This window comes from Duganella lactea (genome assembly GCF_009857505.1).
Taxonomy (GTDB): domain Bacteria; phylum Pseudomonadota; class Gammaproteobacteria; order Burkholderiales; family Burkholderiaceae_D; genus Rugamonas; species Rugamonas lactea.
The window spans coordinates 1-56,819 of record NZ_WWCP01000005.1 but is presented as its reverse complement, the minus strand read 5'-3'; the positions used below and the strand labels follow the sequence as shown (position 1 = coordinate 56,819).

Genomic DNA, 56,819 nt, shown 5'->3' with positions numbered 1-56,819 from the left:
ACCGGATCGACCACCGGATTGACCACCGCGCCAACACGCGCGTCGGACGCGGTCTGGCCGCTCCAGTGAATCGGAATGAACACGCTGCCACGCGGGATGCCGCCGCCGTGCTGCACGCGTGCCACCATCGCGCCCCACTCGGACGTCACGCGCGCCAGCTCGCCCTCTTTCACGCCGCTCAACAGCGCATCCTGCGGGTGCATGTCGACGAAGGATTCGGCGATATGGTCAGCCAGCGTGGCGGATTTACCGGTGCGGGTCATGGTGTGCCATTGGTCGCGCACGCGGCCCGTGTTCAGCGACAGCGGATACTCTTCGCTGACGGCGTTGCGCGGCAGGCGTGGCGCGGTGGCGATGAAGCGCGCCTTGCCATCGGCATGCGCGAAAACGCCGTCCTTGAACAGCCGGACTTCGGTTTGCAGCTCGCCGCTGGCGGTACGGCGCACCGGCCATTGGGTCGGCTCCAGCGCATCGTAGTCGGATTGCTGGAGGCCGGCGAGGCCGGACATATCGAACGCGCGCGGCACATCAGCAGCGGCGTTGCGGAAGCCACTCAGGCGCGCGTGTTCGTCGAACACGCCGTGCTGGCCGCCGAAATCAAAGCCGGTGTAGCCCATGCGCTGCGCAAACAGCGACAGAATCTTCCAGTCCGGCAGCGCTTCGCCGGGCGCCGACAGAAAAGCGCGCTGGCGCGAGATGCGGCGCTCGGAGTTGGTCACCGTGCCATCCTTCTCGCCCCAGCCCAGCGCCGGCAGCAGCACGTCGGCGTAGGCGGTGGTGTCGGTGTCTTGCATGATATCGGAGGCGATCACCAGCTCGCACTTGTCCAGCGCGCGACGCACCTGATCCGCGTCCGGCATGCTGACCACCGGATTGGTGGCGATCACCCATACCGACTTGACCTTGCCTTCCTCGATGGCCTGGAACAGATCGACCGCTTTCAGGCCCCCCTTGTCGGCCATGGCCGGCGACTCCCAAAAAGTCTGCACCACCTCACGATGCTCCGCGCGTTCCAGATCCATGTGCGCGGCCAGCATATTGGCCAGGCCGCCGACTTCGCGCCCGCCCATGGCGTTCGGCTGGCCGGTGATGGAGAACGGTCCCATGCCCGGCTTGCCGAGCCGGCCGCCAATCAGATGGCAGTTGATGATGGCGTTGGCCTTGTCGGTGCCGGCCGACGACTGGTTCACGCCCATCGAATAGGCGGTGATGGTCTTGTGGGTGGCGGCGAACAGTTCGTAGAACTCCAGCAGCAGCGACAACTCGACGCGGCAGATCTTCGCCACCACGGCAAGATCGGCGCAGTCGGCGTGCGCGACATCCAGCGCCGCCTGGAAGCCGTTGGTGTGCTGCTCGATGAATCGCGGATCGACGGCGCCGATGCGCGAAAGATAACTCAGCAAGCCGTTGAACAGCCAGACATCGGTGCCGGCTTTGACCGGCAAATGCAGATCGGCCAGTTCGCAGGTCGCCGTGCGGCGCGGATCGATCACCACCAGCTTCATCTCCGGGCGCGCTTCCTTGGCTTTCAAGATGCGCTGGAACAGAATCGGATGGCACCACGCAGTGTTGGAACCCACCAGCACGACCATGTCGGCCAGTTCCAGATCGTCGTAGCAGACCGGCACCAGGTCTTCGCCGAAGGCGCGCTTGTAGCCCGCCACGGCGGACGACATGCACAGGCGCGAGTTGGTGTCGATATTGGCGCTGCCGATGTAACCCTTCATCAGTTTATTGGCGACGTAGTAGTCCTCGGTCAGCAACTGGCCGGAGACGTACAGTGCGACGGCATCCGGGCCATGCTCGGCGATGATGCGCCGCCACTCGCCGGCCACCTTGTCCAGCGCCGCGTCCCACGAAACGCGGCGCAGACCATCGGCCTCGCGCACCTGCGGATAAAGCAGGCGGCCTTCCAGCCCAACGGTTTCGCCGAGCGTGGAGCCTTTCACGCACAAACGGCCCTTGTTGGCCGGGTGCTGCTTGTCGCCAGCGATAGCGAACGTGCCATCGTCCTTCGGCGTGGCCTGCACGCCGCAGCCTACGCCGCAGTAGGCACAGGTGGTGCGAATGGCCAGATGGTCGGTAGACAAGTTCAAAATAATCCTTCAGGCGGCCCGATTGGACAGGGCTTCGCCAAATAACAGGGTTTGACGGATAGGCGTGATGTCGCTGCGGTTCTGAATCAGGTTGAAGTACCACGGGCCGTCCTTGACGTCACCATACAGCACGGCACCGGTAACGCGGCCATCCTTGATGACCAGGCGCTTGTAGACGCCACGGCGGGCGTCGCGCAACACCAGGTCTTCACTGCCCTCGCCGCCGATGAAATCACCGACCGAGTACAGATCGACACCGGTGACCTTCAGCCGCGTTGGCGACGTTTGCTGCACGTAGCGGCGCACGCCGGCGCCGGCCAGATGCGCGCCGCAAACGCGCGCCTGATCCCAGATCGGCGCCACCAGACCGAACGTGGCGCTGCGGTGCTGCACGCATTCGCCGACGGCGTAGATGCGCGGGTCATAGGTTTGCAGCGTGTCGTCCACCACGATGGCGCGTTCGCAATGCAGGCCGGCGGCCTTGGCCAGTTCGATATTCGGACGCACGCCGGCGGTCATCACCACCAGATCGGCGGGGATCTCGGTGCCGTCCTTGAAGCGCACGCCGGTCACGCGTTCAGAACCGAGGATTTCCTCGGTCTGTGCGCCCATCATGAATTTGAGGCCCTTGGCTTCCAGCGCTTTTTGCAGCAACGCGGCGGCGGGCTTGTCGAGCTGCTGATTCATCAGCGCTTCCGTCACGTGGACCACGGTCACGCTCATGCCCTGACGTTGCAGGCCATTGGCCGCTTCAAGGCCCAGCAGACCGCCGCCGATCACCACCGCGTTGCGGTGATTGCGCGCCATCGCCAGCATCTGCTCCACGTCCTGAATGTCGCGGAAGGCTAGCACACCGTTCAGCTGGTGGCCCGGCACCGGAATGATGAAGGGCTTGGAACCGGTGGCGATCAGCAGACGGTCGTATTTGACTTCCAGGCCGGATTTGGCGCGCACCACGCGCTTGCGACGGTCGATATGCTCGACCGGATCGCCGGCGTGCAGCGTAATCCCATGCTGCACATACCACTCGCGGGTGTTGAGCATGATGTCTTCCACGCTCTTCTCGCCCGCCAGCACCGGCGACAGCAGGATGCGGTTGTAGTTACCGTGCGGCTCGGCGCCGAATACGGTGATGTCGTACATGTCCGGCGCGAGCTTGTACAGCTCCTCGACCGTGCGCATGCCGGCCATGCCGTTGCCGATGACGACCAGCGCGGGTTTCACAGGCCTACCCAGACTTTTCCGTCATCGATACGGGCGGGATAGGTGCCCACCGAATGCTCCGGCGCCTCCAGGCACTCGCCGGTCTGCAGGTCGAAGTGATGCTTGTAGATCGGCGACGCAACCACAATGCGCTCGCCCAACGATCCAACCAGGCCGCGCGACAGCACCGAGGCCTCGGAATTCGGATCATAGTTATCGATCGCGAACACCCTCGGCTCGCCGGCATCGACGTGGAACACCGCCACCTGCATCTCATTCAGCAGCGCACACACGCCGGTGTTGGGCACGATGTCGTCCAGGTTGCAGACGGCGATCCAGTTATCGGTTTGAATATCACGGTGCATAATCTTCTCCTCAAGCTGCCTTGACTGCGATAGGGATAACGCGCTTGCGCTCTTCGATGGTGGCCGGACGAATCTGGCCACGCTCTTCCATGAACAACACGTTCTCGTCGCCCTTGTCGCTATTGACGAAGTGGCGGAAGCGTTTGCGGGTTTCCGGATTCTCGACCGCTTCCTTCCATTCGCAAGCGTAAGTGTTGACCACATGTTGCATGTCGGCTTCCAGCTCGGCGCCGATGCCCAGCTTGTCCTTGACGATGACGTCCTTCAGGTAATCGAGGCCGCCTTCCAGATTCTCGCGCCAGGTGCTGGTCCGTTGCAGACGGTCGCCAGTGCGGCTGTAGAACATCAGGAAGCGGTCGATGTACTTGACCAGCGTTTCCTTATCCAGCTCCGTCGCCAGCAGCTCGGCATGACGAGGCTTCATGCCGCCATTACCGGCCACGTAAAGATTCCAGCCTTTTTCGGTGGCGATCACGCCGACGTCCTTGCCCTGCGCTTCAGCACACTCGCGGGTGCAACCAGAGACGCCGAACTTGATCTTGTGCGGCGTGCGCAGACCCTTGTAGCGATTTTCCAGCTCGATCGCCAGGCCGATCGAATCATCGACACCGTAACGGCACCAGGTCGAACCGACACAGGACTTCACCGTGCGCAGCGACTTGCCGTACGCGTGGCCGGACTCGAAGCCGGCGGCGATCAGTTCTTCCCAGATCAGCGGCAACTGCTCGACGCGCGCGCCAAACAGGTCGACACGCGCGCCGCCGGTGATCTTGGTGTACAGGCCATACTTCTTGGCGACTGTGCCCACGGCGATCAGCCCATCGGCGGTGACCTCGCCGGCTGGCATGCGCGGCACCACCGAGTAAGTGCCATCCTTCTGGATATTGCCGAGGAAGTAGTCGTTGGTGTCCTGCAGGCTGGCGTGTTCCTTCTTCAGCACAAACTCGTTGTTGATGGTTGCCAGAATGCTGGCGGCCAGCGGCTTGCAAACGTCGCAGCCCAGGCCCTTGCCATGCTTGTGCAGCAGGTCGTTGAAGGTGGCGATCTTGCCGACTTTGATCAGGTGGAACAGCTCCTGGCGCGAATAGGCAAAGTGCTCGCACACATGGTTGTTCACTTCCATGCCCTGCTTCTTCATCTCGGCCTTCATCACCTGCGTCACCAGCGGCACGCAGCCGCCGCACGCGGTGCCGGCGCTGGTGCACGATTTCAGTTCGCCGATGGTGTTGGCGCCGTTCGCCACGGCGGCACACAGCTGGCCTTTGGAGATGTTGTTGCAGGAGCAGATCTGCGCCGACTCCGGCAACGCATCGACACCCAGCGCCGGCTTGGCCGCGCCGTCGGATTGCGGCAGAATCAGGAACTCCGGCGACTCCGGCAGCTCGATCTTGTTCAGCATCATTTGCAGCAGCGTGCCATATTCGGCGGCATCGCCGACCATCACGCCACCCAGCAGATACTTGCCGCAGCTGGACACCACGATCTTCTTGTAGATCTGCTTGCGCTCATCGATGAACTGATACGAGTGGCTGCCCGCTTCCTTGCCATGCGGGTCGCCGATGGACGCCACGTCCACGCCCATCAGTTTCAGCTTGGTGCTCATGTCGGCGCCGGCGAATTCCGCCGCCTCGCCCAGCATATGCTTGGCGGCGACGCGCGCCATTTCGTAGCCCGGCGCCACCAGGCCGAAGATCAAGCCGCCCCACAACGCGCACTCGCCGATCGCATACACGTGCGGATCGGAGGTGATGCAGTTGTTATTGATTTCGATGCCGCCGCGCGGGCCAATCGCCAAGCCGGCTTCTTTCGCCAGCATGTCGCGCGGACGGATGCCGGCCGAGAACACGATCATGTCCGCTTCCAGATAGCCGCCGTCGGCAAACTCCATGCGGTGGGTCGCTTCGACGCCATCCACGATCACGGTGGTGTTCTTGCCCGTGTGGACAGTCACGCCCAGTTCTTCGATTTTACGGCGCAGCACACGGCCGCCATGGTCGTCCACCTGCACCGCCATCAGACGCGGCGAGAATTCCACCACGTGCGTGTCCAGCTTGAGGTCACGCAGCGCCTTGGCGCATTCGAGGCCCAGCAGACCGCCGCCGATCACCACACCGGTCTTGGCGCGCTGGCCGCATTCCATCATCGCCTCCAGGTCTTCGATGGTACGGTAGACGAAACAGTCCTTGCGGTCCTTGCCCGGCAGCGGTGGCACGAACGGGAACGAGCCGGTGGCGATCACCAGTTTATCGTATGGCAGCACCTCGCCTTCGCCGGTGGTGACGGTTTTCGCCTTGGTGTCGATGGCGGTGGCGCGGGTGTTCAGACGCAGCACCATGTCGTCGCGCTCGAAGAAGCCAGGCTTCACCAGCGACAGGTCTTCGGCGGTTTTACCGGAGAAGAACTCGGACAGGTGCACGCGGTCGTAGGCAGGACGCGGCTCCTCGCACAGCACCGTCACCTGCAGATGGCCGACGCCGCTGTTGGCCAGGCTTTCCAGGAATTTGTGACCCACCATGCCGTGGCCGATAACGATAATTTTCATGATGCGCCCTATTAAGCGGTAGCGATTGCGGATTGTTCGACGGTGTCCGCGCTGAAGCGCGCCGCCAGTGCGCACAGTGCGGAGATGGCGACCAGCACACCGAGAATGCTCAGTGTCTGCTGCACATCGCCGGTACCCTTCATCAGGAAGCCGGCGGCGACGGCGCCCACATTGCCGCCGGCGCCGATGATGCCGGCCACGCCGCCGAGCGCGCGCTTGTCGACGAACGGCACCACGGCGTAGGTCGCGCCGCAGGCCATATGAGTGAACAGACCGAAGACCAGCATCGCACCAATCGCCAGCATGGCGTTGCCGGCGTGGGCAAACATCAGCAGGCCAGCGCCTTCGCCCAGCATCAGCACGAACAGCAGCGTGACGCGGCTATTCAGATTGCCCTTGGCCGCGAATTTGTCCGACACCCAGCCGCCCAGCGCGCGGGCGAACAACGCCAGCAGACCGAAGCTGCCGGCGGCCATGCCAGCTTGCGCCAGCGTCAGTTTGAAGTGATCGACGTAGTAGATCGCGGCGATGTTGTGGATGAAGATCTCGATGCCGAAGCAGGCGCCGTAGGTGATGAACAGCAGCCATACGCGATAGTTGGCGGCGGCCAGCTTGAACGAATCCCAGCCGCCCTTCTTTCCACCTTTGATCGTCACGCCAGCGGCGCGCAGATCGCTGAAATTTCCCTGCGGGCAGTCCTGCGTGTAGCGGTAGTAGACGAAGGCCATGATGATCATCAGCACGCCCGGCACGATCAGCGCGGCGCGCCAGCCGAAGCCTTCGCTCACGCCCAGCATGATCATGGCGGTCATCAGCAGCGGCATCAAGGCTTGCGCCACACCGCCGCCGGCATTGCCCCAACCCGCTGCGGCGGCGTTGGCGGTGCCCACCACTTTAGGGCCGAACATCACCGAGGTGTGATATTGGGTGATGACGAAGCTGGCGCCGGCCGCGCCGATGGCGAGGCGGAAGAACAGGAAGCTCTCGTAGCTCTGCGCGAAGGCCACGCCGATGACCGGGATGGAACCCAGCAGCAGCAAGCCGGTATAGGCTTTGCGTGGGCCGAAGTGATCGCACAACGGGCCGACGATCAGGCGCACGAGAATGGTGACGGCAACGGCCGCGATATTGATATTGGCGATTTGGCCTGGCGTGAGGCCGAACTCCCCTTTGATCACCGGCATCAACGGCGCGCAGGCGAACCACGCGAAGAAGCAGACGAAGAACGCCATCCAGGTCAAGTGGAACGCCCGCATCTGCGGCGTTGAAATCGAGAAGAGCTTGATGCTGGTAGCTTTGCTGGCCATTTTTTATCCCGTTCAGAAAACAAAAAGGCGTCCGCGCAACCGTAGGCCTCAAAGACCGGGTTGGGCGGACGCCGTTGTCCTGCCAGTCCGTCCTTGGACCAGCTATGAATTCGTGTGTTTCTGGGAGATCGCCGTTGACCTCTTGCCCTATGCTTTGCAAGAGCCGTGCCACCCCTCGGAAGCCGCATTTTCAGAGAGGATGCGCTGTTTTATGGCGTTCTAAAAAATGGTGCGGTGCGATTTCACGGTGCATGGCGCACGCTATCGGTGCGCATCGCGGTGCGCGGTGAGGCTTCGGGCGTCGGCTTGCCGGCGATCAATACCAATCTAGTCGCGGAACTGATGGGTGAAAGTGCGGCTGACCACCAGCACCTCGCTGCTGCCTTTTACCGTCAGGTGCAGGCGTTCGTTATCAGTCCGCTCGACCACCGCGATAGCGTGGGCGTTGACGATCGTGCCGCGATGGATTTGCCAGAACAGTTCCGGGTCCAGCCCTTCCAGCAGGTCTTTGAGGGCAATACGGATCAGGGCTTCGCCGTCGGCCAGCACTACGCGGGTGTATTTGGTGTCCGATTGCAGAAACAGCACGTCGGTCACATTAATCAGACGGATTTGCTTGCCGACGCTGGCCTTTAGCCATTTGAGGCGCTGCGGCGCGGCCTCCTCGATCTGTTTCAGTACCGGCGCCAGCGCCGCCGGGCATTGCGTGCGACGCCGCAGACGCTCTACCGTGCGTTCCAGTGCCGCCAGCTCCACTGGCTTTAGCAGATAATCCACCGCGCCGCGCTGGAAAGCTTCCAGCGCGTGCTGGTCGTAGGCCGTTACGAATACAATGTGGGAGCGCTCTGCAATGCGGCGCGCGACTTCCAGGCCGCTCAGGCCAGGCATCTGAATGTCGAGGAAGACCAGGTCCGGCTCGTGTTCAAGCCAGGCATCCCAGGCGTCGTTGCCGTTTTCCGCCACCGCGACGATGCGCGCGTCCGGCCAAGCCTGCGCCAGCTGCGCGAGCAACCGCTCACGCATCAGTGGTTCGTCCTCCGCGATCAGAATGTTCATACAGGGATATAGAGGCGGGCGATAACGCCGCTCGGCCTGTTCTCCTTGATCGTCAGGCGGGCATTGTCGCCGTAGACCAGTGCCAGGCGATCACGGATATGCTGCAGACCGACGCCCTGGCCTACCGTCGCACCGAACCCGGCGCCGGTGTCGGCCACCGTGATAACCACCTGGCTCTCCTGCCGCGCGGCGGCGATGTCGATATGTCCACCTGTGGGCGCGCGTTCGATGCCGTGTTTGACCGCATTCTCGACCAATATAAGCAGCAAAGTGGTCGGCAACTGAAAGTCAGCCAGCGTGGGCGGGCAGTCCACGGAGAACGTCAGACGCGCGCCGAGACGGACCTGCATGATGCGCAGGTAGGCGGCGCACACCGCGCTGTCATCAGCGAGGCGGATGGTGTCGGCGCGCAAACTGCTCATGGTCGCGCGCAGGAAGGTAATCAGCTCGGCGGTCAGCCCGGCGGCTTGTGGCGCTTTGCCCTCCGCCAGTTGCTGGACCGCGCCCAAGGTATTGAACAGGAAATGCGGTTCAATTTGCGCCTTCATCAGACGCAACTCCGCTTCCAGTTGCTGGCGATTGGCTCGCTCGCGCTCAAGGTTCAGACGGTCGCCAGTCAGCAGGATGGCGGACTTCATGACGCGGCTTTGCGCAAACAGCAGTGCCGACAGCAACGCGCCTGTCAACACTCCCAGCGGAATATTCCACCGAACCTCTGGCGGCAATGGCTCATCCGCGTAAAAGCCGGCGTAAAAGCCGTTGACGAAATCCTGCGCGGCGCTGGCGCAGCAGACGATCAGGTAACCGATGCTGGCGCCCAGCAGCAGAATGACCATGAAGCGTATGATCGGCCGCCCGACCACGGCCGGCTCATGGTCAGGCAGAGGAACGCCGAACAGCCAGCAGGCGGCGGCAAACAGTCGTAGGCGATGATTCGGTTTCATGTCAGAGGCAGTTCGTTGAGCACATGCAAAGACTACGGCATGCGCGGCAACTTCACAGCATACATGAGACGAATGGCGGTTTGACATCCTTGAAAGACGATCTCCCCCGTGTACCTAGCCCGCCGCGGACAGCGCGGCGGCCACCATTTCATCGATCTCGCCGGAGATGTTGGACAGCACGCCGGCCACCACCGAGAATTCCTTGCCGGCCTGCCCGGCGCGGGCGGCGACGATGCGGGCGTTGAAGGCCACCATGCGCGCCTGGCGGTTGATGGTCTCGATGTCCGTGATCACGCCGCGCAGTTGCTTGCGCATCAGCCGCGCGTTGCGCTTGGCCTGTTCCTCGTAAATGCTGGTGATGGTGTTCAGGATGGCCAGCACCGGCGTGGTGATGCGCACCAGCTCCGCCAGCAGCCCGGCTGCTTGCGGCGAGTCCTGGGCGATCGCGCTCAACGTGCGCTCGCCCAGATCGGCGAAGGCGACGATCTGCTTGTCGCCTTCCAGCTTGCCGAAGTAGGCTTCGCGCAGCTCCGGGCAGAACACACCCGGCAAGCCGTCCGCTTCGCTGAGCAGCGACTTGTGCGCGCCCCGGAACAGCGACAGCGCTTCCTGCGCCGTCGCCGCGCCGCCGTCCTGCCCCTGCGACGCCAGCAGCGCGTACAGCACGATGCGCTGCGACGTGAAGCGGCGCCGGCCCGATAGATTTATCAGTGCGCTGAATACTTCGCCGGACAGCGGCTTGCTGGCGGCGGCAGGGGCAAGTCCGGCGGTCGACATGTCCATCAGGCGGCTTCCTTCGCGGGATGCGCCTGTTTCCGGTAAAGGAATTCCAGCACGGCGGTGCGGTATTCCATGTACCGTGGATCGGACGCCAGCGCCACGCGGTCGCGCGGTCGCGCCAGCGCCACATCGACGATTTCGCCGATGGTGGCGGCCGGGCCGTTGGTCATCATGACGATGCGGTCGGACAGCAGCACCGCCTCGTCGACATCGTGCGTAACCATCACCACCGTGGACTTGGTGGCGGCGACGATCTTCAGCAGCTCGTCCTGCAGGTGGGCGCGGGTCAGCGCGTCCAGGGCGCCGAAGGGTTCGTCCATCAGCAGCACTTTCGGCTCCATCGCCAGCGCGCGGGCGATGCCGACACGCTGCTTCATGCCACCCGAGATTTCATTCGGCCGCTTGGTTTCCGCCGCCGTCAGTCCCACCAGCGACAGCGCCTGCATGGTGCGCTCCTTGAGCTGCGCTTTCGATTCGGTCTTGCCGAACACGCGCTCGACGCCGAGGTGAATGTTCTCGTAGCAGGTGAGCCACGGCAGCAGCGAGTGGTTCTGGAACACCACCGAGCGCTCCGGCGACGGTCCGGCGATTTCGCGGTTGGCGCACAACAGCACGCCGTCGCTGGGCTTCAACAGGCCGGCGATCAGGTTGAGCAACGTCGATTTGCCGCAACCGGAGTGGCCGATCAGCGTGATGAATTCGCCCTTGGCGACCTTCAGGTCGATCTCACGCAGCGCGTGGAACGTACCTTTCTTGGTGTGGAACACCATCTCCACGCCTTCGATATCGATGAATTTGGATTCGTCCATGATCCGCTCCTTAGTTCGATACTTGTTCGTAGGTGAACGCACGAGCCAGCGCCATCAGCCCCTGCTCCAGCAGCAAACCAACCACGCCGATCGAAACGATGGCGATGATGATGTGCGGGACATTCAGGTTGTTCCACTCGTCCCACAGCCAGAAGCCGATGCCGACGCCGCCGGTCAGCATTTCAGCCGCAACGATCACCAGCCACGCGGTGCCGATCGACAGGCGCACGCCAGTCAGAATGTAGGGCAGCGCCGATGGCAGCAGGATCTTGGTCAGCACCTTCCACTCGGAGAGATTGAGCACGCGCGCCACGTTCATGTAATCCTGCGGCACGCGCTGCACACCGACGGCGGTGTTGATGATCATCGGCCAGATCGAGCAGATGAAGATCGACCAGATCGCGGCCGGATTGGCCGACTGGAATACCAGCAGGCCAATCGGCAACCAGGCCAGCGGCGACACGGGTTTCAGCAGGCTGATAATCGGCCCGAACATGCTGCCGATGAACTGCACGCGGCCGATCATGAAGCCGAGCGGTATGCCGATCAGCGCGGCCAGACCGAAGCCGATCCCCACGCGCTGCAAGGACGCCAGCAGGTTCCAGCCGATGCCCTGGTCGTTAGGGCTGTTGCGGTAGAACGGATCGGAGAACATCTTGATGGCTTCCGCCAGCGTGGCGGCCGGCGTTGGGAAGGTCGCGTTGTTCACGGTGATCAGCTGCCAAACGGCGACCAGCAGGGCGGCGCCCACCAGCGGCGCGACGATCTTCATCACGGTGGCGGAGACCTGCTGGCGCACGCGCGCCGTGGAGTTGGCGGCAAGCGGACGACGTGGACGACGGCCCGGCGCGGGTTGTGCCTCAACGGCCACCGGCTCGGCGCTCTCGGGTTTTAACATGGCGTTCATGGCACCCTCCTGTCATCAGGCTTTGATCTTGAACGAGGCGGCGAACGCTTTCGGGTTCTTGCCGTCCCACACCGAACCATCCATCAGTTTCGAAGTACGCAGAGGGCTCTTGGGTACAGGGGTTTTGGTCATGGTGGCCGCGTCCTTGTACAAGTCGATCTGATTGACGGCGGTGGCCACGGCCAGATAGTCCGGATCGTCCTTCAGCAGCCCCCAGCGGCGATGCTGGGTCATGAACCACATACCGTCCGACAGGTACGGGAAGTTGACCGCGCCGTCGTTGTAGAACTTCATGTGGTTGGCGTCGTCCCAGGTTTTGCCCAGGCCATTCTGGTAGCGGCCCATGATGCGCTGGTCGATCGCATCCTTGCTGGTGTTGACGTAGGATTTATCGGCGATGACCTCGGCCATCTTGTTCTTGTTGGCCAGCGAGGCGTCGATCCATTTGCTCGCCTCCAGAATCGCCGCCATCATCGCGCGGCAGGTGTTGGGATTCTTCTTGGCGAATTCCAGCGTGGAGCCCAGCACCTTCTCCGGGTGATCCTTCCAGATGTCCTGCGTGGTGGTGGCGGTGATGCCCACGCCGTCCATGATGGCGCGGTGCCCCCAAGGCTCGCCCACGCAGAAGCCGTCCATGTTGCCGACACGCATATTGGCCACCATCTGCGGCGGCGGCACGGTGATGACCTTAGCGTCCTTCATTGGATTGATGCCGTTGGCGGCCAGCCAGTAGTACAGCCACATGGCGTGGGTGCCGGTCGGGAAGGTCTGCGCGAAGGTGTAGTCGCGCTTGTCGGTCTTCATCAGCTTTGCCAGCGAGGCGCCATCAACGGCGCCCTTATCGGCGATTTTTTTCGACAGCGTGATCGCCTGGCCGTTGTTGTTAAGGCTCATCAGCACCGCCATGTCCTTCTTCTGGCCGCCGATGCCCATCTGTACGCCGTACAGCAGGCCATACAGCACATGGGCCGCATCCAGATCGCCGTTGGCCAGCTTGTCGCGCACGCCGGCCCAGGAGGCCTCTTTGCTCAACACGAATTTAACGCCGTATTTCTTGTCGAAGCCCAGCACCGAGGCCATGACCACGGAAGCGCAGTCGGTCAGCGGAATGAAGCCGATCTTCACTTCTTCTTTCTCCGGCTTGTCCGAACCCGCCGCCCACACACCACCCGTCGCCAATCCCAACATGCTTCCTCCCGCTACCAGCCCTGCACCATGAATCATTTTTCTGCGTGTGACATCAACCTCGTTGACTGGGTGTTCTTCGTTTTTCATGGCTATCCCTTCTGGTAGTCGTCAATAACTATGGGCCAAAAAAAACGCCTACCCTCACGAACGAATTCATGATGTGGTAGACGTCATTGTCTGGTGTGCCTTGCCGCCGTTGGCAGGGCGCATCGTGCGCAGCATTGCGCTTACCAATAAGCTATGCAATGTCCGTGCCAGATTGTTTACAGAGGGGAACAGCCGGTTTTGCGCAAAAAAAATGCACCGCGATTGCGCGGTGCATCATTTTGGGGGGCGTTTTTAGCCCAACAGGTCTTCCACGTCGAGGATGCGCTGGGCCACTTCGGACAGTTTGAGGTTTTTGCTCATGGCCATGGAGCGCAGCTTCTGGTAGGCCTGCTCCTCGGTGAAGCGCTGGCGCTCCATCAGCAGGCCCTTGGCGCGCTCGATTACCTTGCGCTCGGCCAACTTGCTCTTGGTGTCGGACAGTTCGTCCAGCAGCTTCTGCTCGCGCTTGAACTGCGCCAGCGCCACCTGCAGCACCGGCTTGATGCGCTCGCCTTGCAGCCCGGCCACCACGTAGGCCGACACGCCGGCTTCCACCGCCGCCTCCATACTGTCTGGGTCCTGGTCTTCGGTGAACATGACGATGGGGCGGCGCTCGTCGCGGGTGGCGATGACCACATGCTCCAGCACGTCGCGCGCGTCCGATTCCGCATCGACGATGATCATGTCGGGCTGCAGTTGGGCGATGCGATCGGGCAGGTACATATCCGGCGGCAGCGAGGCGATGATGTCGTAGCCGGCCGCCAGCAAGCCAATCCGCAGCACCCGCGCGCGCTCGGCCTGCGCCTGCAACGCTTCGTCACCCTCGTCATGGACGACGGTATTGACGACGACGATACGCAAATTGGGCATGGCCGGCTTGGTTTTGATGGTCATGCGCAGATTCTATGCCAGAACCGTCTGGTTCTGCCAGCCCCCTGCCCGAATCTGCCCACGGCGAATTACGCCGCTTCGTACTTCGCCAGGCGCTGCTGTACCGCCAGCGCCAGCTGGTCGCGGGCGCTGACGGCGATGCCCATGTCCTGCAACTTGCCGTCGTTGATGCCGTAGACCCAGCCGTGCACGGTCACGTCCTGGCCACGGTCCCAGGCGTCCTGCACGATGGTGGTCTGCACCACGTTCGACACCTGCTCCACCACGTTCAGCTCGACCAGACGCTCGGAGCGCTTCTGCTCGTTGAGCACGGTGCCCATGTAGCGTTCATGCTTCTGGTACACGTCGGTGACGTGGCGCAGCCAGTTGTCGACCAGGCCGACGCGGGTGCCGGTCATGGCGGCGTGCACGCCCTTGCAGCCATAGTGGCCGACGATGATCACGTGCTTCACCTTCAGCACCTCGATCGCGAACTGCAGCACCGACAGGCAGTTCAGGTCCGTATGAACCACCACGTTGGCGATATTGCGGTGAACGAACACATCACCAGGCGCCAGGCCCAACAGTTCATTCGCCGGTACGCGGCTGTCGGAACAACCGATCCACAGGTATTCCGGCGCCGCCTGGTTGGCCAGCCGCTGGAAGAATTCGGGATCGCGCTCGACTTCCGACGCCGCCCATTTGCGGTTGTTCTCCAGCAGATTGCGCAGCGGCGAGACACTGCTTTTCAGACTTTCCATGATCTTCCTCTCGTACATAAACAGACCGCCGGTCTGCCTCAAAACAAGGCAGCGCGGCGGTCTTGATACTACCAATTCAGCGTGACAGCGAGGTTACTCGAAGAAGTCCTTCACCTTGTCGCGCCAGGTTTTCGTTTGCGGGCTGTGCTTGTTGCCGCCCTCGGTGGTCGATTTCTCGAACTCCCGCAGCAGATCTTTCTGCTTCTCGGTCAGCTTGACCGGCGTTTCGACCGCCACGTGGCAGAACAGGTCGCCGGCGAAGCCGGAGCGCACGCCCTTGATGCCCTTGCCTTTGAGGCGGAAGGTCTTGCCCGACTGGGTGCCTTCGGGAATCGTGAACGCTACTTTACCAGACAATGTCGGCACCTCGATTTCGCCACCCAACGCCGCTTTGGCGAACGAAATCGGCATTTCGCAATGCAGGTCGTCGCCTTCGCGCTGGAACACCGGGTGCGCCTTGATGTGGATTTCCACATACAGGTCGCCGGCCGGTCCGCCGTTCGTGCCCGGCTCGCCGTTGCCCGACGAGCGGATACGCATGCCGTTGTCGATGCCGACCGGGATCTTCACTTCCAGCGTCTTGTTGCGCTTGATGCGGCCCTGGCCGGCGCACGCGGCGCACGGCTCGGGGATGATCTTGCCGGTGCCGTGGCATTTCGGGCAGGTCTGCTGGATGCTGAAGAAGCCCTGCTGCATGCGCACCTGGCCGTGACCGGCGCAGGTCGAGCAGGTGACTGGCGAGGTGCCCGGCTTGGCGCCGGAACCGTGGCAGGTGTCGCACTTGTCCCACGACGGCACGCGGATGGTGGTGTCGAAGCCGTGCGCCGCCTGTTCCAGCGTGATTTCCAGGTTGTAACGCAGATCGGCGCCGCGGTATACCTGCGGGCCCTGACTGCGGCCGCGGCCGCCGCCGAAGATATCGCCGAAGATGTCACCGAAGGCGTCGCCGAAGCCGCCCGCGCCACCGAAGCCACCGCCGCCACCCATGTTCGGGTCGACGCCGGCGTGGCCGTAACGGTCATAGGCCTCGCGCTTCTCCGGATTGGTCAGCATCTCGTAGGCTTCTTTGACTTCCTTGAATTTTTCTTCCGCGTCCTTGCTATCCGGATTGCGGTCCGGGTGGTACTTCATCGCCAGTTTGCGATAGGCCTTCTTGATCTCGTCTTCAGTGGCGCCCTTGGCGACACCGAGTACTTCATAGAAATCACGCTTTGCCATAGTGTCGGAACCCTGCTTAGTTTCTGTACTGATTTATGCGAAAAAGCCGAGCCGGCGGCGTTGCCACACGACTCGGCGTCGGTCGTTCCCGCGCAAGCGGGAATGACGGGGATTACTTGCTGTCTTTGACTTCCTTGAAGTCAGCGTCAACCACGTCGTCCTGCGGCTTGGCCTGCTCGGCGCCGGCGCCAGGCTGCGCGCCGGCTTCGGCGCCGCCAGCGGCTTGCTGTGCCTGCATGTCAGCGTACATCTTCTCGCCCAGTTTCTGCGAAGCGCTCGACAGCGCGGCCACCTTGGCGTCGATCTCGGCCTTGTCGCCCGACTTGATCGAGGCTTCCAGGTCGCTGATCGCCGCTTCGATCTTCTCTTTCTCGCCGCCGTCCAGCTTGTCGCCGTATTCGGTCAGCGACTTGCGGGTCGAGTGCACCAGCGCGTCGGCCTGGTTGCGCGACTCGGCCAGTTCCTTCACTTTCTTGTCTTCCTCGGCGTTGACTTCGGCGTCCTTCACCATTTTCTGGATTTCCGCTTCGGTCAGGCCGGAGTTGGCCTTGATCGTGATCTTGTTCTCTTTGCCGGTGGCCTTGTCTTTCGCGCCGACGTGCAGAATGCCGTTGGCGTCGATGTCGAAGGTCACTTCGATCTGTGGCGTGCCGCGTGCCGCTGGCGGGATGCCTTCCAGATTGAACTCGCCCAGGCCTTTGTTGCCGGCGGCGATTTCGCGCTCACCCTGGTAGACCTTGATGGTCACTGCGGGCTGGTTGTCGTCGGCGGTCGAGAACACTTGCGAGAACTTGGTCGGAATCGTGGTGTTCTTGTGAATCATCTTGGTCATCACGCCACCCAGGGTTTCGATACCCAGCGACAGCGGGGTCACGTCCAGCAGCAGCAAGTCTTTGCGCTCGCCCGACAGCACCGAACCTTGAATCGCGGCGCCGACGGCCACGGCTTCGTCCGGATTCACGTCTTTACGTGGATCCTTGCCGAAGAATTCCTTGACCTTTTCCTGCACCTTCGGCATACGGGTCATACCGCCGACCAGGATGATGTCGTCGATGTCCGATACTTTAACGCCGGCATCCTTGATCGCGGTTTTGCATGGCTCGATGGTGGCGATGATCAGTTCTTCCACCAGCGATTCCAGCTTGGCGCGGGTCATTTTCAGCGTCAGGTGGACCGGCGCGCCGTTCGCCATGGCGATGTACGGCTCGTTGATCTCGGTCTGCTGCGACGACGACAGTTCGATCTTCGCGCGCTCGGCCGAGGCCTTGATGCGCTGCAGGGCGATCGGATCTTTTTTCAGATCCAGGCCGTTGACCTTTTTGAACTCTTCGATGATGTAATCGATCACGCGCTGGTCGAAGTCTTCGCCGCCCAGGAAGGTGTCGCCGTTGGTCGACAGCACTTCGAACTGCTTCTCGCCATCGACGTCGGCGATTTCAATGATCGACACGTCGAAGGTACCACCGCCCAAGTCGTACACGGCGATCTTACGGTCGCCCTTTTCGGTCTTGTCCAGGCCGAAGGCCAGCGCGGCGGCGGTTGGTTCGTTGATGATGCGCTTGACGTCCAGGCCGGCGATACGGCCGGCGTCCTTGGTCGCCTGACGCTGCGAGTCGTTGAAGTACGCCGGCACGGTAATGACGGCCTCGGTGACTTCCTCACCCAGGTAGTCTTCGGCGGTTTTCTTCATCTTGCGCAGCACTTCGGCCGAGATTTGCGGCGGCGCCAGTTTCTTGTCGCGCACGCCGATCCAGGCGTCGCCGTTGTCGGCTTTGGTGATGGTGTAAGGCATCAGGGCTATGTCCTTCTGCACTTCCTTCTCGTCGAACTTACGACCGATCAGGCGCTTCACCGCGAACAGCGTGTTTTTTGGGTTGGTCACCGCCTGGCGTTTCGCCGGCGCGCCGACCAGAATTTCACCATCGTCTTGGTAAGCAATGATGGATGGCGTCGTGCGCGCACCTTCGGCATTTTCGATGACCTTAGGCTGGCCGTTTTCCATGACGGAAACGCAGGAGTTGGTGGTTCCCAAATCGATACCGATAATTCGACCCATGATTTTTTTCCTTAATTTGCTAAAGTTCAGATGCTACTAATATGTGGAAAAGCGCTATTGTTTCAAGAGCTTAAATTTATTTTGCTTGCGCAGCGGTGACGATGGCCGGGCGCAGCAGGCGGTCGGCGATCATGTAACCTTTTTGCAGCACCGCGACGACGGTGTTGGCTTCCTGCTCCGCCGGCACCACGGCGACGGCCTGGTGCTTGTTCGGGTCCAGCTTCTCGCCCTGCGCCGGTTCGATGGCGATCAGGCGGTTGCGCTCGAAGGCGGAGGCCAGTTGTTTCAGCGTCATTTCAACGCCTTCCTTTAGCGATTCGACGGTAGGCGCCTCGACTTTCAGCGCCATTTCCAGGCTGTCCTTGACCGGCACCATGGCTTCGGCAAAGCTCTCCACCGCGAACTTGTGGGCCTTGGCCACGTCTTCCTGGGCGCGGCGGCGGATGTTTTCACCGTCGGCCTTGGCACGCATGAAGGCGTCGTGCATCTCGGCCAGCTTGGCTTCGGTGTCGGCCAGCTGTTGTTCCAGCGGCGACAGCAGCGCTTCCGGGGTCGATGGTGGGGCCGACGCAGCGGCTTCTGCCGCCTCTGGATTAGGTGGGACGGCTTGGTTTTCCTGATCTTGCATCTAGAGACTCCTACAATCGTATTTGTTTGACATTACTTTTGTTACCACTGTGGCAGTAAATGGGGCAATAACCTACGACTTCAAGGGTTTATTTTTCCTGCCATTTCGGCAACATCAAGCTGGCATCAGGCGGCTATTTTAACAGGCTGGCACTCGTCACCCGCAAGTGCTGATTAGCGGGTGACGGTGTGGCGATGGGGGAATTGTTGCTTTTCAGTCGGCGGCGCCGAGCTCAAGGGCTTTGGCGCGGCCGCTTTCCGCCTCTTTTTTCAGCCGCTCGCGCGCCGATGGCGGCAGCTGGGTTGGCCAGCCGATGATGTGCTGCTCGGCGATTTCCGCCAGCGCGGCGATCCAGGCCGGCGATTCGTTCAGGCAGGGAATGTAATGGAACTCGCGGCCGCCGTTCGATTCGAAGTCATGGCGCACCTCCATGGATATTTCTTCCAGCGTTTCCAGGCAATCGCTGGTGAAGCCGGGACAGATCACGTCCAGCTTGCGCACGCCGTCGCGCGCCAGCTGCGCCACGGTCGGCGCGGTGTACGGCTGCAGCCACTCGGCCTTGCCGAAGCGCGACTGGAAGGTGACGAGGTACTGGTCCGGTTTCAGCTTGAGGGCGGCGGCCAGCAGGCGCGCGGTTTTCAGGCACTCGCAGTGGTACGGGTCGCCCAGCATCAGCGTGCGTTTCGGCACGCCGTGGAAGGACATCACCAGCTTTTCCGGCTGGCCGTGCTGTTCCCAGTGGTTCAGCACCGAGTCGCGCAGCGCGCGAATATAGCCTTCGTGGTCGTGGTAGTTGCGCACGAAGCGCAGCTCCGGGATGTTGCGCACGCTGCCGTAGTGCTGGAACACGGCGTCGTAGATCGAGCCGGTGGTGGTGCCGGAGTATTGCGGGTAGGCCGGCAGCACCAGAACGCGGTCGGCGCCGTCGGCTTTGAGCTTGGCCAGCACGTCGGGCAGCGATGGCGAGCCGTAGCGCATGGCCATGGCCACGGTCAGCTCCTCGTGGCCGCGCTCGCCGAGGGCGGCGCGCAGGCCGAGCGCCTGGGCGGCGGTGTTGCTGCGCAGCGGCGAGCCCTCGGCGGTCCAGATCGACGCGTATTTCTTGGCCGACTGGCCGGAGCGGAACGGCAGGATGATCAGGTTGAGGATGAACCACCAGACCGCGCGCGGGATCTCGACCACGCGCGGGTCGGACAGGAATTGCTTCAGGTAGCGACGCACGGCCGAGCGGGTCGGCTCGTCCGGCGTGCCCAGATTGACCAGGACGATGGCGCTGCGGCCGACGGCGCCGTGCTTGTGGGGAGGTTCTTTTTGAAAGGTCATGAAAGGCTTAAGGTTGCACCGTAAGCCCGTATCTTAATGTATAAGCTTGGCGACCGCGACCGCAACGCCGCTCATGACGGTGGTAATCGCAAATGCTGTAACAATAAACCACTTGATGAGCCGTGTTTCGAGCGCCGCCAGGTCAGCCTTGGTTGCCATGTGACCAAGCTGCGCCTCGATTACGTCGAGCCGCGCTTCGATCCTCGACAGCCGGTGCGGTACGTCGTCAGCAAAAGCCTCCAGCTTCTCGACGCGTTTTTCGAGATCCATATCCGCCTCCCTCCGGCGATATTAGGACGTTTCGCAAGAGCGCGATTGAGCTATGTCAAGAAGCCAGCAGCTCGCGGGCGTGCTTGCGAGTGGTGGCGGTGATTTCCAGGCCGCCCAGCATGCGGGCGATTTCTTCCACGCGCGACTTGGAATCGAGCACGTCGATGCGCGAGGCGGTCTTGCCGTTGTCCAGCGTGCCCTTGGCCACCTGGAAGTGCTGCCCGGCCTGGCTGGCCACCTGCGGCAAGTGCGTCACGCACAGCACCTGGCGCTCCTGCCCCAGACGACGCAGCAAGCGCCCCACCACTTCCGCCACGCCGCCGCCGATGCCGCTGTCGACCTCGTCGAAGATCAAGGTCGGCACTGTGGTGGCGTTGGAGGTGATCACCGAAATCGCCAGCGAAATGCGCGCCAGCTCGCCGCCCGAGGCCACCTTGGCCAGCGAGCGCGCCGCCACGCCGGCATGGCCGGCCACCAGGAATTCCACCTGCTCGACACCATACGCGGCTGGTTCGCACGCATGCAGCGCCACCTCGAAACGGCCGCCGGTCATGTTCAGTTCCTGCATCGCCCGGGTGACCGCTTCGCCCAGCGCCGCCGCCGCCTGGGCGCGCGTGGTCGACAGCGCCCGCGCCTGCGCCAGGTAGGCGGCTTTCAGCTTTTCCTCCTGCTGGCGCAGGCCGTCCAGGTCGGTGGCGTCGGCCAGTTGCGCCAGGCGCGTCGCCAGCCGCGTGTGCTCCTCCGGCAGTTCCTCCTCCGGCACGCGGAATTTGCGCGACGCCGAATGGATCGCATCCATGCGCGCCTCCACCGCGCGCAGCCGCGACGGATCCAGATCCACCCGATCCAGATAATCGTTCAGCGCATACACCGCCTCCTGCAGCTGAATGCGCGCCGGCTCGATCAGATCGACAATCGGCTGCAGGCCGGCGTCGATATCGGCCAGCTTGCCCAGCTTCAGGTTCAGCGACGACAGCTGCGACAGGATCGGATGGTCCTCGGCTTCCGAAATCACCGCCCGCGCCTCCTGCGCGCCTTCCAGCAGGCTGGCCGCGTGCGACAGCCGGCTCTGTTCATTGCTGACCTCGGCCCACTCGCCCGGCTTGACCGCCAGCTTTTCCAGCTCGTTGACCTGCCACTCCAGCCGCTCGCGCTCGTACAGCACATTGGCCGCGTTGCTCTCGAATTCCTCCAGCTGCCGGGCCAGCGCGCGCCACGCCTTGTAGGCCGCCGCCACCGCGCGCGCCTGGGCGCCGGCGCCGGCCTGGCCGTCCAGCAGATCGCGCTGCGCCTCAGTCTTCATCAGCGACTGGTGCGCGTGCTGGCCGTGGATGTCGACCAGCAGATCGCCCAGCTCGCGCAACTGCGCCGCCGTCGCCGCCACGCCGTTGATGTAGGCCTTGCTGCGGCCGGCGTTGTCGATCACGCGGCGCAGCAGCGCGCCATCCTCCTCGACCGCGAATTCATGCGCCGCCAGCCACGCGCGCGCCGCCGCGCTGAGCGCGAAATCGGCGGTGATGTCGGCCTTGGCCGCGCCCTCGCGCACCACGCTGGCGTCGCCGCGGCCGCCCAGCGCCAGCGTCAGCGCGTCGATCAGGATCGACTTGCCGGCCCCGGTCTCGCCGGTGAACACCGTGAAGCCGGCGGAAAATTCCAGTTCGATCGTATCGACAATGACGAAATCGCGGATGGACAGGGTACGCAGCATGGAGGCCTGAAAATATGGTTAATTGAGTTTGCCCTCACCGGACGGATACTCGTTCCAGTGCAGCTTTTCACGCAGGGTGTGGTAGTAGCTCCAGCCGTCCGGGTGCAGGAAGGTGATCGCGTGCGGCGAGCGCTGGATCACGATCCGGTCCTGCGCCTGCAGGCTGGCAAAGGTTTGCATGTCGAAGTTGACGCTGATGTCGCGCCCGCGCACGATCTCGACGATGATCTCGCTCGACTCCGGCAGCACGATGGGCCGGTTGGACAGCGCGTGCGGCGCGATCGGCACCAGCACGATGCCGCCCAGCGACGGGTGCAGCAGCGGCCCGCCGGCCGACAAGGCGTAGGCGGTGGAGCCGGTCGGGGTGGAAATGATCAGGCCGTCGGAGCGCTGGTTGTACATGAACTGGCCGTCGACATCGACCCGCAACTCGGCCATGCCGGCGCCGGTGCCGCGCGATACCACCACGTCGTTGACCGCCATACCGACATGGATGGTCTCGTCGCCGCGCATGACCCGCCCTTCAAGCAAGGTGCGGCGCTCGGCCTTGTAGCTGCCGCTGAGGATGCCCGCCAGCACCTCCAGCATCCCTTCCTGCGGAATGTCGGTCATGAAGCCCAGGCGGCCCTGGTTGATGCCGATCAGCGGCACCTCGAACGGCGCCAGCTGGCGCGCGATGCCCAGCATGGTGCCGTCGCCGCCCATGACGATGGCGGCGTCGCATTCGGCGCCGATGGCGGCCGCGCTGAGCACGCGCCGGTCGTCCAGCCGCATGCCGAGGTGGGCGGCGGTCTGCTCTTCAAACACCACCTCGACCCCGCGCCGGGTCAGGCAATCGACCACGCTGCCCACCGACTCGGCGATGCCGTCGGTATTCGGGCGCACGACCAGTGCGATAGTGTGAAAAACGGCGTGCGTGGCGGTCATAAAAATCTCGGCTTCAGGCTAGGGGCGGGAACACGCAGCAGGGTAACCCATAAACCCGCCGCGTGCCATCACCTACCGGCCGTGTAACTGTACATTTAAACAGTGTTTAATGCAAGCACCGGGCCGCCTAATGTCCGACGCTCATGATGCCCATCGCCGAGGAGAACGCCAGCGCCAGTCCCAGCACCAGCGAATAGCTCAGCATCAGCAGCGCCCAGCGCCAGAAGGTGCCGAAGCGGCTGCTGTGATACACGCGCCGCATCGCCCACGGCAGGTAGGCGATCAGCCACAGCCACAACATCTTTCCCGCATCCCACGGCATCAACAGCATCAGGCCGAAGATGAAGAACGCGAAGGCATTGGTGTGCAGCGCGAACAGCACATGCTCGCCGAAGCGGCGCCCCGATCCCAGGTACAGCACTTTGAGAAACAGGGCAAACACCGGCATCAGGCAAAACACCGCGTAGGGGGCGTAGCTATACAGGCCCTTCTGGAAGACGCCGACCTGCTGCTCGCCGGGCAGGCGATTGAACGCATGCCATTGTTGGCGCAGCGCCGGCCAGCGCGCCAGCTGGTCGCCGACATACTGCTCGGCGTTGTCGCCCTCCTTATCGTCCTGCACGAGTTTGACCGCGCCCGCGTGCGTTTTGGCCGGCGCCGCCACCTCGGCGCTGGGCGCGGCCGTATCGGCGTCCTCTGGAACGTGCAGGCCGCCGCCGGTCAGCTTCAGCAGCGCGAAGAACAGCAAACTAAACGTCAGATACAGGCGCAGCGGCTGCACGAAGCGCACGCGGCGGCCACGGATGTATTCATTGGTCAGCAGACCGGGCCGGAACAGCAGCCGCGCCAGCGAGCCCCACAGCTTGCCCTCCAGCGCCACATAGTGGCCGATGAATTCATGCAGGAACTCACGCGTGCTGGCGTGGTGCAGCACCGCCTCCTGGCCACAGTTGGCGCAGTAGTGGCCGCTCAGCGGCGCATCGCAGTTGGCACAGTTGGCGGGCTTGACGCTCATGCGGCGGTCCTGTCGAGAAAGATGGTCTGAATGATAAACGAGTTCCCCCGCATGTTGTCAGAATTCAAGGTGGCGACGGGCGTAAAACCAACTCGCTAAGATGGTCTTATGACAACACCACGGAGGCCAGCATGAAAGACCAGCACGTCAACACCAACGCCAAGGTCGAGAACGACGGCGACCAGCGCATGCCGCACGAGCGCGACGAATCGCCGGACGGCCATCCGCACCAGCAGCGCAGCGTCATGCAACAAGCCGCCGCCGACATCGACAGCGGCATCGTCGACACCGACCTGCACAACCAGCGCGGCGTGCAGAAACCGCGCGCGGACGCCGAAGCCCAACCACAACCCAACGTCAGCCGCGACTGACGCGCCGAACCGGAACACCCACGCCATGCGCCAGCCCGCCCTCGCCGCCCTCCGGCTGCTGCCCTTGCTGCTCGCCACCGCCGCCCCGCAACTGGCCGGCGCCCAGTCCTACCCCACCGGCTACGGCCCGCAGCCGGCGCTGCCGGCGCCGGAACGCAAGCTGATCCCGACGGTGAATGTGGCGCAGGCCGCGCCCTGGTCGTCGACGGCGGAGGCGCCGGCGCCGGCGGCCGGTTTCAGCGTCAGCGCCTATGCGCGCGAGCTCGACCATCCACGCTGGGTGGTCACCCTGCCCAACGGCGACGTGCTGGTGGCCGAAACCAATGCCCCACCCAAGCCGGATGACAGCAAGGGCATCAAAGGCGCGGTGATGAAGCACATGCAGAAGAAGGCCGGCGCGGTCAGCCAGTCGGCCAACCGCATCACGCTGCTGCGCGGCGTCGACGCCAAGGGCGGCGCGCAAAGCCGCCATGTGTTCCTCACAGGGCTGAACTCGCCGTTCGGCATGGCGCTGGTCGGCAACAACCTGTACGTGGCCAACACCGACGCCGTGCTGCGCTTCCCCTACCAGCAGGGCGCCACCAGCATCCGCGCCGCCGGCGTCAAGGTGATGGACCTGCCGGCCGGCACGCTGAATCACCACTGGACCAAGAACCTGGTGGCCAGCCCGGACGGCAAGTATCTGTACGTGACGGTCGGCTCCAACAGCAACGTCGCAGAAAACGGCATCGACGCCGAACAAGGCCGCGCCGCCATCTGGCGGCTGGACCTGGCCGGCAATCAACCGACGCTGTACGCCACCGGCCTGCGCAACCCGAACGGCATGGACTTCGAGCCGCAGACCAAGGCGCTGTGGACCGCCGTCAACGAGCGCGACGAACTGGGCAACGACCTCGTGCCCGACTACATGACCTCGGTGCGCGAGGGCGGCTTCTACGGCTGGCCGTACAGCTACTTCGGCCAGCACGTCGACAGCCGCGTCAAGCCGCAGCAACCGGCGCTGGTGACCAAGGCCATCGTGCCCGACTACGCGCTGGGCGGCCACACCGCCTCGCTGGGGCTGGCGTTCTATACCGCCAAGCTGTTCCCGCCGGCCTACCAGGGTGGCGTGTTCATCGGCCAGCATGGCTCGTGGAACCGCAAGCCGCACAGCGGCTACAAGGTGGTGTTTGTGCCGTTCGCCAACGGCAAGCCATCCGGCCCGCCGCAGGACTTCCTGACCGGTTTCCTCGACAAGGATGAGAAGGCGCGCGGCCGCCCGGTGGGCGTGGCGGTGGACAAGCAGGGCGCGCTGCTGGTGGCCGACGACGTCGGCAATGTGATCTGGCGCGTGGCGCCGGCGGCGGCGCAAACCGCCAGCCGCTGATAAAATCCCTGTTTGGCTTTCATCTACAAGGATTTAGCATGCGCATTCTGCACACCATGCTGCGGGTCGGCGACCTGCAGCGCTCCATCGATTTCTACACCAAGGTGCTGGGCATGAAGCTGCTGCGCACCAGCGACAACCCGGAATACCAGTACACGCTGGCCTTCCTCGGCTACGGCGCCAATCCGGAGCACGCCGAGCTGGAGCTGACCTACAACTACGGCACCACCCGCTACGATCTGGGCAACGCCTACGGCCACATCGCCATCTCGACCGAGGATATCTACAACGCCTCAGCGGCGGTGAAGGCCAACGGCGGCGCCGTCACCCGCGAACCGGGCCCGGTCAAGGGCGGCACCACGGTGATCGCCTTCGTCACCGATCCGGATGGCTACAAGATCGAGCTGATCGAGCGCAGCTTCGACGGCGCCGGCGCCGGCCTCTGACGCGCTACAGCGCGGCCGCGCCCAGTCCGGCGCAGGCCGCGATCACCACCAGGCTGAACGGGTCCTTGCTGACGTAGAGCAAGGGGTCGTCATGCACCTCGCCACGGAACGACAGCATCCACAGCCGTCCCAGCCACAGCATGGCCAGCGGCACGATGCCGAACAGCCAGGCCGGATGCGTGTACAACTTGAGCACGTTCGCCGAATTGAAGTACAGCATAAAAATCACCACCGACACGAAAGCGCTCTTCATGCCCATCATGCCCATCATGCCGATCGGCTGCCGGTCCGCCGTGGCGTAGCCACGCCCCGAGGTTTTATCCTTGCCGGCGCGGTGCAGATTGACCAGTTCGCTATGGCGCTTGAGCAGCGCCAGCGACAGGAACAGGAAAAAGGAAAACGCCAGCAGCCAGAACGACGGCTCGATGCGGGTGACCGCGCAGCCGCCCAGCACGCGCAGGGTGTGCAGCAAGGCCAGCATGACGGTATCGACCATCAGCAAGCGCTTCAGGTACAGCGAGTACGCCACGGTCGCCACAAAATACACGGCCACGGCCAGCAACAGCAGCGCGTCGTAATACGCGCACGCGGCCAGCGCCGTCAGCGCCAGCAGGCCGCTGACCAGGCGCGCCAGCGATGCCGGCAAAGCGCCGCTGGCGACCGGCCGGTGACGCTTGACCGGATGATGGCGATCATCCGCCGCGTCGAGCACATCGTTGAGCAGATAGGCGCTGGAGGCGCACAGGCAGAACGCCGCGAACGCCAGCAGCGATTGCAGCGCCGTGCCCGCATGCAGCGCGTGGGCGGCCAGCATCGGCACAAACACCAGCAGGTTTTTCAGCCAATGGCGCGGCCGCAGCGCCCGCCACAGCGCACGCGGGACCGACGGCCGGCGCGACACCGGCGGCGTGTCAGCCGTCATGCCCGGCGCCGCGCCAGCCACGCCACGCCGTAGAGGGCGGCGAACGGCACCAGCATCGGGTACAGGCCCCAGATGGCGCGGCCATCGACCCGCACGCACAGCGCCGCGTACAGCGGCGGCAACAGCATCAGCAACAGCAGGGATTTGAGCGGCTGCAACGCCGGCGCCGGCTGGCGCATGCCCAGCAGCGCCAGCGGCAGCACCAGGCCGGCCGCCGTCGCCAGCGAGGCCAGCGAGCGCACGTCCTTCAGCGCCGTGATCACCGTCTGGACGGATGGCGCCCACACATAGCTGGGCAGGCCCGGAATCAGCCACCAGCGCACCACCACCATCCACACGCCGGCCAGCGCCAGCGCCGCCAGGCCGGCCGGAAGGCTGATGCGGCGCATCGCCAGCAGCCACACCAACAGCAGGATATTTTCTTCACGCACGGCGGACGCCGTTACGCCGGCCAGCGCGGCCAGCCACGGCTGACCGCTGAGCACCGCCAGCACAAACGCGGCGCGGGCGCAGATCGAGGCCGGGTCGGTCAACAGATAGGGGGCATACCAGAAGGTCGGCACCGACAGGATCATCAGCAGGCCGGCGAGGACGGCGGCCTGGCGGCTGGCGCCCACCCGCAGCACGCTCAGCGCCGCCATGACGGCGGTGGCGCTGATGCACAGCCAGTTCAGCAGCGCGAAGCTCTGGCGCGTGTCGCCGGGAATCGCGGCCGCCACGGCCGGCGCCAGCAGACGGTAGGGAAATGGCGCCCGCAGTTCGCTGGCCGGCACCTCGCCGCGCAGTTAGCGCGCGGTATCGAAGTAGGCTTGCGAATCCTCCACCGTGCCGCCCCAGCGCCACATCATGACCAGCAGCGCCAGCACGGCAAAACCGCCGGCCAACGCCACCCACTGCTTGCTGCTCAACTTACCGGAGATCGTCATATGCGTTCACTATTTACTAACTTCAACAGCGGCGCATACTACCTCTTTATTAACTTTTAGTCCAACCGAGACGCGTGGCTTAGCGCTGCAGCAGCGCGTTGATCGGCTGCAGGTCTTCCTCGTTCAGCGAGCCGGCCGCCGCCTTCAGACGCAGGCCGTTCATGATCGTGTCGTAGCGGGCTTTGGCCAGATCCTTCTGGGTCGAGTACAGCAGCTTTTGCGCATTCAGCACGTCGATGTTGATCCGCACGCCGACCTGGTAACCCAGCTTGTTCGACTCCAGCGAGGACTTGCTCGACACTTCCGCCGCTTCCAGCGCCTTGACCTGCGCCAGCCCGCTGTTCATGCCGAGGAACGCCTGGCGTGCGTTCTGCGAGGCGGCGCGTTTGGTCGCCTCCAGATCGTTGCGGGCCTTGTCTTCCAGGGCGATGGTTTCCCGCACCTTGCTGGAGATCGCGAAGCCGTTGAAGATCGGAATGCTCCAGGTGACGCCGACGGCGTTGCCATTGACCACGCTGCCGGCGGGGCCAGTCTGTTTCTGGTGCGTGCTGCTGGCCACGAAGTTGGCGGTCGGCAGGTGGCCGGCGCGGTTGCGCTTGATCTCGCGCTTGGCGATTTCCACGTTCAGGCCGGCGGCGACCACCGAGTAGTTCTGCGATTCCGCCGACGTGATCCATGGGTCCACGGTGGCCGGCGACGGCGGCGCGATGGTCACGCCGGTGCGCAGCGGCGCCAGCGTGGCCGGCGCCTGGCCGATGATCACCTGCAGCGCGGTGCGCTTGTTTTCCAGATCGTTGATGGCGGCGAACTCCTGCGCCACCACCAGGTCATAGGCGGCCTGCGCCTCGTGGGTGTCGGTGATGGTCTGGGTGCCGACCTCGAAGTTGCGCTTGGCCGACGCCAGCTGCTCGGTGGTGGCCACTTTCTGCGCCTGGGTCGAGGTCAGGTTGTCCTGCGCGGTCAGCACGTCGAAGTAGGCTTGCGCCACGCGCACGATCAGGTCTTGCTGGGCCTGCGAGAAGGTGGCCTCGGCGGTGGCCTGCGCCAGCTTGCTCTGTTGGTAGGTCTCCCACGCGGCCCAGTTCACCAGCGGCTGGCTCAGCGACACGGTATAACTATTGGTGTTCGATTCCGTGTCGCTCTTTTGCATGATGCCGGTAAAGGCCTGGGGCGTGGTGGCGTCGCCAGAATTCCGGTAGGCGCTGCCGCTGACGCCGATGGTCGGCAGCAACCCCGAGCGTCCCTGGGTGATGCGTTCCTGCCCGGCGGCCAGCGACGAGCGCGCGCTGGCGTAGGTCGCATCATTGGCCAGCGCTTGCTGGTACACCTGGACCAGGTCGGCCGCCTGTGCGTTGAGCGTCAGGAAAGCGCTGGCGATCAGCACGGCGATAAGGGGTCTCTGCATTGCAATCTCCGTTGGAGTCATCAAAAAGTTGAACAAATCAAAAACACACACCGCCGCGCCGGCCACCCGGCGCGCCAGCCATCAGTACTTGGCCATTAGTACTTGGCCATCGTGCTATCGACTTGCAGCGCCCAGGCGTGGATGCCGCCGGTCAGGTTGATCATCTGCCCGAAGCCGTTACGCTCCAGGAAGGCGGCCACCTGCAGGCTGCGCGCACCGTGATGGCAGATGCAGACAATCGCCGCCTCCTCATCGAGGTCGTCGATGCGCGCCGGGATGGTATTCATCGGGATCTGGACCGAGCCGTCGATACGGCAGGTCTCGAACTCCCAGTTTTCACGCACGTCCAGCAACACCGGATCGGGACGGGCGTCGTCGGCCAGCCAAGCGGCCAGTTCCGGCGCGGTAATCTGCTGCATGGCCGGCCCGCTCAGAAGGTGAACTTCGACGGCGCCACCGCCGATTCCAACGCCTTGACGTTGGTCTCGAACAGGGTGCGGGTGTCGTAGCCGGCCTCGCCGGTGCGGGTGACCAGCTGCGCCTTCATCGCCGGCGCGGCGCCGATGATGACCGCCAGACGGCCGCCCACCTTCAGTTGTTGCAGCAGCGCTTCCGGCAGCACCGGCAGCGAACCGCCCACCACGATCACATCCCACGGCGCGCCGGTGGCCCAGCCCTGGGCGCCGTTGCCCAGCTCCACGCTGACATTGGTCACGCCGTTGTCGGCCAGGTTCTGCTCGGCCAGCGCCTTCAGCTCCGGCGAGATTTCCACCGTCGTCACATGGCGCGCCTTGTGCGCCAGCAGCGCGCTCAGGTAACCGCAACCGGTACCGATTTCCAGCACCGACTCATGCTTCTTCAGACCCAGGTCCTGCAGCAAACGGGCTTCGATCTTCGGCGCCAGCATCGCCTCGCCGCCCGGCAGCGGGATTTCGATGTCGGCAAACGCCAGCGCCTTGTGCGCGGCCGGCACGAAGTTTTCACGTTTAACCACGTGCAGCAGCTCCAGCACCTCGGCGTCGAGGACGTCCCAAGGGCGGATTTGCTGTTCGATCATGTTGAAGCGGGCTTGTTCGATATTCATCTTATGACTCAGGTCGGGATTAAATAATCCGTCATTTTATCGTTGAACTGGCATGGAGGCACATATTAACGATTCGACGGCCGGATCGCGGGAAATTGCGACAGTCTGCAGTTTAAGGGGGGTGAACCTGCGAAAATGGCAAGCTGGATGGAAAACAGGACATGCCGGCGGTCAGGTCGAATCGGCCCGCAGGCCGCGCAGGGTGGTGGTGATGAAGGTCTCCATGAAGGCCTCCGGCGCCACGTCCGGCATATCGCAGGTCGGCATATAGGAGTGGGTCCACATCATCAGCATCAGGACCGGCGCGATCAGCACCCGCGTCATGACCACCGGATCGACCGGGCGGAACTCGCCGCGCGCGATGCCGCGGCGGAGCACCTGGGCGATCAGCAGGCTGCCGCGCGCCACCACCTCTTCATTGTAAAACTGCGCCAACTCGGGGAAGTTGTTGCCTTCTGACAACATCAACTTGGTGATGCCGCCCAGCGGCGTGGCCCAGATCTCGGTCCACCAGCGCAGCAACAGTGTGCTCAGCAGTTCACCGCTGGGGCCGTCGAAGCTGGCGGCGTCCTGCTCCGCCTCGCCGATGGTGGCGACGATATTGGCGCGCACCACCTCCTTGAACAGTTCTTCCTTGTTGGTGAAATACAAATACAAGGTGCCCTTGGAGACGCCAGCGCGCTTGGCCACGTCCTCCAGCCGGGTGGCGGCATAGCCACGCTCGACGAATTGCGCCAGCGCCGCCGCCAGCAACTCCTGCGGCCGCGCATCCTTGCGTCGCTCCCAGCGTGGCTTGGTGTCTTGAGGGGCTGGCATAGGTGGGTGTGAAAGTAACTTACTCGTAAGTCATTAATGTAAACGCAAGACTGGCGAGCGTCAAGCGCTTCCCGGCTGCACGACAGTCCACGCAAAGCCAGCGCTGCATTGTCAGCCATGTCTATGGAACATTTATCCCATGGCATTCGAACAACGGGCCGGGGAAAATATTGCCACTTGGTATTTCTTTCCCTATTCACAAAGGTCTCTGATGAAAAACGCTCTTTCCGTGATCGCGCTGGGCGCGATGTTGTCCGCTTGCGGCGGTGGTGGTGGCGACAACGGCACCAGCAATCCGACGCAACCGGTCGGTCCGACCAATCCAACCACCCCGACCACGCCGACGACACCAACCACGCCGACTAATCCAACGACACCAACCACTCCGACCACCCCGACCACGCCGACCACCGACGCCGTGACCACCGCCTCGCAGGCCGTGGCCGCCCAGGCCGGCCTGACCGTCATCGCCGGCGCCAACGCCAACGAAACCGTGTACGACGTCGCGGCAGACATCGGCGACACCTGGCGCGTGACCTTCGACAGCGCGGCCAAGACCTTCACCGTCAAGGTCATCTCGACCCAGTTCAGCCTGACCGACCGCAACGGCAGCTACACCGCCACCACCACCGGCAACCTCACCACCTACACCGGCACCGGCCTGCAACTGACGGTCGACGCCCGCACCCGCCTGCTGAGCGGCAATCTGACCATGGGCGGCAAGGCCAGCACCGTCAGCGGCACCGGCTACGCCGTCGGCGACGTCGCCAAGCTGGCCGGCACCTACACCTTCCTCGGCGCGATGCGCAACGCCGCCAACGGCGGCTCGCTGTTCACGCCACGCGGCGCGCTCAAGCTCAACGCCGACGGCTCGGCGCAACTGTGCAGCAATGGCGCCTTCAGCGCCCAGGGCGTGTGCACGGCGGTCGCTGGCATGGGCGAGTTCGACAGCGCCACGCTGACCCTGGTCAAGGACGCCGCGCGCGGCGTGCTGGTCGCCCGTCAGGGCCAGCAGGACTTCGGCATCGTCCACGTGCACGCCGGCGACCACGGCCTGGCGCTGTTCATCGACCGCTACGGCCGCAACCAGGAAAACATCCTGCGCGTGGGCACGCTGGTGGCCGCCAAGGCCAGCACGCTGAGCGCCACGCTGGACGGCAGCTACGCCTGCGCCGACCAGGGCGGCGCCACCGGCACCATCGCCATCGCCGGCGCCACCGCCACCTTGACCAACCTGAGCAACGGCCGCTCGCACACCGAAAACGTCACCCTCAACAAGATGGGCGTGGGCCGGCAGGCGGTCGACTTCGACGGCGTGGCGGTGCTCAAGGACCCGGCCGACGCGCAGTCCGACTACTCGATGTTCATGCCGGTCTCGTCCAGCATGGCGGTCGAGTACTCGACCGACAAGTCCTACCTGACGGTGTGCCTGAAGAAATAAGCGAAATAAGCCGCCGCCCATCATCCCGGTTGAAAAAATGCTGCCAAGCGGGTACATTTTTGACAGTCAATAATAATGAACCGGGAGACATCAATGGCAACGCGTCGTACTTTCATGGCGGCCGGACTGGGACTGGCCACCGTTTCACTGCGACCTTCGGCGTCCGCGCAAACGCAGCCCTTCGTGCTGTATGACGATGAACTGAAGAACGGCTGGCAAAACTGGAGCTGGGCCAAGGTCGAACTGACCACGCCGGCCGGTGGCGCCAAGCCGATCAAGGTGCAAGGCGATCCGTGGTCGGCGTTGGCGCTGCACCACGACGCCTTCCCCACCACCGGCTACACCAAGCTCACCTTCGTCATCAACGGCGGCCAGCAGGGCGGCCAGGAGCTGGCGGTCAAGGCCATGGTGGACGGCAAGCCCGTCGAGGCGAGCTACTTCATCCAGCCCAAGGCCAAAACCTGGTCGCGGGTCGAAGTGCCGCTGAAGGAACTGGGCGCCGAAGGCAAGCTCATCGACGGCATCGCCGTACAAGGCCAGGCCAACGCCTATAACGCCTACTTCATCACCCGCATCCAGTTTGAGTAAGCTGAGTAAGCTGAGTAAGCGCCGCTAAATCCGCGATTTTTTCCGTTTGGCTATAATCGTCGCATGATCAACCTGGCCAAGCGGAAAACGCTGTACCTGTGGATCGCCATGCTGGCGATGCTGTTCGGCGCGCTCGCGCCGACGGTGTCGCACGCGCTGGCGGCAGGCGCGCAGGTTGACGCGGCCCTGATGCTGTGTACCGCCAACGGCTACAAGATCGTCAAGCCGTCCGGCGGCGACGGCCAGGCGCCGCTCGACGCCAAGAGCCTGCAGCATTGCGCGTTCTGCCCCCTGCACGGCGGCGCCGACGCGCTGCCCGCTTCGCCGGCGGTGGCGCTGGCGCCGAGCGCTGGCCGCGCTCCTTACCCACCACTGTTCTACCGCGCGCCGCGCGCCCAGCACATCTGGTCCGCCGCGCAGCAACGCGCGCCGCCTTTCCTCGCCTGATTCGTCTCCGCCTTCTTTATCGCGCCGCCTGCTGGCCGCGCGTGGCGCCCATCGCAACCATGCGCCTGACACGAACCTCACGAGGAACACCATGAAATCGCTTTACCTGACCATTTGCCTGGCCGCGGCCGGCGTCGCCCACGCCCAAACCGAGGTCACCCCGATCACCGATCCCAAACTGAAGGTCATCGTCTCCGCCCTCGGCGAGAGCTGGCTGCAACGCCCCACCGGCCCGAGCGACGCCGCGTTGCTGCTCAGCAGCACACCCGGCTATAGCGTGGCGCAGGCCGGCGGCGTGTCCGGCCTGCCCTTCATCAACGGCCTCGGCGACGACCGCCTGAAGATCCGCATCGACGGCATGGAAATCACCTCCGCCTGCGCCAACCACATGAACGCGCCGCTGTCCTACCTCGACCCGACGCAGGTCGGCCGCATCGAGGTGCTGGCCGGCGTCACGCCGGTCAGCGCCGGCGGCGACAGCATCGGCGGCACCATCACCGTCCAGTCCGGCGCGCCGCAGTTTGCCGAGACCGCCGGCCAGCTGCGCACCTCGGGCCGCGTCACACTGAGCGGGCGCAGCAACGGCGAAGCGGTCAACGGCGGCGTTTCGGCCGGCATCGCCAGCGACACGCTGAGCTTCGGCTACAGCGCCGCCTACGCGCGCGGCCACAGCTACGAGGACGGCGACGGCAACCGCGTGCTGGGCAGCCTGTACGAGAGCATCAACCAGTCCGCCGTGCTGGCCATGCGCGACCAGGACCAGCAACTGACGGTGCGCGCCGGCGTGCAGCACATTCCATATCAGGGCTTCCCCAACCAGTACATGGACATGACCGACAACACCGGCAAGTTCGTCAACGCCGACTATCTGCGCCGCTTCGGCTGGGGCGCGCTGGAGGCCAATCTGTACTGGCAGCGCACCGACCACGAAATGGGCTTCTTCTCGCCCGAGCGCCCCGGCACCATGCCGATGGTGACGCATGGCCGCAACCTCGGCTACGCGCTGAAGGCCACGCTGCCCGTCAGCGACGCGGTCAGGCTGCGCGTCGGCCAGGAATACCACACCTTCCGCCTGGAGGACTTCTGGCCGGCCGTCAGCGGCTCGATGATGATGGGACCGAACACCTACGTGAACATCCACAACGGCCAGCGCGACCGTATCGCCGTGTACGGCGAGGCCGAGACAGTGCACAACGCCCAGTGGACCTCACTGCTGGGCGCGCGCTGGGAATCGGTGCGCATGGACGCCGGCGCCGTGCAGCCCTACTCCACCGCAATGATGAACGCCGCCGACGCGGCCGCCGCCACCGCCTTCAACGCGCGCGAGCGCCATCAGCGCGACGGCAATCTGGACCTGACCGCGCTGGCGCGCTACGAAGCCGACGCCATGACCACGCTGGAACTGGCCGCCGCCCGCAAGACCCGTTCGCCCAACCTCTACGAACGCTACGCCTGGGGACGCGGCACCATGGCCATGACCATGACCAACTGGTTCGGCGACGGCAACGGCTACGTCGGCAACATCGACCTGAAACCCGAGACCGCCTACACACTGGCCGTCACCGCGCACTGGCACGGCGGCGCCGGCGCGCAGGCCTGGTTCGTCAAGCTCAATCCCTACATCAACCGCGTACAGGACTACATCGACGTCGACGTGCTGGGCCAGTTCACCCCCTACGGCAAGCAGAGCACGGCCACCCTGCTGCGCTTCGCCAACCACGACGCCCGCCTGTACGGCGCCAACCTGTCGTGGAGCGTGCCGCTGGCCGCCAGCCTCAAGTTCAACGGCAACGCCGCCTACACGCGCGGCAAGCGCAGCGACGGCGGCGGCGACCTGTACCACGTCATGCCGCGCAACGCGCTGCTGACGCTGGAACACGCCAGTGGCGCCTGGACCAACCAGCTCGAAGCGAAACTGGTGGCCCGCAAGGACCACGCCGACGCCCGCCGGTTGGAGCCGCAAACCGGCGGCTACGGCCTGCTCAACGTCCGCGGCAACTACCAGTGGCAGAAAAACCTGCGCGTCTCGGTGGGCGTGAGCAACCTGCTGGACAAGCTGTATGCCGACCCGATGGCCGGCGTCTACCTGTCCGGCCTGCAGCGCCAGGGCGGCACGCTGCAAGCGCTGCCCGGCTACGGCCGCTCGCTCGACATCGGCCTGACGCTGACTTTCTGACGCGCACCGGATCGGATTGAATGGGTGGTGATTTTCGTAATTGCGGTATAACGCTGATGGTTGCAGAATACTGCTCAATACAATCAAAATGGAGTCACACACCCATGGTAGATCCGATCCGCCTTGCCAGCCTGTTGGCGCTGGGACTGCTGGCCGCGACGGCCAGCGCCGCCACGGTCACCGTTAAATCCCCCGACGGCCGCAACACGGTCAGCATCGACAGCGATCAACTCACCTGGTCGCTGAACCGCGACGGCAAACGCATCATCGAGCCGTCGCCGCTGGGACTGAAGCTGCTGGACGTGGGCACCCTCGGCGCCGGCGCCAGGCTCACCGGCCACACCGACAACACCATCAAGGACAGCTACGAGATCGTGCTGGGCAAGGCGCGCAGCGCGCCGGACCACTACCGGCAGTCCGAAATCAGCTTCGCCGGCAAGCTGCAATTCCAGCTGCTGGTGCGCGCCTACGACAACGGCGTCGCCCTGCGCTACATCATCCCGGAACAGCAAGGGCTCAAGGCCGTGAAGGTAATGAGCGAGGCCACGCAATTCAACTTCGCCAAGGACTTCGACTGCTGGGGCGCCAACATCGGCCGCTTCGACACCAGCTTCGAGGCCGAATACGACCCAACCAAGGCCTCCGGCATCCGTCCCTTCCACAACTACATGGCGCCGCTGGTGTGCAAGACCGGCGTCGGCACCACCACCTTCGCCATCGCCGAATCGGACGTCAAGGACTATCCCGGCTTCTACCTGTCCGGCCGTGGCGACGCGGGTCTCGGCGTGCAAGTCACGCTGCCGCCGCGCTTCGACAACAACCGCGATTTCCGCTCGCGCAAAAGCGTCTCCGCCAGCGTGGCACTGAATGGGCAGGGATTTAAAACGCCATGGCGCGTGGTGATGCTGGGCGATACGCCGGGCGACCTGACGGCATCGTCGCTGATCCCGACACTGGCGGCGCCGTCGCAAATCCAGGACACCAGCTGGATCAAGCCGGCCAAAACCGCGTGGGACTGGTGGAACGACTGGGCGGTGAACATCCCGAACGCCGGCATCAACACCGCCACCTACAAAGCCTTCGTCGACTTCTCGAAGGAGATGAAGCTGGACGATATCCTGATCGACGAAGGCTGGTCGGTGGGCAGCGACATCGAACCGAATCCGAAGGCCGACATCACCCGGGCCAAGCCGGAGATGGACATGCCGGAACTGCTGCAATACGCCAAATCGCAAGGCGTGGGCGTGTGGCTGTGGGTGCAGTGGCACCAGCTGGACCGGCAGATGGACGCCGCCTTCCGCAAGTACGCCGCCTGGGGCATCAAGGGCGTCAAGGTCGACTTCATGAACCGCAACGACCAGGAGATGGTCGACTGGTATCACAAGGTGCTGCGCAAAGCCGCCGAGTACCAGCTGATGGTCGACCTGCACGGCGCCTATCCGCCCAATGGCCTGCATCGCACCTGGCCGAACTACGTGACGCAGGAAGGCGTGCTCGGCGCGGAGTACAACAAGTGGGGTGGCCGCATCACCGCCACGCACAACGTCACGCTGCCGTTCACCCGCATGATCCTCGGCCCGATGGATTACACGCCGGGCGGCTTCCACAACGTCACGCCGTCCCATTTCGCGCCGCGCAACCGCGAACCGATGGTGATGACCACGCGCGGCCAGGCGGTCGCCATGTATGTGGTATACGACAGCCCGTTGCAGATGGTGGCCGACAGCCCGGCCGCCTACAAGAACGCCGACGGCAGCTGGGCCGATGGCGCGGAGTTCATCCAGCAGGTGCCAACCAGCTGGGACGAAACCCGCGTGGTCGCCGGCGACATCGGCGAATACATCGTCTCGGCGCGCCGCAAAGGGGAGGTCTGGTACGTCGGCGCCATGACCAACGAATCCGAGCGCACGCTGAAGGTGCCGCTGGCCTTCCTCGGCAAGGGCGAGTACCACGCCCATGTGCTGCAGGACGGCGACGACGTCACGCGCCTGGACGCCAGCGACAGCAAGGTCACCGCCATGCAGACCATTACGCTGAAGCTGGCGCCGTCCGGCGGTGCGGTGGCGGTGATCAAACCCTAGCGACAGCCGGCCAGCGCCGGCGCGATATCCCTGATTGGGCCGCTTTGCAGGTTGGATATGCTAACATGCGAATGCAAATAATTCTCATTCAATAAAAGGATATCATGTACAGCACGTTTGACCGCGCCGCCGCGCTGGCCCTGCTGGCGGCGGCTCCGCTGGCCCACGCCCAGGCGCAACACGAGGACACGTCCCTGCCCCAGGTCACCGTCAGCGCCGCGCGCGACGACAGCGTCGCCGGCGGCCAGATGGCACGCAAGGCGCGTCTCGGCATGCTGGGCAATCAGGAAGTGCTGGCCACGCCATTCAACATCACCGGCTACACGGCGCAGGCAATCGCCGACCAGCAGGCCGTCAGCGTGGCTGACGTGCTGGCGCGCGATCCGGCGGTGCGCGCCACCGGCCAGTCCGGCGGCATCCTGGACGCCTTCTTCATCCGCGGCTTTGCCATCGGCGAAGGCAACGCCGGCGAGATCGCGCTCGACGGCCAGTACGGCGTCGCGCCCAATTACCGCGTGTTCGCCGACTACGCCGAACGGGTGGAGGTCATCAAGGGGCCGGCGGCCCTGCTGTACGGCATGTCGCCCAACGGCGGCGTCGGCGGCGTGATCAATATCGTGCCCAAGCGCGCGCTGGATGCCGACCTCACGCGGCTAACGCTGGACTACACGGGCGACGCGCAGTTCGGCGGCCACGCCGATATCAGCCGCCGCTTCGGCGCCAGCCGCCAGTTCGGCGTGCGCCTCAACGGCAGCCGCCAGCAGGGCGACACGCCCATCGACAAGCAGCAGCGCCAGGCGGGCGTGGGCGCGCTGGCGCTCGACTATCAGGGGGAACAGCTGCGCGCGACACTGGACGCGCTGGCGCAGAGCGAGCGCTTCGACGCGCCGTCGCGACCCTTCCTGGCCGCCGCCGGCGTGGCCGTGCCGCCCGCGCCGGATGGCGCCAGCAATGTGACGCAGGCCTGGGAATGGGCCAGGATCGCCGACCGCGCGCTGCTGCTGCGCGTCGAATACGCTGTGTCGGAGCGGCTGACGCTGTTCGCCAACGGCGGCGGCGGGCGCACGCATGTGGCGCGCCTGTTCGGCACACCGACCGTCCTGAACGCCGCCGGCGACACCCGCGTCACGCCGGACAATTTCCGCCTCGACGCCGACCGCGCCACCGTGGACGGCGGCCTGCGCGCGGCCTTCGACGTGGCCGGCGCGCGCCACACCGTCACGCTGCAGGCCAGCCGCTACCGCGATCAGCTGGACCGCGCCACCGTCAGCGGCGCGGCCATGCTGTCGAATCTGTATGCGCCGGCGACGCTGGCCGCGCAGGACGTCGCCGCGCCGGCCGCTGTGCCGAAGGTGTCGGCCACCCATTTGTCCGGCGCCGCGCTGGCCGACACCATCACCGCGCTGGAGGCGCGTCTACTACTAACGTTCGGCGTGCGGCGCCAGCAGGTCAGGTCAGACAACTTCAACTCCGCCGGCGCCATCACGGCGCGCTACGACCAGCGCGCCAACACGCCGATGGCGGGCGTGTCGTACCAGCCTTGGCGGCACCTGGCGTTGTACGCCAACCATATCGAAGGCTTGAGCAAAGGCGACACCGCGCCACCGACCGCCGCCAACGCCGGCGAGATCTTCGCGCCCTACAAGACCAGGCAGCATGAGCTCGGCGTCAAGCTGGAGCGCGGCACGCTGACCGCCACGCTGAGCGTGTTCCGCATCAAGAAGCCCAGTGGCCAGTTGACCGGCACACGCTACGCGGTCGATGGCGAACAGCGCAATCAGGGCGTGGAACTGGCCCTGTTCGGGCAGGCGGCGCCCGGCGTGCGGCTGACCGGCGGCGCGACCTGGATCGACGCCCAGCTGACGCGTACCAACAGCGCGGCGACGCTGGGCAAAACGCCGGTGGGCGTGCCCTCGTCACAGGCCAATCTGGGCACCGAATGGGACATCGGCCTGCCAGGCCTGACGCTGACCGGCAGCGTGGCCTACACCGGCCGGCAGTACGTCAACCAGGCCAACAACCAGCAGTTGCCGGACTGGACGCGGCTCGACCTCGGCGCGCGCTACCGCACCAGGGTGGCCGGCAAGGCCACCACCTTGCGCGCCAGCGTCATGAATGCGGCTGACCGCCACTACTGGTCGGGCGTGGCCTCTTACGGGGCTTTTGTGCAGGGGGCGCCGCGCACGCTGATGCTGTCGGCGGCGATCGACCTCTGAGGCGGGGCGACGAGACGCGGTGAATATCGGCTACACTGTCGATCACATCTTTTTGCGTCCCCGTCATGCCCGAGAAGAACCTGCCCGAACTCATCACCCTCAAGCGTCTGATCGATGAAGGCGGGAAGCATCTCGAAGTGGCGACGCCACATACGGTGGCCATCGACGGCCGCCAGTTCCCGGTCTACACCATCGCCCTCGGCAATCCCAGTCCGGATGTGCCGGCGCTGGGCTTCTTCGGCGGCATCCACGGGCTGGAACGGATCGGCACACAAGTGGTGCTGTCGTTCATGGAAAGCCTGCTGGCGCGGCTGCGCTGGGACAGCACGCTGCACCAGCAACTGGAATCGATGCGGCTGGTGTTCATGCCGCTGGTCAATCCGGGCGGCATGTGGCAGGCCACGCGCTGCAACCCGCAAGGCGTGGACCTGATGCGTAACGCGCCGCTGAGCGCGGTCGAAAAAGTGCCGTTCATGCTGGGCGGGCAAACCTTCAGCCATCACCTGCCGTGGTATCGCGGCGCGCGCGGCGCGCCGATGCAGCCGGAGGCCGAGGCGGTGTGCGAGGTGGTCCGGCGCGAGCTGCTACCGCGCCAGTTCAGCATGGCGCTCGACTGCCACTCCGGCTTCGGCCTGCGCGACCGTGTCTGGTTCCCGCACGCGCACACCGCCACGCCGATCCCGCACCTGGCCGACATCGGCGCGCTGGAAGAACTGTTCAGCCAGAGCTACCCGAACCACAACTACGTGTTCGAGCCGCAGAGCCGCCAGTACCGCACCCACGGCGACCTGTGGGACTACCTCTACCTCAACGGCCAGAACGTGTTCCTGCCGCTGACGCTGGAAATGGGCTCGTGGCTGTGGGTGAAGAAAAATCCGCGCCAGATCTTCGACCGCATCGCCATGTTCAACCCGACCGCGCGGCACCGGCTGCAGCGCGTGCTGCGGCGCCACCTGATCCTGTTCGACTTCCTGATGCGCGCGGCCAACAGCCACGGCCGCTGGCTGCCGGAAGGCATGGCGCGCACCGTGCAGCATCGCCGCGCGCTGACGCAGTGGTATCACACATGAGCAACTGGGTGCTGCTGCGCGGCCTGATGCGCGAACAGCGCCACTGGGGCCGCTTCCCCGGCGAGCTGGCGCGGGTGCTGCCGGACGCCCGCATCGTCACGCCCGACCTGCCGGGCAACGGCGAGCGGCACGCGCTGCGCAGCGCCACGACGGTGGCGGCGATGGTGGAATTCTGCCGCGCCGATTTGCGCGCGCGCGGCGTGCCGGCGCCGTGGTCGCTGCTGGCGCTGTCGCTGGGCGGCATGGTGGCGGTGGAATGGGCCAGCCGCTATCCGGACGAGATCGCGCGCTGCGTGCTGATCAACACCTCGATGCGGCCCTACAGCCGCTTCCACCAGCGCCTGCGCTGGCAGAACTACCCGGCCATCGTCCAGCAACTGTGGGCCGGCGGCGTGGAAAATCAGGAACGGCTGATACTGCGCCTGACCAGCCGCGACGGCGACATCGCGCAGCGCCAGGGCCTGCTGGAACGCTGGCTCGGGTACCAGCGCGAATACCCGGTCACGCGCGCCAACGCGCTGCGCCAGCTGTGGTCCGCCGCCCGCTTCCGCGCGCCGGCCGCGCGGCCGCCGGTGCCGCTGCTGGTGCTGAGCAGCGCCGGCGACCAACTGGTCGATCCGCGCTGCTCGGCCAACCTGGCGCGCGCCTGGCAGACGCCGCACGCCGTGCACCCGAGCGCCGGCCACGACCTGCCGCTGGATGACGGCGCCTGGGTGGCCGACGCCGTGGGCAACTGGCTGCGCGGCGCCGATGCGCGGTAAAATACCGCCCCTATGAAGCCAACCACGTCGCCCCCGGAGTGCCGGCCCCACTGCGGCGCCTGCTGCACGGCCCCCTCGATCACCAGCCCGATCCCCGGCATGCCGGACGGCAAGCCGGCAGGGGTCCGCTGCATCCAGCTGGCGGACGACAACCGTTGCCGCATCTTTGGTCAGCCGGAGCGGCCGGCTTTTTGTGGCGGCTTGCAGCCATCACAAGAAATGTGCGGGTCCAGCCGGGAACAGGCTATCCGATGGTTGAATGAACTGGAGCGCGCCACGGCGCCTACCTGCATCATTTGAGCTCCGACAGGTTGGGACCTAAGAACCGCGTCCAACAGTCCCCCCAATGCACACAGGATTACACCGATGATGAAACCACTGTTGTTGGCCATGCTGTTTGCCATGTTGTTGGCCGTCACCGCGGCACAGGCGGCCGACAAGGCGCCGCTGCGCTATGTGGTGAAGACCGATGGCCTGCTCAGCACCGACCCGCAGCAGCCGTCCGGCTTCCAGCAAAAAATGGGCGCCGCGCTGGCGCATCAGCTAGGCCGCCCGGTACGGTATGTGCTGCTGCCGCGCACGCGCATCATGGCGGCGCTGGAAGGCGGCGGCGGTGATCTGCTATGCAGCTATCTGCCGACGTGGATGCCTGGCGACGTCGACTGGACGCGCGCCTTCATCCCGGTCTCCGAGGTCCTGCTGACCATGCCGCGCGTGACGCCACCGGCATCGCTGGCAGACTTGCGCGGCAAGCGTCTCGGCACGGTGCTGGGCTTCCGCTACCCCACGCTGGAGCAAGCGCTGGGCAAAGACTTCGTCCGCGACGACGCGCCCAACAGCGCTTTGTCATTCAGGAAATGGGCCGCCGGCCGTTTCGATCATCTGGTCACCACGCGCAACGTGATCACCCAGCACGCCGCCGACGGCGCCCTGCCGCCGGGCTACCATGTGATGCCGATCCTGGAGGTCAAGACCATGTGCGCCGTGTCCCGCAAGAGCGACATCACGGTCGCGGAAGTGAACGCGGCGATCAACGCGCTGGAGAAAAACGGCGCCCTGACGGCCATTCTCAAACTGCGCTAGCGCCTGTCAGACAAAAACGGGTATTACAGTTGCGTCATAATTAGAAAACAACATGCCGATCATGTTAAGCTTCGGCCCCGGCGCCCTCCTCGCCACGGACTGTTTTCTCCCACCGCCACCTGTCAATACTTAATTTCATGGATATTATTCTTGCGTTGAAAGCCCTGATCATGGGCCTGGTTGAAGGCTTCACGGAATTCCTGCCGATTTCCTCCACCGGCCATCTGATCCTCACTGAACATCTGCTGGGCTTTCAGGGCATGGAAGAAAAAATCAATGTCTTTGAAATCGTGATCCAGGCCGGCGCCATCTTCGCCGTCTGCTGGGAGTACCGCGCCCGCATCGCCAAGGTCACCACCGGGCTGACCAGCGACCGCAGGCAGCAACGCTTCGCGCTGAACATCGCCATCGCCTTCATGCCGCTGGCCATCCTCGGCCTGACGCTGGGCAATCTGCTGAAGGAATACCTGTTCAAGCCGGTGCCGGTGGCCTTGGCGCTGATCGTCGGCGGCGTCATCATCCTGATCGTCGAGCGCCATGTGGCCGCCAACCCGGTCTCGGTGCGCATCCATTCGGTCGACGACATGACGCCGCTCGACGCGCTGAAAATGGGCATCGCCCAGGCCTTCGCGCTGATTCCGGGCACCAGCCGCTCCGGCTCGACCATCATCGGCGGCATGATGTTCGGCTTTTCGCGCCAGGCGGCGACCGAGTTTTCCTTCCTGCTGGGGATTCCGACGCTGCTGATCGCCTCGGCCTACTCGCTGCTCAAGGCGCGCGACCTGCTGGCGCTGTCCGATCTGCCGATGTTTACCATCGGCACCGTGTCGGCGTTCATCTCGGCGTTCTTCTGCGTGCGCTGGCTGCTGCGCTACGTCGCCACCCATACTTTCACGATTTTTGCGTGGTATCGCATCGCTTTTGGCCTGCTGGTGCTCATCACAGGTTACACTGGCGTGATCGTCTGGAAGGACTAAACCTTTTATAAAGTAGTTGCAGTAGCATCATGATTGATCAGGACACCAACGAACGCGCCCTCCATCTGTTGCAAACCGTGTTTGGCTACCCGGCCTTCCGCGGGCAGCAGGGGGAGATTGTCAGCCATGTAGCCGGCGGTGGCGACGCTCTGGTCCTGATGCCCACCGGCGGCGGCAAGTCGCTGTGCTACCAGATCCCCGCCCTGCTGCGCGATGGCGTCGGCGTGGTGGTCTCGCCGCTGATCGCGCTGATGCAGGACCAGGTCGACGCGCTGGAGGAGGTCGGCGTGCGCGCGGCCTTCCTCAACTCCACCCAGACCTACGAGGAGGCCAGCCGCATCGAGCGCCTGGTGCGCAGCGGCGAGATCGATCTGGTCTACGTCGCGCCCGAGCGCCTGATGACGGAGCGCTGCCTGAACCTGTTCCAGAGTTCGCGCATCGCGCTGTTCGCCATCGACGAGGCGCACTGCGTGTCGCAATGGGGCCATGATTTCCGCCCCGAATACATCAAGCTGTCGATCCTGCACGAGCAGTTCCCCAACGTGCCGCGCATCGCGCTGACCGCCACCGCCGACCCGCAGACGCGCGCCGAGATCGTGCACCGGCTGCAACTGGAAGACGCGGCGCAATTCGTGTCCTCGTTCGACCGCCCCAACATCCGCTACCAGATCGTTGAAAAGGCCAACGGCCGCAAGCAGCTTCTGGACTTCATCACCACCGAGCATGGCGGCGACTGCGGCATCGTCTACTGCCTGTCGCGCAAGAAGGTCGAGGAGACCGCCGAATTCCTCAACGAGAACGGCGTGCGCGCGCTGGCCTACCACGCCGGCATGGACCACGCCAAGCGCGCCGCCAACCAGGCCAGGTTCCTGCGCGAGGAAACCATCGTCATGTGCGCCACCATCGCCTTCGGCATGGGCATCGACAAGCCGAACGTGCGTTTCGTCTGCCACCTGGACCTGCCGAAAAGTATCGAGGGCTATTACCAGGAGACCGGCCGCGCCGGCCGCGACGGCGAGCCGTCCAGCGCCTGGATGGCCTACGGCCTGCAGGACGTGGTGCTGCAGCGGCGCATGATCGATGAATCCGAGGCCGACGAAACCTTCAAGCGCGTGCTGGGCAACAAGCTCGACGCGATGCTCGGCCTGTGCGAGACGCTGAGCTGCCGGCGCGTGCGCCTGCTCGACTACTTCGGCGAACCGGCCGGCCCTTGCGGCAATTGCGACACCTGCCTGATTCCGCCGGTGTCGTTCGACGGCACGGTGCCGGTGCAAAAGCTGCTGTCGACGGTGTACCGGGTCGACCAGCGCTTCGCCGCCGGCCATGTGATCGACGTGCTGCGCGGCCAGGAGACCGAGCGCATCAAGACCTGGCACCACGACTCGCTGTCGGTGTTCGGCATCGGCGCTGATCGCAGCGAGCAGGAATGGCGGGCGATTTTGCGCCAGGTGATCGCGCTTGGCCTGTTGACGGTGGACCACGAACAATTCAGCTCGCTGAAACTGACCGACGCCGCGCGCCCGGTGCTCAAGGGCGGCCAGAAGGTGCAGCTGCGCCAGTACCAGAAACCGGTCAAGGCGGCCAAACCGAGCCGCGCCGCCAAGGGCTATGTGGAGAGCGACCTGTCGACGCACGAGCAGAAGATCTTCGACCGCCTGCGCTCCTGGCGCATGGGCACGGCGCGCGAGCACAATGTGGCCGCCTACATCATCTTCAACGACGCCACGCTGCGCGAAATCGCCAAGGCCCGCCCGACCGCGCTCGACGAGTTGCGCGGCATTTCCGGCGTCGGCGAGAAAAAGCTGGCATCCTACGGCGACGAGATCGTCGAACTGATCAACGAAATGGCATAAGCTCGTTGCCGCGCGATCGGCCCCAACGCCTTACCTGCTCAGAGGAGATTGCATGTTCCGTACTGGCCTGCTTGCCGCGCTCGCGGTGAGCCTCACCGCCCAAGCAGCACCCGCGCCCGCCCCCGCTCCGGCCGACACCATCTACCGCAACGGCTACCTCTACACGGTCGACGCCAGGGACAGCGTCCAGCAGGCGCTGGCGGTGCGCGGCGGCCGCATCGTCTACGTCGGCGACAACGACGGCGCCAAGGCCTACGCCGGCAAGCGCACCGACACCATCGACCTGCAAGGCCGCATGCTGATGCCCGGCCTGATCGACGGCCATCTGCATCCGCAATCGGGCGGCAGCCGCCTGCTGAACTGCAGCCTGAATTACGAGTCGCTGACGGTGGCGCAGTTCCAGTCGCGCATCCAGGCCTGTCTGGACCAGGACAAGAAGTCCGGGCCGGAGCGCTGGATGATCGTGGTGAACTGGTTCCAGCAAGGCATGCGGCCGGAGGGCGTGGCAACCACCGCCGCCATGCTCGACGCGCTCAAGACCGAGCGCCCGATCATCGTGCGCTCATCGTTCGGTCACTCGGCGCTGCTGAACTCCAAAGGCATCAAGACGGCGAAGATCACGCGCGACACGCCCAATCCGGCGGGCGGCAGCATCACCCGCGACGCCCAGGGCAACGCCACCGGTCTGCTGGAAGACGCCGCGCAGGACCTGGCCATGAACCTGCTGCCGCCGCTGACGGTGGCCGAGAATCTGTCGGCGTCCAAGGCGGCGCTGGCGGCGATGCGCCAGCAAGGCATCACCAGCTTCCTCGACGCCTACACCGATCCGGAAACCATGACCGCCTTCGCCACCCTGCAAAAACAGGGCAAGCTGACGGCGCGCGCGCACTTCGCGGTGCTGATCGATCTGGATAAGGGGGCGACGCCGCACAGCGCGGTGGCCGAACTGCTCAAGCAGCAGAAGCAATTCGACCAGGGCCCGACCAGGGTGGCGCCATCGATGCAGGTGCGCCACGCCAAGCTGTTCATGGATGGCGTGATCGCCGCACCGGCCCTCACCGGCGCGATGCTGGCGCCGTACCTGACCAACCAGGGCACGCAGGAGAAACCGAACTGGCAACCGGGCCCGCACAACGGCCCGCCGAGTTACTTCTCGCCCGCCGCGCTGCGCGCCACGCTGACCGAACTGGCGCGCGCCAAGATCGATCCGCACATCCACGTCGACGGCGACCGCGCCGTGCGCGAAACGCTGGACGCCATCGAAGAGCTGCGCGCCACGCCCGAGGGCAAGCGCGTGCGCCCGGCGCTGGCGCACGATGAAATCGTCGATCCGGCCGACTACCCGCGCTTCGCCAAACTGGATGTAACGCCGGTGCTGTCCTTCCAATGGGCGAAACCGGCGCCCGATACCGTGGAGGCGCTGAAGGATTATCTCGGCCCGCAACGCTACGCGGTGGTGGAGCCGCAGGCGCTGCTGCTGAACGCCGGCGCGCGCATCGCCTATGGCAGCGATTGGCCGGTCGATCCGCTGGATGAATGGTTCGCGCTGAAAGTCGGCGTCACCCGCACCGCCGCGCCCAACGCCGGCCAGGCCTACGCCGGCAAGCTGACCGCGCAACCAGGCATGCCGCGCGCCGAGGTGCTGCGCGCGATCACGCTGAACGCGGCCTACACGCTGCGCCAGGAACAGGACACCGGCTCGCTGGAAGTGGGCAAGCTGGCCGACATGATCGTATTGGACCGCAATTTCTTCACCATTCCAGAAGAGGACATCGCCAACATCAAGGTGCTGGAAACGGTGGTGGGCGGCAAAATCGTCTATCGCGCCAAGGACATGCGTTAAGATATCGGCCTTTGTCTCATCACGGCACGCCATGCAGCTTCTTATCTCCCTGCTGATCATCGCCGCCACGGCGGCGGTGGTCTACGCGATCATCAAGACCAATCCGAACCAGCCCAAGCCTTTGCCGCTGCCGACCGGCGTGCCGTATGCGCCCAGGCTGCCGGACGAAGCGCCGGCGCTGCACTGGTCGGATGGCGGCCACTTCCTGGTCGAGGTGATGAACGAGTCGCGCTACCAGGCCACGCTGCGCGCGCTGGCCGGCGAACATGGCGACAGCGCCGCCGCCACGCCCTATGTGGCGACGCTGATGCCGGACGATCACAACGCCTATGAGAACGAAGCGGTGGCGGTGTTTATCGAGGGCCGCATGGTCGGCTATCTGTCGCAGAAAGCGTCGATCAAGTTCCGCGAACTGCTGCGCAGGAAGGACGCCGCCGGCCGCTTGAGCACCACCGACGCGCAGGTGCGCGGTGGCGCGCTGTGGCAGGGCAAGCGACTACAGTATGTGGTGGTGCTGGACGTGGAGCGGCTGGAGAAATAAGCCCAGCCGCCACGCCGGCGATTTACTTCTTGGTGAACACCAGATCCCAGACGCCGTGGCCCAGCTTCAGGCCGCGGTTTTCAAACTTGGTCAGCGGACGGTAGGCCGGCTGCGGCGCGTAGCCGTCGGCGGTGTTTTGCAGGCCCTCTTCCGCACTGAGCACCTCCAGCATCTGCACCGCGTAGTCTTCCCAGTCGGTGGCCAGGTGGAGGTAGCCGCCCACTTCCAGCTTCTGCACCAGTTGCTTGACGAACGGCGCCTGGATCAGGCGGCGCTTGTTGTGGCGCGCCTTGTGCCATGGGTCCGGGAAGTAGATGTGCACGCCGTGCAGCGAGCCGTCCGGAATCATGAAGTTCAGCACCTCCACCGCGTCGTGCTGGATCGCCTTCAGGTTGCTCAGTTGCTGCTCGCCGATCAGCTTGAGCAGGCTGCCCACGCCGGGCGTGTGCACTTCGACGCCGATGAAGTCCTTGTCCGGCATCACGCCGGCGATATGCGCGGTGGTGGCGCCCATGCCGAAGCCGATCTCCAGCACCACCGGCGCCTTGCGGCCGAACGCCTGCTCATAAGAGAGCGGCGCTTTCTGGTAGGGGATCAGGAACTTCGGCCCGAGTTCGTCCAGCGAGCGCGCCTGCGCCGTCGACAGGCGGCCGGCACGGGTGACGAAACTGCGGATGCGGTGTTCGGTCGGGTCGTACAGCATGGCCCGCGCTGGGGCGTCTTTCGGCGTATCGGAGGACATGGTCGGCCTGCTCGTGAAATTTTATGGAGGCGGCATTATATCAGGCTTGCCGGGCGCATTTTTAAATCGATTGACACTCACAAATAGTTGAGGTCTAATCATCACCCGAGGCTTGAAATCGTTTTCAAACGTGGCAATGTCCTCCCATCCCTGCAGACCAGACCTGATAAAAAAATGACCGATTTCACGCAATTCCCAGCCTCGTTCACCTGGGGCGTCGCCACCAGCGCCTTCCAGATCGAGGGCGCCTGGAACGTCGACGGCAAAGGGCCGTCGATCTGGGACACCTTCACCCACACGCCCGGCAAGATCATCGACGGCACCACCGGCGACGTCGCCTGCGACCACTACCACCGCTATCCTGAAGACGTGGCCATCATGGCCGGCCTGGGCGTGGACGCCTACCGCTTCTCGATGGCCTGGTCGCGCGTGCAGCCGCAGGGCAAGGGCGCGTGGAACGAAGCCGGCTGGGACTTCTACGACCGCCTGCTGAAGGAACTCGAAAGCCGGCACATCGACGCCCACGTGACGCTGTTCCACTGGGATCTGCCGCAGGGGCTGCAGGACGAAGGCGGCTGGCTGAACCGTGACACCGCCTACCACTTCGCCACCTACGCCGCCGAAGTGGCGCGGCGCTTCGGCAACCGCGTGAAAACCATCGCCACCCACAACGAGCCGTGGTGCACGGCCAACCTCGGCTACGGCAACGCGCAGTTCGCGCCGGGCGTGGCCAACCTCAAGCAGTCGGTGCAGGTGTCGCACCATCTGCTGCTGTCGCACGGCCTGGCGATGAGCGCGATGCGCGAGGTCGGCAGCACGGCCCAGCTGGGCATCGTGCTGAACCAGTGGACCGCCGATCCGGCCACCGACAGCGAGGCCGACCGCGCCGCCGCCGCCTTCGAATACGCGCGCTCGGTCGAATGGTTCATGGACCCGATCTTCAAGGGCCACTATCCCGAGCTGGCACTGAGAGTGTACGGCGACAACGCGCCGGTGGTGGAGGACGGCGACCTGGCCATCATCCATCAGAAGATCGACTTCATGGGGCTGAACTACTACTTCCGTTCGTTCTGCTCGACCGAGACGCCGCCGCGCCAGCCCGAATGCAAGCTGGGCAAGACCGACATGGGCTGGGAAATCTATCCGGACGGCCTGACCGAGCTGCTGCTGAAGCTGCACGCCGCATATGCGCTGCCGCCGATCTACATCACCGAAAACGGCATGGCCAATCCGGACACCATCGTCGACGGCGAGATTGCGGACGCGGCGCGCATCGACTTCGTGCTGCGCCACCTGAAGGCGCTCAACGACGCCCGCCTGCAAGGGGTGAATATCCAGGGCTATTTCCTGTGGAGCCTGCTGGACAACTTCGAATGGAACTCCGGCTACGCCAAGCGCTTCGGCATCGTCCACGTCGACTACGCCACGCAGAAGCGCACGCTCAAGCACAGCGCCCACTGGTACCGCGATTACCTGATCCAACAGCGTCCGCAGAAAACCGCGAACGCCGCCTGAGCAACGCAACTGTCGTACCGCCGCCGGCCCTCGGGTCGGCGGTTTCCATATAAACTGGCCGCAGAGCCGGTGAACCAACGAGAATCACGAGGATGACATCATGACCGCACCATCGACTGTGCAACACACCCCCGATCCGCAGATGGCGCCGGGCGCCCGCCCCCCCTCGCTGCTGCGCGCCATGTTCGCGCCCGGCACGCCGATGCTGTGGGTGCCGAGCGGCTACTTCGCCATGGCGCTGACCTACATGATGCTCACCAGCGTGACCTCGATCATGTTCAAGAATCTCGGCATGGACAACGGCCAGGCGGCGCAGTACGCCAGCTACCTGATCCTGGCCTACACCATCAAGCCGCTGTTCGCGCCGTTCGTCGAAATGTACCGCACCAAGAAATTCTTCGTGCTGTGCGCGCAGCTCATTGTCGGCCTCGGCTTTGCCGGCGTGGCGCTGGCGATGTCGCTGCCGGACTACATGGTGATCATGGTGTTCCTGTTCGGCGTGCTGTCGCTGGTGGGCGCGACGCAGGACATCGCCTCGGACGGCGTCTACGTCACCTCGCTCGACAGCAAGACGCAATCGCTGTTCTGCGGCATCCAGAGCCTGAGCTGGAACGTCGGCCCGATCGTCGCCTCGGGCGGCATGGTGTACCTGAGCGGCTGGCTGCACACCCACTACTTCAAGCACGAGGCCGGCGTGTTCGGGCCGGCGTGGATCGACTCGTGGCGCGTGATCTTCTTCATCGTGGCCGGCATCACGCTGCTGACGGCGGTCTGGCACCTGCGCGTGATGCCGGAAGGCGCCAGGGCGGCGAACGCGCCGCGCTCGGTGGCCGACGCCGCCTTCATCCTCAAGGACTCCTTCGTCACCTTCTTCCAGAAGCGCGACGTGTGGCTGATGGTCGGGTTCGCGTTCGTGTTCCGCCTGAGCATCGGCCTGCTGGAAAAGATCGGGCCGTTCTTCATGGTCGACCCGGTGGCGCAGGGCGGGCTGGGGCTGTCGAATGAAATGCTGGGGCTGATCTACGGCACCTACGGCCTGATCGCCGTGCTGCTGGGTTCACTGCTGGGCGGCATCTTCGTCGCCCGGCGCGGTCTGCGCCGCACCCTGTTCACGCTGTGCTGCGCGGTCAACATCCCGAACGTCACCTTCCTGCTGATGAGCTACTACCAGCCGGACAATCTGATCGTCATTTGCGCCGGCGTGGCGACGGAAAAATTCTTCTACGGCTTCGGCTCGGTGGGCTTCATGATCTACCTGATGCAGCAACTGGCGCCGGGCAAGTACAGCACCACCCACTACGCCTTCGGCACCGGCCTGATGGGCCTGTGCATGATGGTGACGGGCGTGGTCAGCGGCCACCTGCAACAGCTGCTGGGCTACGTCCACTACTTCTGGCTGGTGATGGCCGCGACCCTCCCGTCCTTCCTGGTCACCTGGTTTGCGCCGTTCCACCACCAGGAATAAAAACCCCGGTTTTAGACGTCGCGGCCCAGCGCGCGCAGATCCTCGCTGCGGAGCTGGCGCTCCGGCGCCAGCACCCGCGCGATCACTTGCGGATTGAGCCCCATGTTTTGCAGCAGCTCGACCGCGCCGGGCGTGCCGATCTCGCGCTGCACCTGCAACGCCTGCCGCACAATAAAATCAAAGGAATGCCAGCCGGCGGTGTCCGACGTTGGCGGCCTCGGCTGGCGCCGATCATGCTCCGGGACCATGGTGATCTCCTCGTCTTTGCATCCGCCTAGATTAATCCAAGATGGGGCCGGATGCGCGCCCGATTTGCCGCCGCCCTATTCCTTCGGCGGCACATACGACAGCTGCGCCTTGTAGCCCTCCGGCGCGATCGAACTATCAAACGGATAGCTGGCCAGGTTCTGCTGGTCCACCATGCCGAGCTTGACCAGGATGGTGTGCGGCCGCTCGCCGCCGCGCCCTTCGAGCAGGTTGACGGCGGCGTTGATCGCCACCCGCGCCTGGCTCACGCCGCGCGTGTCGGCCGCCGCCGCGATCGCCTTGGTGCGGATCAGGTGGGCGATGTCGCTGGTCAGGTCATACGCCACCACCCGCACCCGGTCGCTCAGTCCGGCCGCCTTCAACGGCGCCAGCGCCGCCGGTGCGCAGCCGGTGCAGCCGAGCAGGTAATCGAGCCGGCGACCATGCCGCGCCAGGATGCGCGCGGTCAGCTCGCTCTGCAAGCCGCGCTCGCTGTCGCCGTAGCGGATGTCCAGGATGTTGACCTCGATCGCCGCCTCCTGCGCGGCAATCCGCGTGCCGTCCACCTCGCCCTTGACCCAGCCCGCCCCCATCGGCCCCGGCAGCAGGGCCAGGTTGATCGATTTGAGGCCGCGCCGCTGGGCGTCGCGGATCACCCAGCGCGTCGCCTCCAGCCCCATGCCGCGCAGCGAGGTGGTGACCTTCAAGTCCAGCTCGTCGCTGCGGCTGTCATTGGCCAGCTCCAGCACGGTGATGCCGGCGGCGCGCGCCTTGGCGATCGAGGCGTTGTTGGCGGTCATGCTGATCGGCGACAACACGATGGCGTCGTAGCGGGCGGCGATCACCTGGTCCATTTTTTTCAGCTGGCCTTGCAGGTCGTCGTAACCGCTGGCGGGCAGGATGTCGGCCGCCACGCCCAGCCGCCGCGCTTCGCTGATGACGCCGTAGGCCACGCCGCTCCAGTACGGGTCCTTCATATGCGGGAACAGGAAGGCGATGCGCCAGCGCTTGCTCGCGCGCGGCGCCGGCCCATACGTGCCGGCCACCACGCGGCCGCTGGCCAGCGCGTCGTCGGCCGTGCCCTGGGCTTGCAGCGGGCGGAAGATGGATTGCACCGGGATCGGCGCAAAGCCGGCGGGCGGCTGCGCCAGCGCGGGCAGCAGGCTCAGGCCCAGACCAAACAGCGCCAGCAAGCGGAATCGAGGCGTCTTCATCGGGCTTTCTCCATGCACGGGGGGGCAACACGGGCGGCGGCGCCATACGGCGGCACCCGCACGCCGTTGCGCACGCCCAGGCGGGCCAGCTCGCCAGACCGCACCATTTGCGCGAACAGCGCATTGTAGCGTTCGCGCACGGCGGCATAGTGCGGCGCGCGCGGAAACGCCAGATAGCCATCGAGCTGCGTGATGTCGGGACACAACGCCGTCACCGACGCGCCCAGCCCCAAGGGGCCGAGTGCGCGCGTGACATTGCGCTCGTTGGTTGCCAACAAGTCGATGCGGCCCAGCGCCAGCATCTGCAAGCCGTTCTCCACTTGCGGCACTTCGTTGATGTCAAACAGCGGCCGCGCCTGCTCGAACTGGCTGCCGTAATGCCAGCCGCGCACGGTGGCGATGCGCTTGCCCTTGAGCAGCGCCAGATCGCCGCGCCACGCCGCCGGACCGCTGCGGCGGCCATAGAACACCACCCGGTCGCGGTACAAGGCGTGGTCGGTGTAGGCCAGGCGCTTCAAGCGCTCCGGCGATTTGTACGGACCGACCAGAATGTCGGCCTGGGCGCGCTCCACCATCGCCATCGCGCGCGGCCACGGATACAGCTTGAAGCGCATAGTGTCGCCGGCGCGCTCGGCCAGCAGGCGCAGTACATCGACGCCCAGGCCATGCCAGCTGCCATCCTCGCGCTGCTCGTAGATATGGCTAAAGCTGGCGCCGACCGCCACCCGTTCGACGGCGTGCGACAGCGCCGGCGCGCCGGCGCCGCAAGCCATGGCCAGCAACAGGAAGAGGGTCTTGTACATAGTGTCTAGATACTAACATGGGCTAAGGCAAGTTTCGATGCAGGAATGCCACGCTGGCCTCAACCGTTGTTTGCAGCCACGGATCGAACAACCAGAAGGAATGCGGCGTGTCCGGCAGAACGACCTTGTCGCTGGCCACGCCGGCGGCCGCCATCCGCGCCATCATCTCTTCGCGCCCGGCGGAAAAGCGCGGCTGGCCGCTGCCGATGAACAGGATGGGCGGCATGCCGGGGCGCACATAGCGGATCGGCGAGGCCGCCCGCCACAGCGCCGGCTGCTCGGCATAGCGGCCGCCGAACCAGGCGCCGGCCGCCGACGGGTTCTTCCGCGGATCATCCTCGTACTGGAGCGCCAGTTCGCTGGTAAAGTCGGACAGGCCGTCGATATTGATGATCGCCTTGACGCCCTCGCCGGTGCCGGTCAGGCCGGCCAGGCTGGCGATCTGGCCGCCGGCCGAGCCGCCCGCCAGCGCGATCCGCCGCGGGTCCAGGCCATAGGCGGCGGCATGCTCGCGCACCCAGCCCACAGCCGCCTGCACATCCCGCACCGCCGCCGGATAGCGCGCCTCGCCGGACAAGCGATAGCTGACCGTCACCGCCGCATAACCGTGCTGCGCCAGCCGCAACGCCATCGGCACGAACTCCGCGCGAAAGCCCGCCTTCCAGCCGCCGCCATGCACCAGCACCACCACCGGCAGACGCTCGCCCGGCGGCCGGTAAAGATCGAGCTTCAGGCAGCGCGTGCCGTATTGGGCATAGACCAGATCGGCCGTCTTGCTGACGCCCGGCGGCAACGCGTCGCTGGCAATGCGGATGTCCGGATAGGTGCGCACCAGCTTGTCGTAGGTGTGCGCGGCATCGTAGGTATTGGTGGGATCGGGCGGCGGCTCCACGCACGCCGGCGCGGTCGCCAGGGCGGCGGCAAGAACAACACTCAGAACAGGCATTGGCACCTCGGCAGAAAAACACCGGCCGAGTATGGCATAAAAAAAAGCCCTCGGCCGGTGACGACGCGAGGGGCTTAAAACCACAGACAACACTGGACTACAAGAAAACCTGCTCAGAAATCGTTTTCTGAATTCCTGAAAACGATTTCATAATACCAGTCCCGGTTGGAATGTCAATTTAAAAATAGTGGTGCTTGCACGCCGGCAGGGATGGCTGCACCGTATCGGCGCATATGTTGGAGCACGACGGTGGCCGTGCTGGCCGGCGCCGCGGCGACAACCAGTGGTGGTGGTGCAACCGGCAGCGGTCTCGCCAACACCTACTTCGCCGACATGATCCCGCGCGCACCGAACGGCGACGCCGCGACCGACGCGCAGCGCGCGGAAATCAACCGCATCCTGCAGGCCGATCTGGCCGCCGGCAAAATCAGCGGCGAAGACCGCCTGTATCTGTCGCAAATGATCGCCAACCGCACCGGCCTGTCGCCAGCCGAAGCCGAACAGCGCGTCGACCTGATCTACGCCCAGGCCAAGCAGGCGGCCGACGAAACCAAGGCCAAAGCCATGGCGGCGGCGGACGATGCCCGCACCGATTTATCCAACCCATGCGAAGGCATCAGAGGACTCAAGCTAAACAAGAGTAGCGTCTACATCACGGACGATATTTACAATCTCGTCTACCAGCATGGAAAGGACACACTCAGGGACGCTATGGACCTCGCTTACCTTACTGGCCAGCGGCCGGCGGACACTCTGAAAATGACAGCCCGAGATATTGTTGACGGCCATCTGCTTATTACTCAGAACAAGGTGAACAAACCGTTACGAGTGGCCATCATCGGAAAGTTGGCGGAGCTCTTAGAGCGAATCGCTGCAAAGAAGAAGGCGCGCAGAATCGTTACAGCTTCGCTCTTGGTGAACGAGCATGGAAAAAGCATGACTGGCCCCGCGCTTCGTTACCAGTTTGATCGAGCGAGGGCCCAGGCGTGGGCTGCGCATCCTGATAGGAAAGCGGAGCTGAAAAAATTTTCGTTTAAGGACTTGCGTGCGAAGGCTGCTGATGACACTTCCGAAGTGCGAGGCGATCAGGCAGCAAGTGATCTTTTAGGTCATGAGACACTTCAAACCACTCGGCGACATTACTTGCGCAGGGGTAAAGCGGTTCCACCAACCAAATAGTCTGTCTAGTCGCTGTCTTCCAAGTTGGCTCTTAGTGCTCTAATTTGGCTATCTAATGTTTCAAGTTCAGTGATTAATTTCGCCGCTTCTTCGACCGGCCCAGTCGCACGAGCTATAGTCGAATCTGGTGTACGGGCTGAAATCTGCAGGCGGGGATGAGGCGGTGGAGATTTTGTTGGAAAATTTGATTGTCGAGATCAAAACCAACCAACAGAGGAAACTCCACCATGACGAAG

Annotated in this window: 53 protein-coding genes (1 of these 53 running past the window's edge); 20 read left to right on the top strand and 33 right to left on the bottom strand. The window is 64.6% G+C overall.

Annotated elements, in window-relative coordinates:
- The 21 genes from GTP44_RS06820 to GTP44_RS06720 form a co-directional block, all read right to left on the bottom strand.
- Positions 1–2,096, bottom strand: the 5' portion of a protein-coding gene (locus GTP44_RS06820; protein ID WP_161018831.1) for a nitrate reductase. The gene continues 628 nt to the left of window position 1, outside the view; the window shows 2,096 of its 2,724 coding nt (coding positions 1–2,096); it begins with the start codon at positions 2,094–2,096; its stop codon lies beyond the left edge, outside the window.
- A gap of 9 nt (positions 2,097–2,105) precedes the next feature.
- Positions 2,106–3,320, bottom strand: coding sequence for an NAD(P)/FAD-dependent oxidoreductase (locus GTP44_RS06815; RefSeq protein WP_371867163.1), 1,215 nt, complete (start codon positions 3,318–3,320; stop codon positions 2,106–2,108).
- On the bottom strand, positions 3,317–3,664 hold the full coding sequence (gene nirD, locus GTP44_RS06810; RefSeq protein ID WP_160989166.1) for a nitrite reductase small subunit NirD: 348 nt from the start codon (positions 3,662–3,664) through the stop codon (positions 3,317–3,319). The genes GTP44_RS06815 and nirD overlap by 4 nt, the downstream gene beginning before the upstream one ends.
- Positions 3,665–3,674: 10 nt before the next feature.
- Positions 3,675–6,206 (bottom strand): nitrite reductase large subunit NirB, encoded by a 2,532-nt coding sequence (gene nirB, locus GTP44_RS06805; protein ID WP_161018830.1) that lies wholly within the window; start codon positions 6,204–6,206, stop codon positions 3,675–3,677.
- 11 nt (positions 6,207–6,217) lie between these two features.
- Positions 6,218–7,513 carry an MFS transporter gene (locus GTP44_RS06800; RefSeq protein WP_161018829.1) on the bottom strand — a complete coding sequence of 432 codons (1,296 nt, stop codon included), beginning with the start codon at positions 7,511–7,513 and terminating at the stop codon, positions 6,218–6,220.
- A 327-nt stretch (positions 7,514–7,840) separates the two neighbouring features.
- Positions 7,841–8,569 carry a LytR/AlgR family response regulator transcription factor gene (locus tag GTP44_RS06795; RefSeq protein ID WP_161018828.1) on the bottom strand — a complete coding sequence of 243 codons (729 nt, stop codon included), beginning with the start codon at positions 8,567–8,569 and terminating at the stop codon, positions 7,841–7,843.
- On the bottom strand, positions 8,566–9,405 hold the full coding sequence (locus tag GTP44_RS06790) for a sensor histidine kinase (protein ID WP_161018827.1): 840 nt from the start codon (positions 9,403–9,405) through the stop codon (positions 8,566–8,568). The genes GTP44_RS06795 and GTP44_RS06790 overlap by 4 nt, the downstream gene beginning before the upstream one ends.
- Positions 9,406–9,627: 222 nt before the next feature.
- The gene (locus GTP44_RS06785; protein ID WP_161018826.1) at positions 9,628–10,296 is read right to left on the bottom strand and encodes a type IV pili methyl-accepting chemotaxis transducer N-terminal domain-containing protein; all 669 of its coding nucleotides are present in this window, start codon (positions 10,294–10,296) and stop codon (positions 9,628–9,630) included.
- Positions 10,296–11,102, bottom strand: a complete 807-nt coding sequence (locus GTP44_RS06780; RefSeq protein ID WP_160989160.1) for an ABC transporter ATP-binding protein — start codon at positions 11,100–11,102, stop codon at positions 10,296–10,298. Before GTP44_RS06780 ends, GTP44_RS06785 begins: the two co-directional genes overlap by 1 nt.
- Positions 11,103–11,112: 10 nt before the next feature.
- Complete coding sequence (ntrB, locus tag GTP44_RS06775) at positions 11,113–12,009, bottom strand: nitrate ABC transporter permease (RefSeq protein WP_160989159.1); 897 nt, start codon at positions 12,007–12,009, stop codon at positions 11,113–11,115.
- A gap of 15 nt (positions 12,010–12,024) precedes the next feature.
- Positions 12,025–13,197 carry a CmpA/NrtA family ABC transporter substrate-binding protein gene (locus GTP44_RS06770; protein ID WP_160989158.1) on the bottom strand — a complete coding sequence of 391 codons (1,173 nt, stop codon included), beginning with the start codon at positions 13,195–13,197 and terminating at the stop codon, positions 12,025–12,027.
- A gap of 339 nt (positions 13,198–13,536) precedes the next feature.
- Positions 13,537–14,154 carry an ANTAR domain-containing response regulator gene (locus GTP44_RS06765; RefSeq protein WP_161018916.1) on the bottom strand — a complete coding sequence of 206 codons (618 nt, stop codon included), beginning with the start codon at positions 14,152–14,154 and terminating at the stop codon, positions 13,537–13,539.
- An 89-nt stretch (positions 14,155–14,243) separates the two neighbouring features.
- Positions 14,244–14,915 carry a carbonate dehydratase gene (gene can / locus GTP44_RS06760; RefSeq protein WP_160989155.1) on the bottom strand — a complete coding sequence of 224 codons (672 nt, stop codon included), beginning with the start codon at positions 14,913–14,915 and terminating at the stop codon, positions 14,244–14,246.
- A gap of 93 nt (positions 14,916–15,008) precedes the next feature.
- On the bottom strand, positions 15,009–16,133 hold the full coding sequence (gene dnaJ / locus GTP44_RS06755) for a molecular chaperone DnaJ (RefSeq protein WP_160989154.1): 1,125 nt from the start codon (positions 16,131–16,133) through the stop codon (positions 15,009–15,011).
- 112 nt (positions 16,134–16,245) lie between these two features.
- Positions 16,246–18,189, bottom strand: a complete 1,944-nt coding sequence (dnaK, locus tag GTP44_RS06750) for a molecular chaperone DnaK (protein ID WP_160989153.1) — start codon at positions 18,187–18,189, stop codon at positions 16,246–16,248.
- Positions 18,190–18,265: 76 nt separating this feature from the next.
- Positions 18,266–18,817: a nucleotide exchange factor GrpE gene (gene grpE / locus GTP44_RS06745; protein WP_160989152.1), complete on the bottom strand. Its 552-nt coding sequence runs from the start codon at positions 18,815–18,817 to the stop codon at positions 18,266–18,268.
- A gap of 213 nt (positions 18,818–19,030) precedes the next feature.
- Complete coding sequence (gene hemH, locus GTP44_RS06740) at positions 19,031–20,140, bottom strand: ferrochelatase (RefSeq protein WP_161018825.1); 1,110 nt, start codon at positions 20,138–20,140, stop codon at positions 19,031–19,033.
- A gap of 33 nt (positions 20,141–20,173) precedes the next feature.
- Positions 20,174–20,410, bottom strand: coding sequence for a hypothetical protein (locus GTP44_RS06735; protein WP_161018824.1), 237 nt, complete (start codon positions 20,408–20,410; stop codon positions 20,174–20,176).
- Between the two features lie 55 nt (positions 20,411–20,465).
- Entirely contained in the window at positions 20,466–22,118 is a 1,653-nt protein-coding gene (recN, locus tag GTP44_RS06730) for a DNA repair protein RecN (protein ID WP_161018823.1), read from the bottom strand.
- 18 nt (positions 22,119–22,136) lie between these two features.
- Entirely contained in the window at positions 22,137–23,045 is a 909-nt protein-coding gene (locus GTP44_RS06725; RefSeq protein WP_161018822.1) for an NAD kinase, read from the bottom strand.
- 127 nt (positions 23,046–23,172) lie between these two features.
- Entirely contained in the window at positions 23,173–24,060 is an 888-nt protein-coding gene (locus tag GTP44_RS06720) for a DUF3667 domain-containing protein (protein ID WP_161018821.1), read from the bottom strand.
- Positions 24,061–24,191: 131 nt separating this feature from the next.
- Between GTP44_RS06720 and GTP44_RS06715 the strand changes: the two genes are divergently transcribed.
- Genes GTP44_RS06715 through gloA form a run of 3 tightly spaced genes read left to right on the top strand, consistent with a single transcriptional unit; the run spans position 24,192 to position 26,243 of the window.
- Positions 24,192–24,431 (top strand): hypothetical protein, encoded by a 240-nt coding sequence (locus GTP44_RS06715; RefSeq protein WP_161018820.1) that lies wholly within the window; start codon positions 24,192–24,194, stop codon positions 24,429–24,431.
- A gap of 25 nt (positions 24,432–24,456) precedes the next feature.
- Positions 24,457–25,797, top strand: a complete 1,341-nt coding sequence (locus GTP44_RS06710; protein ID WP_161018819.1) for a PQQ-dependent sugar dehydrogenase — start codon at positions 24,457–24,459, stop codon at positions 25,795–25,797.
- Between the two features lie 38 nt (positions 25,798–25,835).
- Complete coding sequence (gene gloA / locus GTP44_RS06705) at positions 25,836–26,243, top strand: lactoylglutathione lyase (RefSeq protein WP_161018818.1); 408 nt, start codon at positions 25,836–25,838, stop codon at positions 26,241–26,243.
- A gap of 4 nt (positions 26,244–26,247) precedes the next feature.
- Here gloA and GTP44_RS06700 read toward each other — a convergent pair whose 3' ends face one another.
- The 7 genes from GTP44_RS06700 to GTP44_RS06670 form a co-directional block, all read right to left on the bottom strand.
- A complete protein-coding gene (locus GTP44_RS06700) occupies positions 26,248–27,165 on the bottom strand; it encodes a UbiA family prenyltransferase (RefSeq protein WP_161018817.1) in 918 nt (305 codons plus the stop codon).
- Entirely contained in the window at positions 27,162–27,938 is a 777-nt protein-coding gene (locus tag GTP44_RS06695) for a hypothetical protein (RefSeq protein ID WP_161018816.1), read from the bottom strand. Before GTP44_RS06695 ends, GTP44_RS06700 begins: the two co-directional genes overlap by 4 nt.
- 12 nt (positions 27,939–27,950) lie before the next feature.
- Positions 27,951–28,091, bottom strand: a complete 141-nt coding sequence (locus GTP44_RS06690; RefSeq protein ID WP_161018815.1) for a hypothetical protein — start codon at positions 28,089–28,091, stop codon at positions 27,951–27,953.
- A gap of 79 nt (positions 28,092–28,170) precedes the next feature.
- Positions 28,171–29,496, bottom strand: a complete 1,326-nt coding sequence (locus GTP44_RS06685; protein ID WP_161018814.1) for a TolC family outer membrane protein — start codon at positions 29,494–29,496, stop codon at positions 28,171–28,173.
- Positions 29,497–29,591: 95 nt separating this feature from the next.
- Positions 29,592–29,915, bottom strand: coding sequence for a rhodanese-like domain-containing protein (locus GTP44_RS06680; RefSeq protein ID WP_160989140.1), 324 nt, complete (start codon positions 29,913–29,915; stop codon positions 29,592–29,594).
- 11 nt (positions 29,916–29,926) lie between these two features.
- Positions 29,927–30,580 (bottom strand): protein-L-isoaspartate O-methyltransferase family protein, encoded by a 654-nt coding sequence (locus GTP44_RS06675; protein WP_161018813.1) that lies wholly within the window; start codon positions 30,578–30,580, stop codon positions 29,927–29,929.
- Between the two features lie 171 nt (positions 30,581–30,751).
- A complete protein-coding gene (locus GTP44_RS06670; RefSeq protein ID WP_161018812.1) occupies positions 30,752–31,396 on the bottom strand; it encodes a TetR/AcrR family transcriptional regulator in 645 nt (214 codons plus the stop codon).
- 211 nt (positions 31,397–31,607) lie between these two features.
- On the opposite strand from GTP44_RS06670, the gene GTP44_RS06665 reads away from it, so the two are divergent.
- From GTP44_RS06665 to GTP44_RS06600, 14 genes are all read left to right on the top strand, one after another.
- Positions 31,608–32,837, top strand: coding sequence for a hypothetical protein (locus tag GTP44_RS06665; protein WP_161018811.1), 1,230 nt, complete (start codon positions 31,608–31,610; stop codon positions 32,835–32,837).
- A 93-nt stretch (positions 32,838–32,930) separates the two neighbouring features.
- Entirely contained in the window at positions 32,931–33,425 is a 495-nt protein-coding gene (locus tag GTP44_RS06660) for a hypothetical protein (protein WP_161018810.1), read from the top strand.
- A gap of 63 nt (positions 33,426–33,488) precedes the next feature.
- Positions 33,489–33,872, top strand: a complete 384-nt coding sequence (locus tag GTP44_RS06655) for a DUF2946 domain-containing protein (RefSeq protein WP_161018809.1) — start codon at positions 33,489–33,491, stop codon at positions 33,870–33,872.
- A gap of 91 nt (positions 33,873–33,963) precedes the next feature.
- The gene (locus GTP44_RS06650; RefSeq protein WP_161018808.1) at positions 33,964–36,048 is read left to right on the top strand and encodes a TonB-dependent receptor; all 2,085 of its coding nucleotides are present in this window, start codon (positions 33,964–33,966) and stop codon (positions 36,046–36,048) included.
- Positions 36,049–36,152: 104 nt separating this feature from the next.
- On the top strand, positions 36,153–38,129 hold the full coding sequence (locus GTP44_RS06645) for a glycoside hydrolase family 97 protein (RefSeq protein ID WP_161018807.1): 1,977 nt from the start codon (positions 36,153–36,155) through the stop codon (positions 38,127–38,129).
- Between the two features lie 104 nt (positions 38,130–38,233).
- A complete protein-coding gene (locus tag GTP44_RS06640) occupies positions 38,234–40,345 on the top strand; it encodes a TonB-dependent receptor (RefSeq protein WP_202424005.1) in 2,112 nt (703 codons plus the stop codon).
- A gap of 65 nt (positions 40,346–40,410) precedes the next feature.
- Positions 40,411–41,415 carry a M14 family zinc carboxypeptidase gene (locus tag GTP44_RS06635; RefSeq protein WP_161018806.1) on the top strand — a complete coding sequence of 335 codons (1,005 nt, stop codon included), beginning with the start codon at positions 40,411–40,413 and terminating at the stop codon, positions 41,413–41,415.
- Positions 41,412–42,176 carry an alpha/beta fold hydrolase gene (locus GTP44_RS06630; RefSeq protein ID WP_161018805.1) on the top strand — a complete coding sequence of 255 codons (765 nt, stop codon included), beginning with the start codon at positions 41,412–41,414 and terminating at the stop codon, positions 42,174–42,176. The genes GTP44_RS06635 and GTP44_RS06630 overlap by 4 nt, the downstream gene beginning before the upstream one ends.
- Before the next feature lie 12 nt (positions 42,177–42,188).
- Complete coding sequence (locus tag GTP44_RS06625; protein WP_160989128.1) at positions 42,189–42,476, top strand: YkgJ family cysteine cluster protein; 288 nt, start codon at positions 42,189–42,191, stop codon at positions 42,474–42,476.
- Between the two features lie 66 nt (positions 42,477–42,542).
- Positions 42,543–43,259 (top strand): substrate-binding periplasmic protein, encoded by a 717-nt coding sequence (locus GTP44_RS06620; protein ID WP_161018804.1) that lies wholly within the window; start codon positions 42,543–42,545, stop codon positions 43,257–43,259.
- A gap of 137 nt (positions 43,260–43,396) precedes the next feature.
- Positions 43,397–44,236: an undecaprenyl-diphosphate phosphatase gene (locus GTP44_RS06615; protein WP_161018803.1), complete on the top strand. Its 840-nt coding sequence runs from the start codon at positions 43,397–43,399 to the stop codon at positions 44,234–44,236.
- 29 nt (positions 44,237–44,265) lie between these two features.
- Entirely contained in the window at positions 44,266–46,089 is a 1,824-nt protein-coding gene (gene recQ, locus GTP44_RS06610) for a DNA helicase RecQ (RefSeq protein ID WP_161018802.1), read from the top strand.
- A 52-nt stretch (positions 46,090–46,141) separates the two neighbouring features.
- Entirely contained in the window at positions 46,142–47,932 is a 1,791-nt protein-coding gene (locus GTP44_RS06605) for an amidohydrolase (RefSeq protein ID WP_161018801.1), read from the top strand.
- A gap of 31 nt (positions 47,933–47,963) precedes the next feature.
- Complete coding sequence (locus GTP44_RS06600; RefSeq protein ID WP_161018800.1) at positions 47,964–48,473, top strand: hypothetical protein; 510 nt, start codon at positions 47,964–47,966, stop codon at positions 48,471–48,473.
- 22 nt (positions 48,474–48,495) lie between these two features.
- Here the strand turns inward: GTP44_RS06600 and trmB are convergent, their stop codons facing one another.
- On the bottom strand, positions 48,496–49,176 hold the full coding sequence (trmB, locus tag GTP44_RS06595; RefSeq protein WP_160989335.1) for a tRNA (guanosine(46)-N7)-methyltransferase TrmB: 681 nt from the start codon (positions 49,174–49,176) through the stop codon (positions 48,496–48,498).
- Between the two features lie 213 nt (positions 49,177–49,389).
- Between trmB and GTP44_RS06590 the strand changes: the two genes are divergently transcribed.
- A complete protein-coding gene (locus GTP44_RS06590; RefSeq protein ID WP_161018799.1) occupies positions 49,390–50,730 on the top strand; it encodes a GH1 family beta-glucosidase in 1,341 nt (446 codons plus the stop codon).
- Positions 50,731–50,872: 142 nt separating this feature from the next.
- Complete coding sequence (locus tag GTP44_RS06585) at positions 50,873–52,195, top strand: MFS transporter (protein ID WP_229256816.1); 1,323 nt, start codon at positions 50,873–50,875, stop codon at positions 52,193–52,195.
- Between the two features lie 11 nt (positions 52,196–52,206).
- Here GTP44_RS06585 and GTP44_RS06580 read toward each other — a convergent pair whose 3' ends face one another.
- The 4 genes from GTP44_RS06580 to GTP44_RS06565 form a co-directional block, all read right to left on the bottom strand.
- Positions 52,207–52,443: a hypothetical protein gene (locus GTP44_RS06580; protein WP_161018798.1), complete on the bottom strand. Its 237-nt coding sequence runs from the start codon at positions 52,441–52,443 to the stop codon at positions 52,207–52,209.
- Between the two features lie 75 nt (positions 52,444–52,518).
- A complete protein-coding gene (gene torT / locus GTP44_RS06575) occupies positions 52,519–53,655 on the bottom strand; it encodes a TMAO reductase system periplasmic protein TorT (protein ID WP_161018797.1) in 1,137 nt (378 codons plus the stop codon).
- Positions 53,652–54,458, bottom strand: a complete 807-nt coding sequence (locus GTP44_RS06570) for a substrate-binding periplasmic protein (RefSeq protein WP_161018796.1) — start codon at positions 54,456–54,458, stop codon at positions 53,652–53,654. Before GTP44_RS06570 ends, torT begins: the two co-directional genes overlap by 4 nt.
- 22 nt (positions 54,459–54,480) lie before the next feature.
- On the bottom strand, positions 54,481–55,404 hold the full coding sequence (locus GTP44_RS06565) for an alpha/beta hydrolase (protein ID WP_161018795.1): 924 nt from the start codon (positions 55,402–55,404) through the stop codon (positions 54,481–54,483).
- A 249-nt stretch (positions 55,405–55,653) separates the two neighbouring features.
- Here GTP44_RS06565 and GTP44_RS06560 point away from each other — a divergent pair, with 249 nt between their 5' ends.
- Positions 55,654–56,583, top strand: a complete 930-nt coding sequence (locus GTP44_RS06560) for a tyrosine-type recombinase/integrase (RefSeq protein ID WP_371867161.1) — start codon at positions 55,654–55,656, stop codon at positions 56,581–56,583.
- Positions 56,584–56,819 lie beyond the last annotated feature (236 nt).

What these genes read in the sequence shown, in the direction of transcription:
- GTP44_RS06700 (WP_161018817.1), bottom strand. Translation starts at nt 27,165, where the DNA reads ATGACGGCTGACACGCCGCCGGTGTCGCGCCGGCCGTCGGTCCCGCGT.
- GTP44_RS06680 (WP_160989140.1), bottom strand. Translation starts at nt 29,915, where the DNA reads ATGCAGCAGATTACCGCGCCGGAACTGGCCGCTTGGCTGGCCGACGAC.
- can (WP_160989155.1), bottom strand. Translation starts at nt 14,915, where the DNA reads ATGGAAAGTCTGAAAAGCAGTGTCTCGCCGCTGCGCAATCTGCTGGAG.
- grpE (WP_160989152.1), bottom strand. Translation starts at nt 18,817, where the DNA reads ATGCAAGATCAGGAAAACCAAGCCGTCCCACCTAATCCAGAGGCGGCA.
- GTP44_RS06590 (WP_161018799.1), top strand. Translation starts at nt 49,390, where the DNA reads ATGACCGATTTCACGCAATTCCCAGCCTCGTTCACCTGGGGCGTCGCC.
- GTP44_RS06620 (WP_161018804.1), top strand. Translation starts at nt 42,543, where the DNA reads ATGATGAAACCACTGTTGTTGGCCATGCTGTTTGCCATGTTGTTGGCC.
- GTP44_RS06770 (WP_160989158.1), bottom strand. Translation starts at nt 13,197, where the DNA reads ATGTTGGGATTGGCGACGGGTGGTGTGTGGGCGGCGGGTTCGGACAAG.
- GTP44_RS06780 (WP_160989160.1), bottom strand. Translation starts at nt 11,102, where the DNA reads ATGGACGAATCCAAATTCATCGATATCGAAGGCGTGGAGATGGTGTTC.
- GTP44_RS06725 (WP_161018822.1), bottom strand. Translation starts at nt 23,045, where the DNA reads ATGACCGCCACGCACGCCGTTTTTCACACTATCGCACTGGTCGTGCGC.
- GTP44_RS06735 (WP_161018824.1), bottom strand. Translation starts at nt 20,410, where the DNA reads ATGGATCTCGAAAAACGCGTCGAGAAGCTGGAGGCTTTTGCTGACGAC.
- nirB (WP_161018830.1), bottom strand. Translation starts at nt 6,206, where the DNA reads ATGAAAATTATCGTTATCGGCCACGGCATGGTGGGTCACAAATTCCTG.
- GTP44_RS06600 (WP_161018800.1), top strand. Translation starts at nt 47,964, where the DNA reads ATGCAGCTTCTTATCTCCCTGCTGATCATCGCCGCCACGGCGGCGGTG.
- dnaK (WP_160989153.1), bottom strand. Translation starts at nt 18,189, where the DNA reads ATGGGTCGAATTATCGGTATCGATTTGGGAACCACCAACTCCTGCGTT.
- dnaJ (WP_160989154.1), bottom strand. Translation starts at nt 16,133, where the DNA reads ATGGCAAAGCGTGATTTCTATGAAGTACTCGGTGTCGCCAAGGGCGCC.
- GTP44_RS06715 (WP_161018820.1), top strand. Translation starts at nt 24,192, where the DNA reads ATGAAAGACCAGCACGTCAACACCAACGCCAAGGTCGAGAACGACGGC.
- GTP44_RS06645 (WP_161018807.1), top strand. Translation starts at nt 36,153, where the DNA reads ATGGTAGATCCGATCCGCCTTGCCAGCCTGTTGGCGCTGGGACTGCTG.
- nirD (WP_160989166.1), bottom strand. Translation starts at nt 3,664, where the DNA reads ATGCACCGTGATATTCAAACCGATAACTGGATCGCCGTCTGCAACCTG.
- GTP44_RS06720 (WP_161018821.1), bottom strand. Translation starts at nt 24,060, where the DNA reads ATGAGCGTCAAGCCCGCCAACTGTGCCAACTGCGATGCGCCGCTGAGC.
- GTP44_RS06650 (WP_161018808.1), top strand. Translation starts at nt 33,964, where the DNA reads ATGAAATCGCTTTACCTGACCATTTGCCTGGCCGCGGCCGGCGTCGCC.
- GTP44_RS06800 (WP_161018829.1), bottom strand. Translation starts at nt 7,513, where the DNA reads ATGGCCAGCAAAGCTACCAGCATCAAGCTCTTCTCGATTTCAACGCCG.
- recN (WP_161018823.1), bottom strand. Translation starts at nt 22,118, where the DNA reads ATGCTGCGTACCCTGTCCATCCGCGATTTCGTCATTGTCGATACGATC.
- GTP44_RS06635 (WP_161018806.1), top strand. Translation starts at nt 40,411, where the DNA reads ATGCCCGAGAAGAACCTGCCCGAACTCATCACCCTCAAGCGTCTGATC.
- GTP44_RS06675 (WP_161018813.1), bottom strand. Translation starts at nt 30,580, where the DNA reads ATGAATATCGAACAAGCCCGCTTCAACATGATCGAACAGCAAATCCGC.
- GTP44_RS06615 (WP_161018803.1), top strand. Translation starts at nt 43,397, where the DNA reads ATGGATATTATTCTTGCGTTGAAAGCCCTGATCATGGGCCTGGTTGAA.
- GTP44_RS06710 (WP_161018819.1), top strand. Translation starts at nt 24,457, where the DNA reads ATGCGCCAGCCCGCCCTCGCCGCCCTCCGGCTGCTGCCCTTGCTGCTC.
- recQ (WP_161018802.1), top strand. Translation starts at nt 44,266, where the DNA reads ATGATTGATCAGGACACCAACGAACGCGCCCTCCATCTGTTGCAAACC.
- GTP44_RS06785 (WP_161018826.1), bottom strand. Translation starts at nt 10,296, where the DNA reads ATGGACATGTCGACCGCCGGACTTGCCCCTGCCGCCGCCAGCAAGCCG.
- GTP44_RS06625 (WP_160989128.1), top strand. Translation starts at nt 42,189, where the DNA reads ATGAAGCCAACCACGTCGCCCCCGGAGTGCCGGCCCCACTGCGGCGCC.
- GTP44_RS06690 (WP_161018815.1), bottom strand. Translation starts at nt 28,091, where the DNA reads ATGACGATCTCCGGTAAGTTGAGCAGCAAGCAGTGGGTGGCGTTGGCC.
- GTP44_RS06565 (WP_161018795.1), bottom strand. Translation starts at nt 55,404, where the DNA reads ATGCCTGTTCTGAGTGTTGTTCTTGCCGCCGCCCTGGCGACCGCGCCG.
- ntrB (WP_160989159.1), bottom strand. Translation starts at nt 12,009, where the DNA reads ATGAACGCCATGTTAAAACCCGAGAGCGCCGAGCCGGTGGCCGTTGAG.
- torT (WP_161018797.1), bottom strand. Translation starts at nt 53,655, where the DNA reads ATGAAGACGCCTCGATTCCGCTTGCTGGCGCTGTTTGGTCTGGGCCTG.
- GTP44_RS06665 (WP_161018811.1), top strand. Translation starts at nt 31,608, where the DNA reads ATGAAAAACGCTCTTTCCGTGATCGCGCTGGGCGCGATGTTGTCCGCT.
- GTP44_RS06580 (WP_161018798.1), bottom strand. Translation starts at nt 52,443, where the DNA reads ATGGTCCCGGAGCATGATCGGCGCCAGCCGAGGCCGCCAACGTCGGAC.
- GTP44_RS06670 (WP_161018812.1), bottom strand. Translation starts at nt 31,396, where the DNA reads ATGCCAGCCCCTCAAGACACCAAGCCACGCTGGGAGCGACGCAAGGAT.
- GTP44_RS06765 (WP_161018916.1), bottom strand. Translation starts at nt 14,154, where the DNA reads ATGCCCAATTTGCGTATCGTCGTCGTCAATACCGTCGTCCATGACGAG.
- GTP44_RS06660 (WP_161018810.1), top strand. Translation starts at nt 32,931, where the DNA reads ATGGCAACGCGTCGTACTTTCATGGCGGCCGGACTGGGACTGGCCACC.
- GTP44_RS06630 (WP_161018805.1), top strand. Translation starts at nt 41,412, where the DNA reads ATGAGCAACTGGGTGCTGCTGCGCGGCCTGATGCGCGAACAGCGCCAC.
- GTP44_RS06585 (WP_229256816.1), top strand. Translation starts at nt 50,873, where the DNA reads ATGGCGCCGGGCGCCCGCCCCCCCTCGCTGCTGCGCGCCATGTTCGCG.
- trmB (WP_160989335.1), bottom strand. Translation starts at nt 49,176, where the DNA reads ATGCTGTACGACCCGACCGAACACCGCATCCGCAGTTTCGTCACCCGT.
- gloA (WP_161018818.1), top strand. Translation starts at nt 25,836, where the DNA reads ATGCGCATTCTGCACACCATGCTGCGGGTCGGCGACCTGCAGCGCTCC.
- GTP44_RS06795 (WP_161018828.1), bottom strand. Translation starts at nt 8,569, where the DNA reads ATGAACATTCTGATCGCGGAGGACGAACCACTGATGCGTGAGCGGTTG.
- GTP44_RS06655 (WP_161018809.1), top strand. Translation starts at nt 33,489, where the DNA reads ATGATCAACCTGGCCAAGCGGAAAACGCTGTACCTGTGGATCGCCATG.
- GTP44_RS06640 (WP_202424005.1), top strand. Translation starts at nt 38,234, where the DNA reads ATGTACAGCACGTTTGACCGCGCCGCCGCGCTGGCCCTGCTGGCGGCG.
- GTP44_RS06685 (WP_161018814.1), bottom strand. Translation starts at nt 29,496, where the DNA reads ATGCAGAGACCCCTTATCGCCGTGCTGATCGCCAGCGCTTTCCTGACG.
- GTP44_RS06790 (WP_161018827.1), bottom strand. Translation starts at nt 9,405, where the DNA reads ATGGTCATTCTGCTGCTGGGCGCCAGCATCGGTTACCTGATCGTCTGC.
- GTP44_RS06570 (WP_161018796.1), bottom strand. Translation starts at nt 54,458, where the DNA reads ATGTACAAGACCCTCTTCCTGTTGCTGGCCATGGCTTGCGGCGCCGGC.
- hemH (WP_161018825.1), bottom strand. Translation starts at nt 20,140, where the DNA reads ATGACCTTTCAAAAAGAACCTCCCCACAAGCACGGCGCCGTCGGCCGC.
- GTP44_RS06605 (WP_161018801.1), top strand. Translation starts at nt 46,142, where the DNA reads ATGTTCCGTACTGGCCTGCTTGCCGCGCTCGCGGTGAGCCTCACCGCC.